This window comes from Porphyromonas sp. COT-108 OH1349, from assembly GCF_000768755.1.
GTDB classification, from domain to species: Bacteria; Bacteroidota; Bacteroidia; order Bacteroidales; family Porphyromonadaceae; genus Porphyromonas_A; species Porphyromonas_A canoris.
Genome location: NZ_JRAH01000022.1, coordinates 2,501 through 60,171, shown reverse-complemented (window position 1 = coordinate 60,171; position 57,671 = coordinate 2,501). Strand labels below are relative to the sequence as shown.

At 46.3% G+C, this 57,671-nt stretch carries 46 protein-coding genes, 2 tRNA genes and 1 rRNA gene (2 of these 49 running past the window's edge); 25 read left to right on the top strand and 24 right to left on the bottom strand.

Annotated elements, in window-relative coordinates; genetic code table 11:
• The 7 genes in view from JT26_RS05975 to JT26_RS05945 are tightly spaced (at most 22 nt apart) and all read right to left on the bottom strand, a layout consistent with a single transcriptional unit that may run on beyond the window.
• Positions 1-1,098, bottom strand: the 5' portion of a protein-coding gene (locus tag JT26_RS05975) for a sigma-54 dependent transcriptional regulator (RefSeq protein ID WP_036847571.1). Its footprint begins 267 nt before the window's first position; only the first 1,098 of its 1,365 coding nucleotides appear in the window; the start codon lies at positions 1,096-1,098; its stop codon lies off the left edge, out of view.
• A 22-nt stretch (positions 1,099-1,120) separates the two neighbouring features.
• A complete protein-coding gene (locus JT26_RS05970; protein WP_036788214.1) occupies positions 1,121-2,116 on the bottom strand; it encodes a GNAT family N-acyltransferase in 996 nt (331 codons plus the stop codon).
• A gap of 2 nt (positions 2,117-2,118) precedes the next feature.
• Positions 2,119-2,946 (bottom strand): 1-acyl-sn-glycerol-3-phosphate acyltransferase, encoded by an 828-nt coding sequence (locus JT26_RS05965; protein ID WP_036847565.1) that lies wholly within the window; start codon positions 2,944-2,946, stop codon positions 2,119-2,121.
• A gap of 8 nt (positions 2,947-2,954) precedes the next feature.
• A complete protein-coding gene (ribF, locus tag JT26_RS05960; protein ID WP_052110388.1) occupies positions 2,955-3,926 on the bottom strand; it encodes a riboflavin biosynthesis protein RibF in 972 nt (323 codons plus the stop codon).
• Between the two features lie 9 nt (positions 3,927-3,935).
• Complete coding sequence (locus JT26_RS05955) at positions 3,936-5,255, bottom strand: murein hydrolase activator EnvC (protein ID WP_036847560.1); 1,320 nt, start codon at positions 5,253-5,255, stop codon at positions 3,936-3,938.
• 8 nt (positions 5,256-5,263) lie between these two features.
• On the bottom strand, positions 5,264-6,136 hold the full coding sequence (locus JT26_RS05950; RefSeq protein ID WP_036847556.1) for a DUF4292 domain-containing protein: 873 nt from the start codon (positions 6,134-6,136) through the stop codon (positions 5,264-5,266).
• Between the two features lie 16 nt (positions 6,137-6,152).
• The gene (locus tag JT26_RS05945; RefSeq protein WP_036847553.1) at positions 6,153-7,886 is read right to left on the bottom strand and encodes a tetratricopeptide repeat protein; all 1,734 of its coding nucleotides are present in this window, start codon (positions 7,884-7,886) and stop codon (positions 6,153-6,155) included.
• A gap of 1,119 nt (positions 7,887-9,005) precedes the next feature.
• Here JT26_RS05945 and JT26_RS05935 point away from each other — a divergent pair.
• From JT26_RS05935 to JT26_RS05905, 7 genes are read left to right on the top strand one after another with little or no spacing between them, the layout of a single operon-like run.
• A complete protein-coding gene (locus JT26_RS05935) occupies positions 9,006-10,256 on the top strand; it encodes an efflux RND transporter periplasmic adaptor subunit (RefSeq protein ID WP_036847757.1) in 1,251 nt (416 codons plus the stop codon).
• Positions 10,257-10,260: 4 nt separating this feature from the next.
• Positions 10,261-11,535 (top strand): ABC transporter permease, encoded by a 1,275-nt coding sequence (locus JT26_RS05930; protein WP_036847547.1) that lies wholly within the window; start codon positions 10,261-10,263, stop codon positions 11,533-11,535.
• Positions 11,536-11,550: 15 nt separating this feature from the next.
• Entirely contained in the window at positions 11,551-12,822 is a 1,272-nt protein-coding gene (locus JT26_RS05925; RefSeq protein ID WP_036847544.1) for an ABC transporter permease, read from the top strand.
• Positions 12,823-12,882: 60 nt separating this feature from the next.
• Positions 12,883-13,551 carry an ABC transporter ATP-binding protein gene (locus JT26_RS05920; protein ID WP_036788401.1) on the top strand — a complete coding sequence of 223 codons (669 nt, stop codon included), beginning with the start codon at positions 12,883-12,885 and terminating at the stop codon, positions 13,549-13,551.
• A 24-nt stretch (positions 13,552-13,575) separates the two neighbouring features.
• Positions 13,576-14,865: an ABC transporter permease gene (locus JT26_RS05915; RefSeq protein WP_036788198.1), complete on the top strand. Its 1,290-nt coding sequence runs from the start codon at positions 13,576-13,578 to the stop codon at positions 14,863-14,865.
• 2 nt (positions 14,866-14,867) lie between these two features.
• Positions 14,868-16,130 carry an FtsX-like permease family protein gene (locus JT26_RS05910; RefSeq protein WP_036847541.1) on the top strand — a complete coding sequence of 421 codons (1,263 nt, stop codon included), beginning with the start codon at positions 14,868-14,870 and terminating at the stop codon, positions 16,128-16,130.
• 23 nt (positions 16,131-16,153) lie between these two features.
• Complete coding sequence (locus tag JT26_RS05905; RefSeq protein ID WP_052110387.1) at positions 16,154-17,662, top strand: TolC family protein; 1,509 nt, start codon at positions 16,154-16,156, stop codon at positions 17,660-17,662.
• On the opposite strand, the gene JT26_RS05900 is transcribed toward JT26_RS05905, so the two are convergent.
• From JT26_RS05900 to JT26_RS05855, 10 genes are all read right to left on the bottom strand, one after another.
• Complete coding sequence (locus tag JT26_RS05900) at positions 17,649-18,215, bottom strand: DUF4924 family protein (RefSeq protein ID WP_036847538.1); 567 nt, start codon at positions 18,213-18,215, stop codon at positions 17,649-17,651. The two genes, JT26_RS05905 and JT26_RS05900, sit on opposite strands and share 14 nt — an antisense overlap.
• 671 nt (positions 18,216-18,886) lie before the next feature.
• On the bottom strand, positions 18,887-19,075 hold the full coding sequence (locus tag JT26_RS05895) for a hypothetical protein (protein WP_036788192.1): 189 nt from the start codon (positions 19,073-19,075) through the stop codon (positions 18,887-18,889).
• A gap of 24 nt (positions 19,076-19,099) precedes the next feature.
• Positions 19,100-19,480, bottom strand: a complete 381-nt coding sequence (locus JT26_RS05890; RefSeq protein WP_036788190.1) for a hypothetical protein — start codon at positions 19,478-19,480, stop codon at positions 19,100-19,102.
• A 36-nt stretch (positions 19,481-19,516) separates the two neighbouring features.
• Positions 19,517-19,879 (bottom strand): hypothetical protein, encoded by a 363-nt coding sequence (locus tag JT26_RS05885; RefSeq protein WP_036788187.1) that lies wholly within the window; start codon positions 19,877-19,879, stop codon positions 19,517-19,519.
• A 99-nt stretch (positions 19,880-19,978) separates the two neighbouring features.
• The gene (gene coaD, locus JT26_RS05880) at positions 19,979-20,455 is read right to left on the bottom strand and encodes a pantetheine-phosphate adenylyltransferase (RefSeq protein ID WP_036847533.1); all 477 of its coding nucleotides are present in this window, start codon (positions 20,453-20,455) and stop codon (positions 19,979-19,981) included.
• 9 nt (positions 20,456-20,464) lie between these two features.
• A complete protein-coding gene (gene truA / locus JT26_RS05875) occupies positions 20,465-21,217 on the bottom strand; it encodes a tRNA pseudouridine(38-40) synthase TruA (protein ID WP_152567001.1) in 753 nt (250 codons plus the stop codon).
• A gap of 4 nt (positions 21,218-21,221) precedes the next feature.
• The gene (locus tag JT26_RS05870) at positions 21,222-22,469 is read right to left on the bottom strand and encodes a uracil-xanthine permease family protein (protein ID WP_052110386.1); all 1,248 of its coding nucleotides are present in this window, start codon (positions 22,467-22,469) and stop codon (positions 21,222-21,224) included.
• A 73-nt stretch (positions 22,470-22,542) separates the two neighbouring features.
• The gene (locus JT26_RS05865) at positions 22,543-23,727 is read right to left on the bottom strand and encodes a glycosyltransferase (RefSeq protein ID WP_036847530.1); all 1,185 of its coding nucleotides are present in this window, start codon (positions 23,725-23,727) and stop codon (positions 22,543-22,545) included.
• Between the two features lie 15 nt (positions 23,728-23,742).
• Complete coding sequence (locus tag JT26_RS05860) at positions 23,743-24,357, bottom strand: SIS domain-containing protein (protein ID WP_036788179.1); 615 nt, start codon at positions 24,355-24,357, stop codon at positions 23,743-23,745.
• A gap of 55 nt (positions 24,358-24,412) precedes the next feature.
• Complete coding sequence (locus tag JT26_RS05855; RefSeq protein WP_036847525.1) at positions 24,413-26,746, bottom strand: GH92 family glycosyl hydrolase; 2,334 nt, start codon at positions 26,744-26,746, stop codon at positions 24,413-24,415.
• Positions 26,747-27,414: 668 nt separating this feature from the next.
• On the opposite strand from JT26_RS05855, the gene JT26_RS05850 reads away from it, so the two are divergent.
• Positions 27,415-29,574, top strand: coding sequence for a translation factor GTPase family protein (locus JT26_RS05850; protein WP_036847522.1), 2,160 nt, complete (start codon positions 27,415-27,417; stop codon positions 29,572-29,574).
• Positions 29,575-29,751: 177 nt separating this feature from the next.
• Positions 29,752-31,458 carry a tetratricopeptide repeat protein gene (locus JT26_RS05845; RefSeq protein ID WP_036847519.1) on the top strand — a complete coding sequence of 569 codons (1,707 nt, stop codon included), beginning with the start codon at positions 29,752-29,754 and terminating at the stop codon, positions 31,456-31,458.
• Positions 31,459-31,590: 132 nt separating this feature from the next.
• Here the strand turns inward: JT26_RS05845 and nrdG are convergent, their stop codons facing one another.
• Positions 31,591-32,079 (bottom strand): anaerobic ribonucleoside-triphosphate reductase activating protein, encoded by a 489-nt coding sequence (nrdG, locus tag JT26_RS05840; protein ID WP_036847516.1) that lies wholly within the window; start codon positions 32,077-32,079, stop codon positions 31,591-31,593.
• 16 nt (positions 32,080-32,095) lie between these two features.
• Entirely contained in the window at positions 32,096-34,486 is a 2,391-nt protein-coding gene (locus JT26_RS05835; RefSeq protein WP_036847744.1) for an anaerobic ribonucleoside triphosphate reductase, read from the bottom strand.
• Between the two features lie 565 nt (positions 34,487-35,051).
• On the opposite strand from JT26_RS05835, the gene JT26_RS10185 reads away from it, so the two are divergent.
• Complete coding sequence (locus JT26_RS10185; protein ID WP_052079562.1) at positions 35,052-36,602, top strand: Ig-like domain-containing protein; 1,551 nt, start codon at positions 35,052-35,054, stop codon at positions 36,600-36,602.
• Positions 36,603-36,750: 148 nt separating this feature from the next.
• Here JT26_RS10185 and JT26_RS05825 read toward each other — a convergent pair whose 3' ends face one another.
• Positions 36,751-37,161, bottom strand: coding sequence for a DUF4332 domain-containing protein (locus tag JT26_RS05825; RefSeq protein ID WP_036847514.1), 411 nt, complete (start codon positions 37,159-37,161; stop codon positions 36,751-36,753).
• A gap of 543 nt (positions 37,162-37,704) precedes the next feature.
• Between JT26_RS05825 and nrfH the strand changes: the two genes are divergently transcribed.
• The 5 genes from nrfH (at position 37,705) to crcB (ending at position 42,492) form a co-directional block, all read left to right on the top strand.
• On the top strand, positions 37,705-38,334 hold the full coding sequence (gene nrfH / locus JT26_RS05820) for a cytochrome c nitrite reductase small subunit (protein ID WP_036847511.1): 630 nt from the start codon (positions 37,705-37,707) through the stop codon (positions 38,332-38,334).
• 36 nt (positions 38,335-38,370) lie between these two features.
• On the top strand, positions 38,371-39,852 hold the full coding sequence (nrfA, locus tag JT26_RS05815; RefSeq protein WP_036788163.1) for an ammonia-forming cytochrome c nitrite reductase: 1,482 nt from the start codon (positions 38,371-38,373) through the stop codon (positions 39,850-39,852).
• 140 nt (positions 39,853-39,992) lie between these two features.
• Positions 39,993-41,291 (top strand): cytochrome c biogenesis protein ResB, encoded by a 1,299-nt coding sequence (locus tag JT26_RS05810; protein ID WP_036847507.1) that lies wholly within the window; start codon positions 39,993-39,995, stop codon positions 41,289-41,291.
• Positions 41,288-42,085 (top strand): cytochrome c biogenesis protein, encoded by a 798-nt coding sequence (locus JT26_RS05805; RefSeq protein WP_036788159.1) that lies wholly within the window; start codon positions 41,288-41,290, stop codon positions 42,083-42,085. Before JT26_RS05810 ends, JT26_RS05805 begins: the two co-directional genes overlap by 4 nt.
• Positions 42,086-42,114: 29 nt before the next feature.
• Positions 42,115-42,492 carry a fluoride efflux transporter CrcB gene (crcB, locus tag JT26_RS05800; protein WP_036847738.1) on the top strand — a complete coding sequence of 126 codons (378 nt, stop codon included), beginning with the start codon at positions 42,115-42,117 and terminating at the stop codon, positions 42,490-42,492.
• A 669-nt stretch (positions 42,493-43,161) separates the two neighbouring features.
• Here the strand turns inward: crcB and JT26_RS05795 are convergent.
• Entirely contained in the window at positions 43,162-44,433 is a 1,272-nt protein-coding gene (locus tag JT26_RS05795) for a transglutaminase domain-containing protein (RefSeq protein ID WP_160217638.1), read from the bottom strand.
• Between the two features lie 346 nt (positions 44,434-44,779).
• Here JT26_RS05795 and JT26_RS05790 point away from each other — a divergent pair, with 346 nt between their 5' ends.
• From JT26_RS05790 to recA, 5 genes are read left to right on the top strand one after another with little or no spacing between them, the layout of a single operon-like run.
• A complete protein-coding gene (locus JT26_RS05790; protein ID WP_052110385.1) occupies positions 44,780-47,254 on the top strand; it encodes a TonB-dependent receptor plug domain-containing protein in 2,475 nt (824 codons plus the stop codon).
• A 6-nt stretch (positions 47,255-47,260) separates the two neighbouring features.
• Positions 47,261-48,205, top strand: a complete 945-nt coding sequence (locus JT26_RS05785) for a DUF4249 domain-containing protein (RefSeq protein WP_036847501.1) — start codon at positions 47,261-47,263, stop codon at positions 48,203-48,205.
• Positions 48,206-48,260: 55 nt separating this feature from the next.
• Positions 48,261-49,457, top strand: a complete 1,197-nt coding sequence (locus JT26_RS05780; RefSeq protein WP_036788151.1) for a saccharopine dehydrogenase family protein — start codon at positions 48,261-48,263, stop codon at positions 49,455-49,457.
• On the top strand, positions 49,454-49,921 hold the full coding sequence (bcp, locus tag JT26_RS05775) for a thioredoxin-dependent thiol peroxidase (RefSeq protein WP_036847497.1): 468 nt from the start codon (positions 49,454-49,456) through the stop codon (positions 49,919-49,921). The genes JT26_RS05780 and bcp overlap by 4 nt, the downstream gene beginning before the upstream one ends.
• Before the next feature lie 21 nt (positions 49,922-49,942).
• Complete coding sequence (gene recA, locus JT26_RS05770) at positions 49,943-51,007, top strand: recombinase RecA (protein WP_036788147.1); 1,065 nt, start codon at positions 49,943-49,945, stop codon at positions 51,005-51,007.
• Positions 51,008-51,554: 547 nt separating this feature from the next.
• Here the strand turns inward: recA and JT26_RS05765 are convergent.
• Entirely contained in the window at positions 51,555-51,959 is a 405-nt protein-coding gene (locus JT26_RS05765; RefSeq protein ID WP_152567000.1) for a hypothetical protein, read from the bottom strand.
• Positions 51,960-52,155: 196 nt separating this feature from the next.
• Between JT26_RS05765 and JT26_RS05760 the strand changes: the two genes are divergently transcribed.
• Both JT26_RS05760 and JT26_RS05755 read left to right on the top strand, forming a co-directional pair.
• Entirely contained in the window at positions 52,156-52,740 is a 585-nt protein-coding gene (locus JT26_RS05760; RefSeq protein WP_036788143.1) for a Crp/Fnr family transcriptional regulator, read from the top strand.
• Positions 52,741-52,850: 110 nt separating this feature from the next.
• A complete protein-coding gene (locus JT26_RS05755) occupies positions 52,851-53,735 on the top strand; it encodes a pirin family protein (protein ID WP_036847491.1) in 885 nt (294 codons plus the stop codon).
• 463 nt (positions 53,736-54,198) lie between these two features.
• On the opposite strand, the gene JT26_RS05750 is transcribed toward JT26_RS05755, so the two are convergent.
• Positions 54,199-54,762, bottom strand: coding sequence for an NADPH-dependent FMN reductase (locus JT26_RS05750; protein ID WP_200879744.1), 564 nt, complete (start codon positions 54,760-54,762; stop codon positions 54,199-54,201).
• 131 nt (positions 54,763-54,893) lie between these two features.
• Positions 54,894-55,241, bottom strand: a complete 348-nt coding sequence (locus JT26_RS05745; protein WP_036847488.1) for a hypothetical protein — start codon at positions 55,239-55,241, stop codon at positions 54,894-54,896.
• 391 nt (positions 55,242-55,632) lie between these two features.
• On the opposite strand from JT26_RS05745, the gene JT26_RS05740 reads away from it, so the two are divergent.
• The 3 genes from JT26_RS05740 to JT26_RS05730 all read left to right on the top strand — a co-directional run.
• A tRNA-Ile gene (locus JT26_RS05740) sits at positions 55,633-55,706 on the top strand.
• A 57-nt stretch (positions 55,707-55,763) separates the two neighbouring features.
• Positions 55,764-55,837, top strand: a tRNA-Ala gene (locus JT26_RS05735).
• 72 nt (positions 55,838-55,909) lie between these two features.
• Positions 55,910-57,671: ribosomal RNA gene (locus JT26_RS05730) — 23S ribosomal RNA — on the top strand (it continues 1,128 nt past the right edge of the window).

The following is a 57,671-nucleotide window of genomic DNA, read 5'->3' as shown; positions in this document are numbered from 1 at the left end:
ATTGCCGGAGTAGTGCAGGGAGGAGAGAAAGCTTTCTGCTTCCGGAGTAAAAGATACAGCCGGCAGACCATTGGCTTTGCATAGCTTCTGCGCAAAATGTTTTGCCAGAAGAGGGATGTCCTCTCTGCGTTCTCTCAAAGGCGGTACACGGAGTACGATGAGGTTGATACGGTAGTAGAGATCTTCTCTGAATGTGCCGGCGGCAACCATCGAAGCAAGATCGGCATTCGTGGCACTCACTACACGTATGTCCACTTTGGTGGGTGAGCTTTCGCCCAAAACCTCAAAAGTCTGGTCTTGCAACACTCTCAGCAGTTTCACTTGAGAAGCCAAGTCCAGCTCTCCGATCTCGTCCAGAAAAATAGTTCCCTTGTCTGCAAGAGCAAACCTGCCGGTACGGCTTGCCACGGCATCCGTGAAAGCACCTTTCTTGTGTCCGAACATTTCGCTCTCGAAGAGCGATGCCGAGATCCCACCAAGGTTTACCTTGACAAAAGATTCGGAGCGTCGCTTGCTGTTGAGGTGTATAGCTTCGGCTATCAGCTCTTTCCCCGTGCCGCTTTCTCCCGTTATGAGGACAGAAGCAGTGGTAGGAGCTATGCGTGCAACGGTCTGAAGCAGTTCGGTGATAACAGGCGAGTGTCCGATGATATGGTCGAAGCTGTGTTTTTTGTCGAGCTGCTGTCTGGAGGAAATCTCTTTCTCTCCCGTTTCCGGTCTGTTCAGCTCCAACGCGTTGCGTACAGACTCCAGGAGCTTATAGTTGTCCCACGGTTTTGTTACAAAGTCGAACGCTCCTGCTTGCATCCCTTTCACTGCCAGTTCTATGGATCCCCATGCAGTCATCAGTATGACCGGTATATCTTCCCATCTCTTTTTGACCTGACTCAAAAGGAATAGCCCCTCGTCTCCGGTTGTGGAGAGAGAGAAGTTCATATCCATCAAGATAAGGTGAGGAGGCTGTTCTTCTATGCAAGAGAGAGCTGCACGTGGAGACTCTGCCACAGATACATTGTAGCCGGCTCGCTTGAGAAGCAGGGATAGAGAGGATCGAATGGCGCTGTCATCGTCCACAACGAGTAGGTGAGCGGTTTCCATGAAAAGGGAAGATATTTTTGATTTAGGAGAGATTGCCGTCCGACTCCGAGCGGTGAAGTCTCTTTTTGTAGCGTAAAGCGCAGTCGCGGATGAAACTTTCTACGTGTCGCCTTAGTTTCTCTTCGTTTATGCCGGCGAAGGGGAGCAGTATGGCACTCTCTTCGACATCTGAAAAGTGTCTGTTGATAGCCGTGCCGTAAAACACCAGCTGCTTTGCGATCTGTACGTAAGAGTTGATGAGCGGAGGGATGTTTATGCCATATTCTCGAACGAGACGGTTCACGGCTTTGTAGTTTTCCTCAAAAGTGTCGTAGTGAAGTATCTCGGACAACGCTTCTACCGGTGTCGTGTAAGGAACTTCTTCTATCGGGCGGACAAGCTGTTTGGGGTCGGAGTAGTATCTGGACAGGAGGAAGATGATGATGTCTCGGCAATATCTGTTGTACCCTTTGTACATGGTAACCTTGCCGAAGAAGTATCGGTATTCGGGGTAAAGCAGTGGAAGAGCACCCACACCGTCCCATAGGTTGTCCAACGCAAATATTCCTTTTGAGGAGGAAACAGAGCTGTCGGGAAGAGTGCTCTGGCATGAGAGGGAGACGAAAGAGCGTCCCAGCTCTATGGTATAGGGCAGATAGTCCGTGATGAACTCTTGTGAGAAAGAGAACATGTGCGCACTGGCAAGATCCGGAACACCATCGTTTGTCGGAACATGCTCTCCACAGATGAATCTGTACCCACCGAGTATCTTCTCTTCTTCCGGATCCCAGACGATGATCTGCTTATATCCCCCTTCGTAATCGAATCTGTCTGTATCCGTTTCCAGTCCGCTCCCTCCGCCGTAATACCGGAAAGCCTCCTCTCTTAACCTGCCCACTTCTCGCATCAGATTGGGAGCTTCGTGAGCTTGAAAGATATAGATCTCGTTGTCTGCCCTGTTGGTCTTTCTGAGCAACATCTCCGGCCTCAGCTCCGAACGGAGAACGGACTTTTCGATAGGGGGAATGATTGGTTGCATCTTTATTTAGAGATAGAAGGTAAGCGGTAGATACTCTCTTTGATCTGATCGGAAAAGGCTTGATGTTTGCTCTTTTCGGAAGGGATCTGTTCGGGGAATATCGGAGGAGCCACATAGATATTGAATGTCTTGTGTCGCCCTTTGAACATCTCATCGGGAAGCAACACCATTTCGATATTCAGCTTAATGCCCAGCCCTTGACGCCATCGGGCATACCTGTAAAAGCGTGGAGAGTTGGCGGCATCGAAGAATAGCGGAACAATGGTAAGGTTATGCTGCTGCGCCAATCGTAGGAAAGAGCTTTTCCATTCCGTATCTCGAATCTCTCCTTTACCATTTTGTCTCGAACAGAAACCGGCAGGAAAAGTGAGCCCATGCCTTTTCTCTTCGAGAGCTTGAACCATCATTTCTCCAAGTTTTCTGTTCTGAACACCATGTTTGTTTACGGGAAGGAAGATGTCTCCAAACTGAGGAATGGACATCAGAAGGTCGTTTACCGGAACGAATAATCTACCTTCAAGCAGCTTGCCCAACCAGGCAGTCAGAGCGATTCCATCCAGTCCGCCAAGCGGATGATTGGATACAAAGAGCAGCTGTCTCCCTTTAAGTGCCGTTATCTGCTCTTCTCCCGAAATGTTGAGAGATATATCGAATGCTTTCAAGAGCCTGTTGGCATACTCCACGCCCCCGATATGGCCTTGGAGTTGGAGCATCTCATTGATCTCCTGTTGGTGTATGAGCCTCCGGAGAAAAGAGATAAGCGATTTGGGAATCCAGCCTTTATACTTACTCCTTATTATGTCTTTGATCTCTATTCGGGGCGTCTTCATGATGGGATTTATTCGGCATGAAGGTTCTTCAGAAACGCACGAGAGTCTATCTCATCTTTACGTAGCTGCTCCGCCAATGCGTCCAAAGAGTAAAATTTGATGTCTGCTCTCAGGTAGTGATAGAATAAAATCTCTACCTCTTTGCCGTAAAGATCTCCGGAGAAGTCGAATAGAAAAACCTCCATACGGGCTTTCTCGTCGTGCCCCAACGTGGGTCGCTGTCCGTAGTAAGACATTCCGCCATATCTCGTACCCTCTACAATCACTTCGGATACAAAGATACCTTGAGCCGGCACAAGCTCATGTTCCGCATCTATTTCGATATTTGCGGTGGGATATTCTAAGCTTCGTCCTATCTTGCTGCCATGTTGTACAATCCCTTTGACGCTGTATGGTCTTCCCAAGAGACTCCATGCTTTTGCAAAGTCTCCCGACTGAACGGCAGAGCGAATCACCGATGAAGATACCTTTATATCGTCTTTGTAGAGAGCTTCATGCCGGATAACCGGAATTGCCCAGCTGTCTATATAAGCCTGTGTCTCCTCTTGAGTGCTGAAACGTTTAGAGCCAAAATGATTGTCATAACCCATTACCAAAGCTGTCGTATTGCATTTGTCATGGAGTGTTTGTGCGAAATCTTTACCCGTTATAGCTGCAAGTTCGGGCGTGAAATGGAGCATCAGAATAAAGTCCATCCCTTGTTGGGAGAGGAGCATTTCCTTATCTCTCCTGTCGCATAACAGTAACGGCTTTTTCCTGGAAGCGCCTCCGACCACCGTGAGAGGATGCTCCGCAAAAGTTATCACGACACTCTTTGCTCCCATTTTTCCGGCTTCCGTGCGAACTCTTTGGAGAAGATCCTGATGTCCTAAGTGGACACCATCAAAGAAACCCACTGTCGCAACGCTTTTTGATCCTTGCAAGCATTGCGAAAGTTCTTCTATGCTGTGTGCTATTATTGTATTTTCAATCTGTTTCATTCCTAATAACTATCTGGACAACCAGTGTAGAGGATTTTGTTTGCTGCGCTCTTTCCAAAGCTGGAAATGGAGTTGGCAGGCTCCTCCTAACTCAGGATCAGAATATACCGAACCTATTTTCTGTCCCGTGGTCACATGATCTCCTGCTTTTACATAAACATTCTTGATGTTACTATAAACAGTGAGATAGTTCCCATGCCGTATTATGATGGTGTTGTTATAACCATCGACCACAAAAACCTTCGAGACTGTACCATTGAATACCGCACGAGCTTCTGCCCCTTGAGGTGATTCTATGTCTATGCCGTTGTTGTTTATCTGTATGGATTTAAGTTCACTGTGATTTTGCTGACCGAACTGCCCCACTATCTTATACTGCCCTGTAACCGGCATCGGTAGTTTTCCTTTATTGCCGGCAAAGGAGTTGGAGAGCAGACGTTCATCTTTTGTCATCGCATATCCTCCCGATACTTCTGCCCTGCGTTCCTCTGTTGCAGGTGCGGTAGCGGTAGTCCCTTTCCGGGTCGACTGCTGTCGTCTCTTTTTTGCTTCTGCTGCTTTTCTCGCTTTTTCTTGTGCAGCGGCAACTTCTTTCGCTATCTGATTTTGAATCTGGCGGTCTAAAGTCTGAGCCTGCTGCTTCTTCTTTTTCAGATTAGCCTGAATATCTTTCTGTTTCTGTTGTAGACGACTTACCTCTTTCTTGCTCTCCTCCTGGTTGGCAAGCAGACGTTCTTTTTCTTGTTCGCGTGTAGAGAGCAACGAAGCCTTTTCTGCCCGTTGGGTGTCCAGCTCTTCCTTTTTCTTTTGCACCGAAAGCTGTATGGACTTCAGCTTTTCTGCCTCCTCTTTCTGCCAGTTGGCATAGGTTGCCAAGTATCTCAATCGTCTGAACGACTGCCTTATATCCTTTGCAGACAGCAGGTAGAGCAGCTGGTCTTTAGCCCCTCTCCGACGGCTCATAGCCTGAAGACTTTTGACGTAAGCCTGCTGCCTGTGCGAGTGTTGGGTGGTCAGCGTGTCTATCTGACCGGTCAGGAGGATCAGGTTTTTATCTGCTTCGTCTATCTCTTGCGTTAGTGTCTCTATCATTTGTTTCCTTGTCTCTATCTGCCGATTGAGTAAAGCCAAACGATTCTGACTGCTCTTTGTATCTTTCGATGCTTTCTTCAGCTCCTTGTTCAGTGTATTGATCTCTTCCTGCATCTTCTTACGCTGCGATTCCAACTTTCGCACCGTAGCCGATTTCCTCTGATTTTGTGCCGACATTCCGATAGGAGACAGCACAACGAATAGAGCTAAAAAGAGTTTGAAAAGCCCTCGAAACATACTCTGGTCTATTTTTGGAGTTCTTTTATCATGGAAATCACTTCTGCCCAACTCACACTTCTGTACCCTTTAGGAATATCCGTGCTTGGAGCTTCAGACGGAAGTTTTTCCAAAGTTTTGTCTAAAGTGAGTGTTACCAGGGTTTGTTCTTTGGTGTCTCTATCCGGATAGGTTTTCAGTGTGATGATTTTAGGGAAGAAGATGTCGCTTTGTCCCACCGGTTGGTAACGCTCATAGAAGCAAGAGAGAACCCGTTCTACTTTTGAGCCGTAGTAGATATGTGCTTCACGTAATCTTGGTGCCGGTAGAGGAGAATAGTCCAAACGGACAATGATCTTGCCCTCTTTCTTTGTCAGGGTAAAGCCTGAAGAGTTTGGGACATACTCCATACCGTCTATCGCTTCCGCACCCTGCTTGCTTGGCGTAAACGGTTGGGCGAGGAGCATACACTGCAAAGCCGCAAGATCCCAACCTGCAAAAATCTGGGAAAAGATATTGGTAGCCACTCCCACACTTGTTCGGAATGCCTGTTTATTGAATCTGTCCACCACCAGAAGCTTTTTCGGTGTGATGGTGAGCCTTCCCACCTCAATCAGTCCAAGAGGTCTCACCGACAGGGAAGCATATTCATCTTTGGAGACGTGCAGTACACAGCGAGAGGATACATTGTTTTTGTCGGTCTTGATGGCTATTCCGCCTCTCCCCTCCAGCTTTTCAACCTTGGGTTGATTATTGATTGCGTCTATTGCCATCTGCCTGTCCGTGATGAACGGAGAGGTGAGTGGTTTATCTCCGGACAACTTCCGGAATATACCGCAACTGCTTAGAAGAGTTACTGCTAACAGTACGCTGCTCCAGCGTATTATGCTATTTTGCTTCATGTTGTTATTAAGAATATTACAATGCAGCCTGTTCTATCTTTTTCTTGATCTTCTCACCATCTTCCGCCCCGGCTTTCAACGCATCCTGCCAAGCTTTTACGGCATTCCCCTTGTCGTTGAGTTTCCATAAAATATCCCCGTAATGATCCAGCAACACACTGCTTACTCCCTCCTTGCTGTTCCTTATGGCACTCTCGATGTAGTACTTCGCCAAGCCATAATTTTCGCGTAAGTAGAGTATCCAGGCGTATGTATCCAAGAAAGAGGCATTGGATGAGTCTATCCGTATAGCTTCACTTGCGAGAGCCTCTGCCCGTTCGATGTTTCTGTTGGATGTGGCAAGCGCATAAGCATAGTTGTTCAGCAGCAATGCATCTTTGGGCAGATAGCCCAATGCCTGCTCGTATCGTTTCAGAGCTTCATCCGTTTCGCCTTTCTCATTGAGCAGATCGGCGGAGACAAAGAGTAGATGCCCGTAGAGGAAAGAGCCTTTGTCTGCCACTTCCAGCCCTTTGTTGGCTACTGCCAAAGCCTCATCCGGCTTCTCCTGTTCGCCAAGAGCCAGTACGTTGTAGATGTAGAAGTCCGGTCTTGTAGGGTGTGCGGCTCTTCCCTTTTCCGCTATGCGTATCATTTCCGCCGCATTCGAGGCGGTCATTGCTTTCTGAATCATGTAGCTGTAAGGCTTCATGTCAGATGCTCCGCGCTCGATGAGTTCGGAATATATCGCCTCTGCCTTTTCCGTCTTATCCTGAGCGATGTACATGTCGGCAAGGAAGAGCGCGATGGAGGAGGTCTGCTCGTATTCCTGCTTTATCTCTTCAAAAAACGGAACAAACTCCTGCAGAAAAGAGACATTCTCTTTCGATACATAAGGGGCGAGCATAGAGATAAGCTCGTCAATGGCTTGAGGATCTATGCCATCCGTTCTGAGCAGTGCTCCGAACTCTTTCTTTGCCTCCTTATAGTTGCCATCTTTCAGCGCAAGTCTCGCTCTTGTGAGGATTATTTCCGGACTCTTTTTCAGCTCTTTCGGGATCTGTCCGATGTACTTTACAGCCTCTTCCTCCCGTCCTATCATGTTCAGATACGCCATCATGGAGAGATAACCTCTCAGCTCCATAGGGTGGTCCGAAATGTACCGGCTTATCTCTTTGAGCCCCTCATCCTCTTGCTTGTTCAGGGCAAAGTTTTGAGCGATGCGGAAGGTAATGGTTATCTCATCCGACAGAATGCCGTTCATCTTCCGGAGATAGAAGATACTCTTTTCCGGCATCCTTTTCTGTTCGTAGAGCCGAGCCATTGAGTCCAACACCTCCAAGTCTTCCGGCGAATTTTGCAGCAGCTCTTCGCCCACCTTCAAGACCAGCTTCTCGTTCTGCATAGCCATGGCAATCCTCAGGAGTGTCTGTCCCAAGAAAGGATCTTTATTGCTCAAGTCGTAGCTTTTAAGCAGGTATTCCGATGCAAGATTGATGTTGTTGGTGCGGAGTGCAATGTTTCCAAGCTCCACGTATGCCGCAAGATTGGTGCTGTCCAGCTCTATTGCCCAGTGCAGGTGATTGATTTTAGCTCCAAGGTCTTCCTCGTTCAGCAGGAGAGCCGCACGGTTTGCAAAGATTCTGCTATCCGCCTCCTCCGCCGTGATTATTGCACCGCTTTGTGCCGCAGAATGAGAGACCGCTCCGAAGAAACAGAGCAACCCGAAGAGCAGTGTAGTGATATATGATGATGTGAGCTTATAGATCATATCTGTGTGTTATAGTCCGACCCTCTCTCGTTCTTGTTTCGGATAGAGAGGGAGCACTCTTGTTGAGAACAACCAAAGTTAGTCAAAATCGCGCTATTAGCCAACGCCTCTCTCTTACGATCCACTCTCTCCGGAGTAGAGAGCGTTTTCTCCTTTTTCGGGAGGAAAGAAAAAAGAGTCTGTACGGCTATTTCTTCGGACTGCCCGTTACGGAAATTTTTTGTTTTTCACGGTCATTCGGACATCATAAAAAGGAATGATTTTTTCCCTCTTTGTTGCCCCATTTTTCCCTCAAAATGATCGAGCTGTTGTCTGGAGGTTTTATATAAAAATGGAGGGACAAAAAAGGGCTGAGGGAGGAGCGGTTTTTCTTTCTCTTTTTTGTCGTTCGGCTCGAAAATATGGCTCAATGATTTGGGCGTCAAATGGATATGCAAAATCTTGAGTTTGCGATTTTTTCTCCTCTCGGTCGGTTTTAGGGGCTGTTTTCGCGTTAATAAAGTTGAAAAATAAGGAGGTTGGGAGTGAAGTTTTCTTAATGTTAAATTGCCGCTGAAATGCCTTAAAAAGCAGCATATTTTCGGAAAGTGTTGGTAGTCAGCATATAAGCTGTTTTGGCTAAATACTTTAATCGAATCCGGTAAACGTATTAAATGAAATCGGTAAATACGTTTATTGATTTCGCTTAATACTTTAAGCCGACCAAATATACTGCTTTGGCGTTTTGGATGAATAGGTATCGGAATTTGTGTTAATAAAACAGGGTGGATTTAACAGTTTGGTCGTGCTCTGAAAACGACCCCTCCGGAGCAAATAGAGAGAGGCTAAAAAAGTGAGCATTTTTCGGTATGGAATATATAAAAATGAGTGTCGGAGAAGGGGCTGTTTCGCAAGAAATTTTTGGCTCTCCCGCTTCTTGTTTTTGGGGAAGCAGGAAAGGCAAAATCGGGAGCACAAGCGGACAACTGTCCGTTCGGAGTGTCCGTTTTCGGAGCAAAGTGTCCGATAATGGACACTCCCTATTTGTTGTTTGTTTTGTATATCAGTTGGTTAGCTGTTTTGGCATACCCATTGCTCCTATTTTGGCAAAGTGAAACAAACAGAAACAACGAACAGAATATGGATCGTGTAATATCAAAGACAGAGCGCCAAAAGGTGCAGAGAAAAAAGTGGTTGAAGTACGGCATCATTGCAGTGCCTGTGGTTGTGGTCATTGTGCTGCTGGGCATTTGGATGAAACCCTCCGTGGATATGAAAGATATCCTTATGGCTACGGCAGACAAAGGCAATATAGAGGTCTCCGTAAATGGTTCGGGCAGAGTGGTGCCATCCATAGAGGAGGTGATCGTTACTCCCATTTCGAGCCGGATATTGGAAGTCTACAAGCGAGGAGGAGATTCTCTGGATGTGGGTACACCTATCTTGAAGCTCGATCTTGCCAGTACGGAGACGGAGTACAACAAGATGTTGGATCAGCTTGAGATGAAGAAGTATGAGATCGAGCAGCTCAAGGCTCGCTCTCACAGCAGTCTGAGCGACTTGGAGATGCGTGTAAAGGTGGGAGAGATGCAGACTCGTCGCAAACAGGTAGAGATGCGGAACGAAAAATATCTGGACAGCATCGGAGCCGGTACACAGGATAGAGTGAGAGAGATAGAGCTGGGCTACAATGTCTCTACCCTTGAACAGGAACAGCTTCAAAAGCAACTTTCCAACAGCCGAACCGTAGCCGAAGCAGAGCTTAAAGTGAAGATGTTGGAGCTGCGAATCTTTCAGAAGAGCGTGGCAGAGATGAAGCGCGTCTTGGATGATGCCCAGATCCGTTCGCCCCGTAAGGCTGTGCTCACTTTCATCAACACTCAGGTGGGAACACAAGTACCTGCCGGAACGCAGGTGGCAATCATATCGGATCTTTCTCATTTCAAGGTCGAGTGCGAGATTGCAGACGCTTACAGCGACAGAGTACGCACGGGATCCAAAGTGATAGTACGTGTCGGCAAGACATCGCTGACCGGTATCGTGGGCAGTGTAACCCCGATGTCCAAGAACGGTGTAATCTCTTTCATGGTTCAGCTGGACGAGGATGCCCACTCCGTTTTGCGCTCCGGTCTTAGAGCGGATGTGCATGTGCTCACTTCGGAGAAAGAGGATGTGGTGCGCATTGCTAACGGTACTTACTACGCCGGTGCAGGTATATACAATCTTTTCGTGCTGGATGGCAAGAATACTCTTGTACGTCGGGAGGTCAAGCTTGGAGAGAGCAACTTTAGTCATGTAGAGGTTGTTTCCGGGCTTCAACAGGGGGACAAAGTGGTGGTGAGCGATATGAAGCAGTACGAAAACAGGAGTTCACTCTCTCTAAAACAGTAAGAAGATGAAACAGCTGATAAGAAACATCAAACAGAACAGAGTGCTTTATGGCATACTCATAGCGAGTTTTTCTATTTCGATAGCCTTCTCTATGGTGGTTTACATGATCTATTTCTTCAGCACAGGAGATATAGGGATAGAGAACAATAGAAGTCGTATGCTTTTCTCAGATGCAGGTAGAACATATAAGAAAGAACCGAGATCGGATATCAATACGGGTATATCTCTTGATCTTGCAAAGGTATTGTACGAAGATCTACCCGGAGTGGAGATGGTGGCATACAACAGTTGGGCGCTTTCGGAAACAACGAAACAGGCAGAGCAATGTATATCCAGATCGCACGTTTCGGGGGTAGCGGGCAACGAAACCAGCGCTATGGTAAAGCTGGTAGATCCAACCTTTTTCCGAATGTATGAGTTCATATTTTTGAGCGGAAAGCCTTTTGATGCAGAGCGCAATAAGGACGAAGATAACGATGCTGTGATCTCCGATAAGTTGGCAAAGCATCTGTTCGGTTCGGAAGATGCTGTTGGGAAATATATCCGACTCAATATGGGAAAAGAGATTAAGGTGTCCGGCGTGGTAGAGCAAGTTGGTGCACTCTTCTCTAATGCTTATGCAGAGGTTTATTTGCCTGCGGTTCATCGGCGGTTCAGTCCCGAAAGAAGTGCAGAAGGGACACGTGGTCGTTGTTTGGCAGTGCTACTTCTGGAAAAGGGTGCATCTATCAAGCAGGTAACGGATATTGTTGAAGATCGTTTGGCAAAGCATAATGCGACTCTTTCCGAGTATGCTGTGGAAGTGGGACTGAAAGATATCAAGGGAAAGATGTTGTCTTTCGGAGAAAATGGTACAGCCAGACTGATAGTAGTGCTACTGCTGGGTATTCTTGTGCTTGTACCTGCTCTGACAATGAGCAGTATGGTTTCCACGCTGGTGGAGAAGCGCAGGGGAGAGATCGGTGTGCGTAAAACCTACGGCGCAACAGTGGTGAAAATCGTGAAGATGCTCATTTGGGAAAATCTCCTGATGACCATGTTTGCCGGCATTATAGGCATCATCCTCTCTTTTATTTTGGTCTATCTTTCCAAAAACTGGCTTTTGGCAGGTATGGCAGGTACGATGGATGTCGATGCTTTACAGATTCCGGTAAGTGCCATTTTGAGTCCGAGCGTGTTGCTGGTCCTCTTTGGGGTTTGCCTCCTGTTGAGCTTACTCTCCGTGGTATATCCGGCATATCGTTATGCTAAAGCCGAAATCATACAAACCATTAAATAGAAATCTGACACAGTTATGAGACAACTGATACATAAAATGTGGAATGAGCGTCGCTCCAATGTGGCTCCGGTCGCAGGGTTGTTTATTACATTCATTCTGATGTGGTACTGTATGGACATATTTTATGTCTCGATGAACTCCCTGCTTAAAAGTAGCGGATACAATATAGATCACGTATACAGAGTGGAGATGAGAGCCAATAGGACATTCTCTTATGAGGGAATGGATATGGAGCAGATCAATGAGATAAACCGTAAGAATGCGGAAAGAATACTCTCCAGACTGCAAGACATCAATGGCGTAGAGGCTGCAACGCTCATCGTGGGTACCACTCCGTACACGGGAAATATGTTTCAAGCCTATGCTTTGGAGCAGGATACCATGCTTACGGAAGCTAAAGTGATCTATACGACAAAGGGGTACTTCGATACGTTCGGAGTAGAAGTGGATAAAGAGGTGCTCGAACATTGGGGAGAAATAGCACCGAGATATGCTGCAGTAACTCCCGAACTGGCTCATGGTGTATGGGGAGAAGTGGATGTAAAAGGACGTCTATTCAAAGACTTTTACAGTGTGCAATACAGCCCTACAGACGAATATCGAGAGATGAACAAGTTTACGGTGGGAAGCGTGATCCCTTCGATGAGACTGGAAGAGTTTGAACGTTTCGAGCCTTTTGTGATAGCACCCATGCCGCTGTATATGTATATGCCGTCTGCCGACTTCTTTATCCGAGTACGTTCAAAAGTGGACAGCGATCACTTTGTCGAGGACTTCATGAATGAGTATAGGAATGAGTTGAGTCAGGGACCCTCTTATCTCAACAACGTGGAGGCACTGAAACAGACACGAGATACTTATAACCTCTCTAACGGGAACACGTTGGTGATGCGTGGGGTGCTGTCTGTGATGATCTTTTTCCTCCTCAACATATTTCTCGGAATAGGTGGAATCTTTTGGTTCCGTATGCAAGGACGAGTAAAGGAGATAGGTGTAAAGAAGGCGATGGGTGCTACCAATGTGAGCATTGTCCTTGAAGTGATGGCGGAGGTAGTGTATATACTGCTTTTCGCAGTCCTGCCTGCCATCGTGGTCTGTGCCTTTTTAGCTTACAACGATATTATTATCACCATAAACGATCTTATGGATAATAGCATCGGAAGATTCGGTATGGCTATCGTTCTGACCTTAGTGGCATTTTTGATTATTTCTATTATTGCCGCAGCTATTCCCGCTACAAGGGCGATGAGAATACTTCCGATAGATGCTCTTAAAGAGAAAGAGTAAATGTAAAACAAGAACAGAATAACAAACTATAAAACTAAAAACAGTATGGAAACAAACACAATGATCCGCCTTACAGGCATCAACAAAATTTACAGAACAGAAGAGATTGAAACATTGGCACTGGACAATGTGAACTTGGAAATAGAAAAAGGAGAGTTTTTATCCATTATGGGACCTTCGGGATGCGGTAAGTCCACGCTTTTGAACGTGATAGGTCTGCTCGATAAGCCTACTGCCGGAACGGTGGAACTGGTCGGAAAGAAAACCGATGGACTTTCGGATAAAGAGCTTGCCCGCTTTCGCAACCAACATCTTGGCTTTGTTTTCCAAAGTTTTCACCTTATCAACTCCCTCAATGTGCTGGACAACGTAGAGCTTCCTCTCCTTTATCGTGGAGGCGTATCCGGTTCGGAACGCACACGATTGGCTAAAGAGGTTTTGGAGAGAGTGGGTCTCAGCAGCCGCATGAAGCATCTTCCAAGTCAGCTATCGGGCGGACAGTGTCAGCGTGTCGCAATAGCTCGTGCATTGATAGGCAACCCCACTATTCTACTTGCGGATGAGCCTACCGGTAATCTCGACTCCAAGATGGGCGCAGAGGTGATGTCGCTTCTTCAAGAGCTTAACAGAGAAGACGGACGTACTATTGTCATGGTAACGCACTCCGAAAAGCAGGCAGAACAAACCCATCGGATCGTTCGTTTCTTCGATGGTAGACAGATACAGTAAGCCTAACCATTAAATCCAGAGACAATGATCAAGCAATATATTAAGCACGCTTTCCGCCTGATAAAAGAGGCTCCCGTGCTCAGCACCATCATGATTCTTGGAACGGCTCTTGCTGTTTGCATGCTCATGATAAAGTTTATGGTGCATAGCGTGGAGACCGGTTCGGTCTATCCCGAAGTGAATAGAGATCGCACACTGTATATCTCTTATATTAAGTCTATCTACAAAGATCCGGAGGGTAAAAACGGAGGAGAGAGCAACGGAGGCATAGCAAGATTTTTCGTTGAAGAGATTCTCAAACCTATCGAAAGTGCAGAGGTTGTGGCATCGTACCTGTTCAGACAGGACGGGACACCGTTCTCCGCTCCCGGTTCCAAGAATAATGCTCAAGGTGTAACACGGGGAACCGATGCGCAGTTCTGGGATGTTTTCCGCTTTAAGTTCATCAGCGGATCGCCCTTTACGCAAGAAGATTTCGACAGCAGGCTTGCTAAGGCGGTGATAGATGAAGATATGGCTCGTAAGGTGTTCCAGACTACCGATGTGGTCGGACGCGAAATCCTTATCAATTTTAGCCCTTACACTATTGTGGGAGTGGTGGAAAACGCATTCGAGTTGGCGCAAGATGCGTATGCCAATGCCTGGTATCCCTACTCCGTAGAAGATTTCCCTGAGACAACAGAGCCTTCCGGAAATGTGATGGTTGCCGTTATGGCAAAGAGCAAAGCGGACTTTCCGGAGATAAGAGCAGAGGTAGAGAAACGGATAGAGCAGTTCAATGCCGACAAGAGTCGCACTCACAGAGTCAGTTTAATGGAGCAACCGGACGACTTTTGGGTACACTTCAACAGGTCTGCATCCAATATCCCGCCCGATATGAAGGAGGTAAACCGGACAAACATCGTATCCATCCTGATCTTTTTGCTTATTCCGGCGATCAATCTTGCGGCGATGACCTCTTCCCGTATGCAGAAACGATATGCGGAGTTAGGGCTTAGAAGATCTTTTGGAGCAACGAAAGGAGGATTGCTCAATCAGGTTCTTTCGGAGAGCTTTATACAGTCCCTTTTAGGCGGTATCCTTGGATTTGTCCTCGCCGTAATCTTTGTTTATCTCTCAAGCAATACATTGTTTCAAGGCAATTATTATACTTATTCCGATGGAGTGGCGCTACCTGTTTGGAACATCATATCCGTACAAGCATTCCTGATGGTACTGTTGTGCTGCTTTGTGATCAACTTCATTTCCACTTTCATACCGGCATGGAGAGCCACTAAGAAGCCTATTGTAGAATCCTTATCACTCAAGAAATAGTCATGATAAAGCATCAACTTAAAATAATGTGGAATGAGCGCAGACAGAATATTGCCATCTTCCTCGAACTTCTTCTGGTTCTACTCTGCTTTTGGGGCATTATGAATATATTTTACAACAGGATTTCGGAAGCACTAAAACCGACCGGATTCGATACTGCCCACACTTATCGCATTTTTCATAGCATCTTACCCAACACCTCTCCGCTTTATATCGCTCCGGAGAGCGATGGTTATCGCACCTATGCAGCCAGTATGCTGGAGGTGAAAAACCGCTTGAAGAAGTTGCCAGAAGTGGAAGCCGTTGCTATTTCGATGCACTCTACGCCTCATATGGGTAGTAACCGTATAACCACTTTATCTTCCGATTCTCTGCATGTACAAGATTGGGTTATGGTCCGTGGCGTGGAACCGGAATTCTTGGACATCTTCAGGATTATGGACGAACAAGGCAGTACGGAAGCCTTCAAGAGAGCTCTTCGAGATAATAAGCTGGTCATCTCCAAAGGTCTGAACGAAGCTTTAGTTCCGAATAACGTCAATCCGATAGGTCTGGAGTTGAAAGAGAGCGATGGAAACATCTTTGGCATCGTCGGAGGAGTATCCGGAGACCTCAAGCAGAATACCTTTTATTGGTGGAACACCTCTCTCTTTCAGCTGCTTTATCCTACCGAAGAGGAGTTTATCTCCTATGGAGACCATCCGAATCTCCCGTATCTGGAGATCTCTATGCGCATCAAACCTTCTGCCGATCACGCTTTCAAGGAGCGTTTTCTCAAGGAAATTGCTCCCACGCTGCACAATTGTAACCTGATCGTTTCCGATATAAGGAGTTTTGCAGAAATGAAAAGCAGCTTCGATGCTCCGTATATAAAGCAGATGAAAAACTATGCTTCCATCGTCATATTCTTTGCCATCAATGTTCTGCTTGGTGTCATCGGTGTCTTCTGGTACCGTACAGACCAGCGCAAACATGAGATGGGCGTTCGGATGGCACTCGGAGATCGTGCGGCGGCACTGCTTCGCCGCTATATCGGAGAAGGGCTTCTGCTTTTGCTTTTCACCATTCCTTTTGCTCTTCCACTCTCTTACGGCATCTCGAAGCTGGGGTTTGCCTTCTGGTGGGATACCATGACTTTAGAGCGTTTCCTATGGGGATTCGGGTCGGCTTACCTGCTCATGATGCTGATGGTAATACTTGGCATCTGGATTCCTGCCCGTAAAGCAGTAAACATTCCGCCATCCGTCGTGTTGAAAGAAGAGTAATAACAACCTCAAAATACGCAGTAATGAAACAATACTTCTATCATAACTTTTTCATTTGCGTTTGTATTGTGCTATGCGCCATCCTGCCTGCTTCCGGGCAGGATGTGCAAGCACAGTCGGACTCGATAGCGCAAACCCTCACACTCGAACAAGCCATAGAGATGGCACAAGCCCAAAGTGTGGATGCCGTAGTGGCGCTCGACCGTCTGCGTACAGCCTACTGGCAGTATCGCACATACCGTGCAGAGCTGTTGCCGGAAGTGAACTTTACGGGAGATCTGCCCAACTACAAGAGCGGCTATAACCTCTATCAGGAGGGAGACGGCAGCTACAAGTTCGTCCGCTCCCGCCTTTTGCAGGCAAGCGGATCGCTCTCCATAGATCAGAACATCCCTCTCACCGGCGGTCGCATCTCGGTGGTCTCCTCGCTGGAGTATGTCCGTCCGTTCACGAAAGCCAATCACTTTCTCACCATTCCGGCAACCATCACGCTGGTTCAGCCCATTCTCGGCTACAATGCACTCCGTTGGCAGACCAAGATACAGCCGGTAAAGTATGAAGAAGCCAAGGCTGCTTATCTCGAAGAACGGGAGAAAACCACGATGCGGACTATCAGCCACTTCTTCGAGTTGCTGCTTGCAGACGAAAATCTGCGCATCGCAATCCAAAACAGAGAGAACGCCAAAAAGCTGCACGAAGTGGCTAAAGCAAAACGGGAGATGGGGCAGATCTCGGAGAACGAACTGCTACAACTGGAGCTGAACCTGCTTCAAGCCAACGGGAAAGAGACGGAAGCACGCTCGCTCAGAAACGGCAAGCTGTTCCGCTTGAAGTCTTTTCTCGGCATCATCACAGACGGAGACATCCTCCCCGTAGTGCCTGCATCGGTAGATGCCAAGCGCATCCACTATGGCGATGTACTGGCTAAGGCTCACAAAAACAACTCTTTCGTGCATCGCATCCGCCGTAAACAGCTCGAAGTGGACAGCGAAGTGGCACGCGCCAAAGGCGAACGCTACAAGGTGGATCTCTTTGCTTCGCTCGGATATACCGGACAACACGAACAGTGGAGAGAGGCTTACGGCAATCTTCAAGAGAATCAGATCGTACAGGTAGGCGTTAGGATACCTCTGCTCGACTGGGGCAAACGAAAAGCAAGAGTGAAGATGGCGGAGAGTGCCCGTGATGTGATGCGCTCGCAAATCAAGCAAGAGACTCAGCAGTTCGACCAAGATCTGTTCCTTTTGGTAGAACAGCTCAACAACCAAGCACAACAACTCCACATTGCACGCAGTGCCGACCGCATCGCCGAAAAGCGGTACAAGACCGGCATAGAGACCTTCATGATAGGCAAGATAAGCACTCTGGAGCTGAACGATGCACAGAAAGCCAGAGACGAAGCACGGCAGAAACATATCTCCGAACTCTTCTTCTACTGGTACTACTTCTACCAAGTGCGCAGCCTGACCCTCTTCGACTATATCAAAGAGAGCGAAATATCTTACGACGCAGACCTGTTTAAGCGTTTGTAGGAAAGTGGGACAGAGAGATTTCTCCTTCTTCTACGGCATGGAACCTGTCCGCCAACATGGCAAGGAACAGAGAGATCTGCCTGATGGCTTCCATCGTAGAAGGGGAGACTTCGTCCCCTTTCAGCCGAAGGGTCATATAGCCATAGACGGCGATATAAGCGGTCTCTATCTCTCCGACGGGCTTGGACGACTTCTGCTTTGTACGCAGATGAACCAAGTAGGGAAGGGTTTTGTAGAAGAGAGCCGAATAGATACCTTGCGTGGGATCTTCCAGCAATGCCTTATGGAGTGAGCCGAGGTGCTCTATCAGCTTGGAGAGCTGAGGCAGGTGTCCTTCCGCAGTAGCTCCGGACGCTATAAGCTCATCGCGCAGAGAGAGATACCATTGGAGTGTCTCGGACTGCAACGGCTCTTCCAGCCGGTATTGGTTCTTGACGTAAGAGGTGATCGCCTCGGTGTCGAGCTTCAGTGCGCGCAGAATATCTTCTACCTGCCACATGTAGAGGAGGTATTCGGAGATATTTTCTTTTCGTTTCTTTCGAGCTACTATCATGGGTATGGATAATGGTTGGTCTCGGTGCAAATGTAGAGAAAATATGTCAGAGATAAGAGCCGGTTTCAAGTGCACTTTTATATAAAAACGGAGTGCTCACGCTCTGCTCCGAAACTGCTCCGTTTTCTCTCTTTTTGGAGTGAAATTTTCTGTTCTCTGTTGTAATGATTTGAAATAGAGAGAAATATAAATCAGCGCGAATTTGGAAAAATTTTTTTCTCAGTCCGTTTGATGGGGCTTTTTCGCGTTAATAGGTGTAAATTTTAACACCCGTGTCTGTAAACGTTTCCTAATGAAGAAATTTGCCTTTTCAGGTGTATTTTAGGGCAAAAATATGTAGCGGTCTGATTATTAACACCTTAACCATTTTGGCTAAACACGTTAATCGAATCCGGTAAACGTGTTTAATGAAATCACTAAACGTGTTCGTTGAAAAATTAAACACGTTAAGCCGGAAGAATATGCTCGTTTAGCGTTTTTGCTTAACAGGTATCGAAAATAGTGTTAATAAAACGGGCTGATTTAACAAATCCGGTACCCCTCTGAAAACGACCCCTCCGATCAAAATAGAGAGCCGAAAAAAAGGGAGCATTTTTCGGTATGGAATATATAAAAACAACGTGTACGAAACGGTCTCCGTACACGCTGTTTTTATGGGTTGAATATGGCTCTCAAATCACCCTTAATATGACCGAAATGATTCCGATGATACCTATACAGAGTTTGATAATAGGCCATACAAAACGAGTGTTTCCCTTTTTATTTCCGAGATTTTGCTTTTTGAGCCTGGAAATGTCCGAAATGGAAAGAATAACCAACAGAATGGCAATGATGAGTATGCCTGCCAAATAGAGTGTCATACCTGCAGAGTGTGAAGTGTGAGACTACTTGGTGGTTTGCACTTCCGGTGTCGGCACTGCCGGCTTATAGCCTTGAGAAGCGGTGTCCGACATGATCTTCTTCTCTACCAACAAGCCGTCTTGGAAGATGAGATAGGTGTAGGTGATGAGTAGATTGGAACCCTCATACTGGGTGTGTCTGTACACCAATGTCTCTATCACTTTGCCCTCTTTATCTTTGTAGAACTCTGTGCCTTGAAGACTGCTCTTCATGGAGCGCAGCTGGCGCAGTACGTCATTCTTCTTGGCTCCGTAAGAGATGGCATCCATCTTGCTGGCGTAAGAGGGTCCGAATATTCCGCAACCGCTCAGACCCAACGTGCAGGCAAGCAGAGCCGCTGCAAAAAAAGTTTTTTTCTTCTTCATATATATAGTGTTTGTTTTCTCTTCTGTGCTTTGGGATTATCTCCTGCGGGGATGTGCGGGAGGCATCGGACGTCTTGGTATAAACATTCCGGGACGGGATACCTGCTTCTCCACAAGGATGTTGTTCTTGAAGATGAGATGTATATACTGCACGGAGAAGGGAGTATCTCCCTGATTGTCTTTATAAGTGAGAATCTCTATCATGTCTCCGTTGTCGTCCCGGTAAAACTCCTGATTATCGAACATCATGCTTATGGGACGCAGACGCCTTTGAGCTTCTTGCTTGGTGATTCCGGGCGGTAGATCTTGAAGATCTCTGTATGCTCTCATCATGGAACAGCCGCTTAACAGAAGCGCAACAACGGCAATCAGTGCCATCAAAATAACTTTTCGGTTCATGGTTTGCTCCTCTCTGTGTCTTATGGTTTTTATTAAAATCCCCCATGTAAACAGGGGTCGAAGCAAATTTAGATAAAAGCAGACAGAGAAACAAGCCTTTTACTCTTCCGGCTGAGGCAGATATTGCTTATAAGGTTCTCCGAACGATGCCAGCTCTCGAACGAGAGAGGAGCTGACGGAACAGAGTTCGGGGGCGGAGAGAAGCAGTACGGTTTCGAGGTTGAAGTGCTTGCGGTTGAACTCTGCCATGTTTCTCTCATACTCCATATCCGCTACGTTGCGTATCCCACGTATCAGCAGAGAAGCCCCATGAGCTTGGGCGAAAGCACCGGTGAGTCCTTCATAAGCCACGATAGAGATGGCCGGAACTTTTGCATAGATGCGGCGCAGGGTCTCGACCCTCTCTTCCACGGAAAGAAAAGGCTGCTTGTTGCGGTTGATACCTACGACAATGATGAGCCGGTCTACTATCTCCAGTGCCCGTAAGGCTATGTCGTGATGTCCGATGGTATAGGGGTCGAAGCTTCCGGCATATATCCCTGTTCGGGGATGCGGTGTAGAGAATGCTGTATCCATATCCGTTGGTTAAAAGTTATATTTGATATCCACAAGCGAAAGCCCTTCGGCAGGGGCGGACATCCCTGCTGCCGAGCGGTCTTTCTGTTCTAAAATATTTCGTATCCCTTCCGGAGCCATCTTTCCACGCCCTACCAAAAAGAGTGTACCCACGATGGCTCGTACCATATCCCTTAAAAAACGGTCTGCGGTAATCTCGAAACGGTAGCCTTCGCCCTCTTCCCGTACCCACTCTGCACGTTTGACGGTGCAGATATTGGTCTTGACATCCGTGTGGAGCTTGCTGAAAGAGGTGAAATCCTGCTTTCCCAACAGAAACAGAGCCGCTCGGTTCATCGCTTCTATATCCAAAGGGTGGTGGACAAACGTGGAGAAGTGTCTCAGGAACGGGTCTCTGTTGAAGTGGATACGGTAGTGATAGGTGCGCTCGACGGCATCGAAGCGGGCGTGAGCGTCTGTGGCAACTTCGTATATCCGGTAGATTGTAATGGTTCTTGGGAGCAAGCGGTTGATCTTATGCGCATCGAACGGGAGGGTATCCCCCTCAAAGTCGAAGTGTGCCACCATTCGGGCGGCATGAACTCCGGCATCCGTGCGTCCGGCACCAACGATGCTTACGGGCTTTTGTGCTATCGTACTCATCGCCTTTTCGATGCTCTCCTGCACGGTGATGCCGTTGGGCTGTATCTGCCAACCCGAAAAGGAGCTGCCGTCATAGCCCAACTCCATGAAGTATCGCTTTATAACCGGTTGCTCTTTCATCTTGTTATGCTTGTTCGCACTCTTCCCGGCGACGCTTTTCTTTCTCTTTTTCCTTTTTGCTTAAAGGCAAAATGAGGTTGAGCAGCACGGCAACCACGGCAGAAAGCCCGATGCCGGAGAGAGAGAAATCGCCATAAGAGAACACCGCACCGCCTATACCGATGGTGAGGGTAATGGAGATGATCACCACGTTACGGGTATTGGTCATGTCCAGTTTATGTTGCATCAGATTGACGATGCCGGCACTTGCAATGGTTCCAAAGAGTAACAGCATGATACCGCCCAGTACAGCCGGAGGAATGCTCTTGAGCAGCGCACTCACTTTACCTATCATCGAGAAGACGATACCGGTAACAGCTGCTATGCGGATCACTACCGGGTCTGTTACTTTGGTCAATGACATCGCACCGGTAACCTCTGAATAGGTTGTTACGGGCGGGCCTCCGATAAAGCTTGCAGCTATACACGCCAGTCCGTCTCCGAGTAGAGTGCGGTGAAGTCCGGGGTTCTTGACGAAATCTTTACCGGTTACCGTATTCACCACATATACATCGCCGATGTGTTCGATAACGGGAGCTATTGCAACAGGAATCATAAACAGAATGGGTTCCCACGCAAAACCTTCGTAAGGAATGAATTGAGGAAGTCCGAACCATGGGGCTGTTGCAACGGCAGACAGATCCACTCTTCCGAGAGAGAGGGCTAAGAGGTAGCCGACAAGGATACCACAGAAGATGGGAATCAGCTTCAGAAGACCTCGTGTATAGATTGTAACAAACACCGCAACGGCTAAAGAGACTATTGCCAACAGCCAGTCCTGATTCGCCATATTCACTCCGGCAGAGGAGAGACTCAGTCCGATGAGAATGATTACCGGACCTATCACGACGGGAGGAAAGAGTCGGCGGATCACTTTAAGCCCTTGCCACTTGACGAGAGCACTCATAATGAGATAGACCGCTCCTACTCCGACAATGCCGGAAATGGTACCGCTCAATCCATAAAGCTCGGTGGCTTTGATAATGGGAGCGATAAAGGCAAAACTGCTACCGAGAAAAATTGGCACGATGCCCTTGGTAACGAGGTGGAAGATGAGCGTTCCTATCCCGGCAGAAAAGAGTGCCGTGGAGGGATCAAGCCCTACAAGAAGAGGAACTAAAACAGTAGCTCCGAAAGCTACGAATAGAAACTGAACACCGACAATGCACTTGCGCGGAGTGCTGAGTACGATGGGTTCTGTGGGTTGGTTCATTCTGTTTACAGGTTTTTAATATAGATGTTTACAAAATTAGTCAATTAGCCATACTCTGCAATATGACACTCGTTCAGCTCTGCCCTCGCAGTCGGGAGGCATAGAGCCGTAAGTGTTGTTCGGCGACCTTTGTGTACGAGTAGCACGATACGGCTTTCTCTCTTGCGGCGGAACGCATTGCCAGATACTCCGAAGGTGGCAGCAGAAGCATCTGTTCTATCTTCTTTGCCAGATCCGAAGGGTTGGCATACTCTGCCAAAAAGCCACTCTTTCCCGGCTGTATCATTTCGGGTATTCCTCCGGTCTCGAATGCCACAACAGGTGTACCGCAACTCAGGCTCTCCATGATAGTGCAGGGGAGATTCTCAAACAGAGACGGAACCACCAGCATACAGGCAGAACGGTAAAGCTTAATCATCTCCTCTTCCGAGCCGATGTATCCATGAAGAACCACCGGAAGGGTTTCCAGAAGAGCGGAAGCGTGAGGAGAGAGCTTTCCAAAAACATCTACCACCACGTTCATCTCCTTCAAGGGCAGACGATGAAGAGCGGAGAGCAGTTCGTCGAACCCTTTTCGGGGGTCGTCTGTCTGCACCGCGCCCACCACTATACGCTTCTGCTCCAAAGAGAAAGAGGCAGGAGGGGAGAAGCTGTCCGTGTCTATCGCATTCGGTATGGTGGTTATGTCGAGACCTTTTGTGAGTTTGGAAGCTCTTGCTTTCCCGGCAATCCATTCGCTGCAACAGATAAAAGAGGGGCGGAGAACGGGGTATATCCTCTGCTTCCGGCGCCATACACGATTCACAAGAGAGCTCTCCTTGCCGCTCCAAGGTGATTCGTAGCTGTTCGGATCGCCCAAATGTGGAGACACTGCGGTGAATGGCCACATGTCGTGAGTGGTCCAAAAGAGCGGCTTCCCCGTACTCGCGAGCCGTTCCAATCCTTTCAGGGAGAGCATCCCATGGTTTATCCAGTGCAGATGAATTACATCCGCCCACTTCACCAATGGGTGCAACGAAATGTCTCTACCCCATAAAGCCGTGGAGATATGGAAGATCTTATCTCTGCGGAAACCGTTATGCAGATAGATCTCTGCGCGTTCCGCCACAAAGTTGAACCGGTCTGCAACGCTTTTTTTCTCCAAAGAGAGAAACGCCACATCGACATCCGGCATCATAGAAAAAGCATCTCTCAAACGGCGTGCAGCTATTGCCGCTCCACCGCCGGAGAGATGCGTATTTACGATGAGGATATTCACGGTCTCGAAGCGTCGTTACAGCTCTTCGCTTTTAGCCCTACTCTTCGATCCCAGATAGCCGCCGTGATGACGCTTGGAATACTCCGAGTAGGAAAATCCGATGGCTTCCATCACGCCCACAACGAGAAGATCGCCCATGACGGTCATTACCGTTGTGCTGGTCGTGGGAGTCAGTCCGAGCGGACAGACCTCTTTAGGCGATCCCGTATGGAGGACGATGTTGGCATTTTGAGCCAATACGCTCTCCGTATCGCTTGTAATGCAGATGTACGGAATACCCGGAACAAGCCTGCGAGACAGCTCTACCAGTTCGAGTATCTCTCTTGTCTTGCCGGAGTTGGAGATAAGAAGCATCAGGTCATTTGGGCAGACTATTCCAAGATCCCCATGCTGTGCTTCGCTCGGATGCAGAAAAAAGGCGGGAGTACCTGTACTGCTGAATGTCGTAGCCATGTTTGCCGCGATCTGTCCTGCCTTACCCATACCGGATGTAACCAGTTTACCTCCATTGGTATGCACATGTTTAAGTATAAGATCTATAGCCTCCTGATAGCACGAACCTAAAGGAATGTTTCGTACGGCACGAGCTTCCTGTTCGAGTATCTCGGAAAGGTTTTCTATTGTAAGCATAGCGGTTATTCTTCTATTGCATTTATTAACAGGAGTCAAAGATACGCCATTTTTCTCATAGCTTGTTTCCGCTTACGGCTCTTCCGTATTCGTTCGAGAAGGAGTAAGGCTTGTCTTCTTCCGTTGTTCCCCTTTCTCTGTTGGGTTTGTTGCTCATCTCGAAAGAGATCTCACCGCCTTTCAGCAGCTGCGAATAGGTCAGGAAGTTTTTGTTCCATACTTTCCCGTCCACCGTCATACCATATATATAAGGAGTGTCGGACGTGTTGCCTTTTGCATTCAGAAGCAGTCTCCTGCCATTGGGAAGAGCGATTTTCACTTTCGGGAAAATCGGAGAGCCCAATACGTATTGCTCGGATGCAGGAGCAACCGGATAGAATCCGAGTGCGGAGAAAACGTACCAGGCAGAAGTCTGACCATTGTCTTCATCACCGCAGTAACCGTCCGGTGTGGGCTTGTAAAGCTTATCCATCACTTCACGCAAACGGCTTTGCGCCTTCCACGGTTCGCCTATATAGTTGTAGAGATATATCATGTGTTGTATGGGCTGATTACCGTGCGCATAGTTGCCCATATTGGCTATCTGCATCTCTCGAATCTCATGAATCACAAAGCCATAATAGCTCTCATCGAAGACAGGAGGAGTAGAGAACACGGAGTCGAGCATAAGACTCATTTTCCTGTCTCCGCCCATCAGAGAGGCGAGACCTTTCGGATCATGAAACACAGACCATGTATAGTGCCACGCATTCCCTTCCGTGAAAGCGTCTCCCCACTTCAAAGGAGAGAACGGTGTCTGAAAAGTACCGTCGCTGTTCCTGCCTCTCATAAGGGATGTTTCGGAGTCGAACAGATTGCGATAGTTCATGGCTCTCTGTGCAAACGTGTTCAGAAGAGACGCTTCCCACTTTAGTTTTCTTCCCAGCTGCCATATACACCAGTCATTGTACGCATATTCCAGCGTGCGTGCGGCACTCTCCTTTATCCCAATATCGCACGGAACGTATCCCAGCTCATTGTATGCTTCCCAACCTTTGCGACCTGTGGACGACACAGACGGATGCACAGCGTTGGCTCCGTGTAGCAGTCCGGCTCGGAGTGTGGCGGTATCTTTCACCATGACTCCCTTGAGATAGGCATCGGCAAGGACGGACGCAGAGTTGTTGCCCACCATGCAGTCTCTATGTCCGGGACTTGCCCACTCCGGAAAGAATCCGCTTTCGCGGTAGCTGTTGAGCAGTCCCTCCTGCATCTTGATGTTCTCATCCGGATAGAGGAGATTAAGTAGCGGAAAGAGAGAACGGAATGTATCCCAAAAGCCGGTATCGGTGTAGAGATAGCCCGGAAGCACCTGTCCGTTGAACGGACTGTAATGGACGATCTTTCCTTTCGGGTCTATCTCGTAAAATCTTCTTGGAAAGAGGAGAGAGCGATAGAGTGCGGAGTAAAATGTGCGCCGTTGGTCGGTGCTGCCGCCCTCTATCTCTATGCGACCCAATAACCTGTTCCACTCCGCTCTGCCACTGTCTCGCACCTGCTCGAAGCTCTTGTCTGCCACTTCCAAAAGGTTCTGCGCCGCCTGCCGTGCGCTGATGAACGAGGAGGCTATCCTGATCTCCACCTCCGGAGACTTTATCTCCACAGCCACTCTGGCGTGTCCCGCGACATCCGGCTCTATCTTGCGAATGCTCTTTATCGGTGTGGAAAACTTCAGGGTAAAGTAGCAGGCAAAATTTTCGGGCACGCCTCCGCTGTTTTTTCGTGAGATCCCTTGCAGCGTGTAAGCATCTTTCTGCTCTATGAGAGAGCCGGAGTCGAAAGCATCCAGCAGCAACCAACGGAGCTGTTCTGCCCTGCTCTTTTTCGGATAAGCTACTCTGAATATCACGGCTCGTTCCGTTGGGGTCAGCTCCACAAAGGTGTCATGGGAGGCAAGATATACGCTATAATAATAGGGTGTAACGCTCTCTGCCTTGTGCGAAAACCATGAGGCGGAATGCTCGGTATCGAAAAGCGAGTACCACTTCTTCATATCTTCCGCCCCCTCTCCGTGTGGAGCAGGAGGAGCCATCAGGGGCATGATGAAAAACTGCCCGTAGTCGTTGATCCAGGGACTGGGTTGATGGGTCTGCTTGAAGCCTCTTATCTTGTGAGCCGTATAGGTGTACTGCCAGCCGTCTCCGGGCTTTCCGGTCATCGGTGTCCAGCTGTTCATGCCCCACGGTCTGCCTATAACCGGATAGGTATTCCCCGAACTGAGTTCAAAACTACTCTGTGTCCCTATGAGAGGAGATACATAATCTACGGGAGATTGTGCCGAAAGATCGTAACCGGCTATGTGGAAAAGGAGAATTGCCAGAGTGGCAAAAAACGCTTTGGAATGTTTCATGTCTGTAAAATATCTCCCCTAAAGGTAGAGGAGTTTGACGAAAAAAGCAATATCCAAGTTCTACTAATTTCTCTGTGAGTAAGCCGGTTACAAATGCTTACAGCCTTATCCCATATTTAAGGATGTGTATGCAATTTGCTTTTAAGCTGTTCGATAGTTCTTTTTATCGTGTTAAAAAAGAGGATTGAAGTTTTATGAATCTTGAAATCAAGGCTTGATGTTTGCAAATCAAAACTTGAGTCCTGCTTCTCAAGGTTTGACTTTCAATATTCAGCTCCTGATTTGTAAATTTTAATGCGTTTGGAGAAAGAAACAGACAGGTTCGGGAGAACTTTTGGATGGCTTTATCAAAAGAGTTTTATCCGTCTTTTCGTGGCTCTTTCGGGTAACGGCATTCTTTCCGAAAGGCTTCCGGCGGTGTGGAGCAAGAGAATTACCGAAAAGCAGGTATGTCTGTCTAATTTATTGTAATAGAGTGTTCTGTATCTTTGATACAAAGCGATGACCTCTCCATCGGTACAAAAACGGACAAAATGTTGTTTTTCTGAAATATTAGTACTAATTTTCGGGGAAAGTCGCAGAGTTTTGCCCGACAGAAGAGGGCATTTTGGCTCTGAGACATATAAAATAAGCTATTATAATTTCAAACCATCTTACATAAGGACGTTATGAAAGTGTACCAAACCGAAGAGATTAAAAATATCTCTATACTGGGCAGTTCAGGCTCAGGTAAAACCACGCTTGCGGAAGCAATGCTATTTGAAGGCGGTGTCATTAAGCGTAGAGGAACAGTGGAAGCAGGAAATACTGTTTCGGACTACTTCCCGGTAGAAAAAGACTATGGATATTCTGTGTTCTCTACGCTGTTTTCAGTAGAATGGCAAGGTAGAAAGCTCAACTTTCTCGACTGCCCCGGATCCGATGACTTCGTAGGTGCAGCGGTTTCTTCTCTTAGTGTTACAGATACGGCTCTGATGGTCGTAAATGCTCAGTACGGTATAGAAGTGGGGCTGATCAATCAGTTCCGTTATACAGAGCAGTTTAAGAAACCGGTGATCTTCATCATCAATCAGCTTGATCATGAAAAAGCCGACTTTGATAACAGCGTAGCCCAGCTGCAAGAAAGATACGGCTCCAAAGCCGTTCCGGTACAATATCCGGTAACCGTGGGTACAGGCTTTAACGAGATCGTGGACGTCCTTAAGATGAAAATGTACCGCTGGAAACCGGAAGGCGGTGTACCCGATGTGCTCGACATACCCGAACAGGAGCAGGAAAAGGCTATGGCTTATCACCAGGCATTGGTGGAAGCAGCAGCAGAAAACGATGATGCGTTGATGGAGAAGTTTTTTGATCAAGGCACATTATCGGAAGAGGAGATGAGAGAAGGTATCAGATTGGGTCTTGTGTCTCGCAGCATCTTCCCGATATTCTGCGTAAGTGCTCTTAAAGATATGTGCGTGAGACGTACTTTGGAGTTTCTTGGAAATATCGTTCCATGTACAGATAAGATGGAACCTGCCCTTACCAATGAGGGTGAAGAGGTAAAAGCCGACTCTGCAGGTCCTGTAAGCCTTCTCTTTTTCAAGAGTGCCATAGAGCCTCATATTGGAGAAGTGGACTACTTCAAGGTTATGAGTGGTACGGTGAAAGAGGGCGATGACCTCATTAACGCAAATAAAGAGAGCAAAGAACGCATCACTCAACTTTATGTGGCAGCGGGAGCAACTCGTGAGAAAGTGGCAGAGATGAAAGCCGGAGATATTGGCGCTACCGTTAAACTGAAAGACGTGAAAGTGGGACACAGCTTGAACGAAAAGGGCTGCTCTTACACTTATCCCGAAGTTCAGTATCCGGAGCCGAAGTATCGCAGAGCAATCAAGGCTGTGAACAGCAGCGATGCGGAAAAACTTTCGGAAGCGCTCACCCGTATGCACTCTGAAGATCCGACATGGATAGTGGAACAGTCCAAAGAGTTGAAGCAACTTATCGTACACGGACAGGGAGAGTTCCACTTGAGAACATTGAAGTGGAGACTCGAAAACAACGACAAAATTCCGGTAGAATTTTATGAGCCAAAGATTCCATACAGAGAAACCATCACCAAAGCCGCTCGCGCAGATTACAGACACAAGAAACAATCGGGGGGAGCAGGTCAGTTTGGCGAAGTGCATCTTATCGTAGAACCATACGAAGAGGGAACCCCTCTGCCTCAAAGCTATAAGTTCGGCGGTCAAGAGTTTAAGATCACAGCAAGAGATACTCAAGAGATCTCTTTGGACTGGGGTGGAAAGCTCGTCTTTGTGAACTCGATCGTTGGTGGAGCCATAGATGCCCGATTCCTTCCTGCCATATTAAAGGGTATTATGTCTCGCTTGGAGCAAGGTCCTCTTACCGGTTCTTACGCCCGCGATGTAAGGGTCGTGGTATATGATGGTAAGATGCACCCGGTGGATAGTAACGAAATATCCTTTATGCTTGCAGGACGTAACGCATTCAGTGAAGCGTTCCGCAATGCCAACCCGAAGGTATTGGAGCCGATCTATGACGTTACGGTCTCTGTTCCTGCAGACTATATGGGAGATGTTATGAGTGATCTTCAGACTCGGAGAGCCATCATCATGGGTATGAACAGTGCTGCCGGATATGAAAAGATCCAGGCGAAAGTTCCTCTTAAAGAGCTTTCCAGCTATTCGACATCGTTAAGCTCCATAACCGGAGGACGTGCAAGCTTCACAATGAAGTTCTCAGGATATGAGCTTGTTCCGACAGATGTACAAGAAAAACTTCTTGCAGATTATGCTGCAGAGAAGGAAAAAGACGAATAATAGAAGTTTGCTATGATTTTTGAGAGGGAGCTGCTCTGACAAGAGCAGCTCTTTCTTTGTTTGCCAAAGTGAATGTAAAGAAAATCATAAAAATACGCTATCTTTGTCTTGTTGTGTTCGTTCCTATCGGAATACAGCAGTACCATGATCGAAATTTATCTAACACAGTAAATTGATATGACAAAAAGAATTATTCTATCTGTTACTACTCTTGCTGTAGTATCTCTTTTGGCTTCATCGTGTGCGAAGCTGAAGCCTCTTCAAGCTCAGTACGTCAATGTGGATCCACAACCACTGGAACTGACAGCCGGAAAGGTGCCTGCTCAGGTTAATATCTCTTTCCCAAAGAAATGGTTTGCAAAGAAAGCACAAGTGAGCATCATTCCTGTACTAAGGTATCAAGGAGGAGAGATGGCGGCGGCACCCGTAGCCTATCAAGGTGAAAAGGTGCGTGGCAATGCTACCGTAGTGCCTTACGCTTCTGCGGAAAGAGTGGTGTTCCATACGGAATTTGACTACAAGCCGGAGATGCAAAAGAGTGATCTTTTCCTTACATTCCGTGCAAAGGTAGGCAAGAAAGAGGTGCGTCTTCCGGATGTAAAAGTGGGCGAAGGCGTTATAGCAACAGAAGCATTGGCTTCTACGGAGTATGTTACTCCTGCCATCGCTCCCGATGGATTCCAACGCATCATCAAGGAAGCGCATAATGCAAACATCCTCTTCCTTATCCAACAAGCCGGTCTTCGCCCTACGGAGTTGGCAAAAGCGGAAATGAAGGAGTGGAAGAGCATCGTAAAGAATGCCAATGATGCAGCAAACAAGAATGTAAATGTAGAGGTACGTGCTTACGCTTCTCCTGATGGAGCTTTCGATTTGAACGAAAGACTTGCGGGTCAACGTGAGAAAAATACGACCAACTACCTTAACAGAGAGTTGAAGAAGCAACGCATCAATGCTCCGGTAGCTGCTCACTACACGGCTGAAGACTGGGAAGGCTTTAAGGAACTTGTAGAGAAGAGCGAAATTCAGGATAAAGATCTTGTCCTTCGTGTTCTTTCCATGTACACAGACCCTATCCAGCGCGAACAGGAAATCAAGAATATTTCTGCTGTATTCCGCCAACTCGCAGACGATATCCTGCCTCAACTTCGTCGTTCTCGCTTGATAGCGAATGTTGAGATTATCGGAAAGAGCGATGAGGAGATCCTTTCTCTTTCTCAAAAGAATCCGGCTGCTTTGAATGTGGAAGAGTTGCTTTACTCTGCTACTCTCGTTCCGACTGCTGCGGAAAAGATGAATATCTACAAAAAAGCTACTGAACTTTTCCCTAATGATGCTCGTGCATGGAATAATATAGGTACTATCCTGTATGCTTCTAAAGAGTATGCAAATGCTGCGGAATACTTCAACAGAGCATTGGCAGTGGCTAAAGTGAATGGAAAAGATCTTGCAGAAGCTCAGCTTAATACCGGTCTTCTTGCTTTGAGAAGCGGAAACGTGGATCAGGCAAACAGCTTGTTCAGCGCGGCAACCAATGTACCAGAAATGGCAGAAGTGATGGGATTGATGCAGATCCGTCAAGGTAAATATGCCGAAGCTGCCAAAACACTTTCGGGATACGCCACAAATAATGCAGTGGTAGCTCAAATCCTTGCAAACGACTACAATAAGGCTGCCGAACTTATCGCTAAGATTTCCAATCCGGATGCGAAGACTTTCTACTTGAAAGCTCTTGTTGCTGCTCGCACAGATAATGCTTCTGTTGTGGAAGAGGCTCTAAAGGAAGCTGTTAAGCTTGATCCTTCCATCGTGAAGACAATCGCAATGGATCGTGAGTTCTCTAAATATGCGGCTAATCCGTTCTTCAAGTCTATTCTTAGATAATAGGACAAGATAGGGAAGTAGATTTCCCGATATACAGAATCGCCCCGATGTATCTGATGAATACATCGGGGCGATTTTTATTTGCTTTTCTCAATGTTGGTGTTAAGGAAAAATGTACTTCTCGTACAGGTTTTATTTCTTAAGGTAAATGATGCGTTGATTCCTGCTTCCCCTAAAACGCAACGTGGGATCGAACTCCTCTTGGATAAAAGGCCCATCTACCAGTACATCTATATATTTCAGTGGAAGCGATAGCAGAGGATCATTGGTGAGCTGTTCCAATGTATATCCGGTATAAACCCAGATATTCATTCCTGTCTCCTCTTTCAGACGGGACAGGAGAGCCTCCAATCCGACCGGATTATAGAACGGATCTCCTCCGCTTATAGTGATACCGTCAAGGAGAGGATTCTCTTTGATCTCTGCAATAATATCGGTAAGAATGGAGTCTGTAAGCAGTACCCCATTTTTGGGATCCCAGCTCGCCGGATTGTGGCAGCCTTTACAGCGGTGAGAGCAGCCAGCCAAATAGATAGAAAAACGAATACCTTCACCATCTGAAATAGTCTCTTTGTATCTATTCAGAAGGTGAAGGTTGTATTCTTCTATCGGACAAGGCATCTCTTCAGTCTTATAGTTATTTGGAGTGTTTCACTCTGTCGTGCTCTTCTGCCTGCTTGGCAGAGTTCCAGCTATCCAAAGATCCGGTAAGGTATCCCGTAATACGTCTTAGCCTTGCAATGTTCTCACCACTGCACACAGGGCATTTCGCATATATTACACCTTTATAGCCACACTTGTTGCATGTATCCACCGGGTGATTGATAGAGCCATAGCCGATACCCTCATCGTGCATTGCCTTGACGATCTTAAGAATGCCGGAAATGTTTTTCTTCGCTTCTCCGTCAAGCTCTACATAAGTAATGTGTCCTCCTCTCGTGATGGCATGGAAAGGTGCTTCTTTCTTTATCTTTTCAAAGATGGTTACAGGTTCTTTGACATCTATGTGGAAAGAGTTCACGTAATAGTCTCTGTCATTTACTCCGGCTATTACTCCATATTTCTTTTTATCCATACGAGTAAATCTACCGGAGAGTCCTTCTGCCGGAGTAGCCAGTACAGAATAGTTGAGTCCATACTTCTTTTTGTACTCTTCTACCACTTCATTCATCACCAAGACAGCATCATATAGAGTCTGCCAAGCCTCCTGATTGTGCGCATGCCCCTCTCCATATATTGCGATCATGGCATTGTGTCCGCCAATGAACCCTATACCGAGAGTACCGCTCTTTATTACTTCTCCCACTTCATCGTTAGGATCTAAGCTGCCACCGCCTTTCCAGACATCATTACCCATCATGAACGGATACTGTCTTGCCAATGAGCTTTTCTGATATTTATATCTGTCGTACAGCTGTTCGGCTATCATTTCGGAAGTCTTTCGTACTCCTTCGAGGAATATCTCTTTTGCCTCTCTGCGGATGGTGTGTTTATCCGCTCCCGGATTATTTTCTTCCGCTTCCCTTATCGCCTCTATTGCCAAACGAGGCATATTGAGAGAAGTAAAAGATAGGTTCCCGCGTCCGACGGAACTCTTCTCTCCATGGAGATTTTCAAATACTCTTGTTCTACATCCCATTGTTGCCACCTCGTAGAGATAGCGTTTGGGATCATCGGCACTCCACTTCTCATGTTTATTAAACGGAGCATCCAAGAATACGAAGTTAGGGAAGAGAGCCTTTGAAGTAGTACGACATGCCTCAATAAGCAGGTCAAAGTTCGGAGCTTCAAACTCCATTTCTCCGCTTAGAGCTTTTGGGAAGTCTGCCAAAGCCTTTGCGCAGTCTTTTTCAGAGTAAGAGACACCATCTTTAACCTTAAAGATCTGTATCGGGAATATCGGCACTTCTCCATGTCCAAGCCCTTCCATTGTTGCGGAGAGCAGTTCTCTCATCAGCAAACGCGCTTCCGGAGAGGTGTCGGTACCGTAGTTGATGGAGCTGAAGACCACTTGATTTCCTCCACGAGAATGCATCGTGTTAAGGTTATGTATGAATGCCTCCATCGCTTGATGGGTTTCACGTATGGTCTTATCCATGGCATGTTGCCACGCTTTCCTTACTCCTTTTTCGTCTATACCCTCGATCATGGAAAGGATAGAGGCAATAGCTTTCTCTTGCTCCTCTTTCTTCTCCTGAACGGAAATGTGCTGTTCTGCAAGCTTTTGCTGTATCTCTTTGCGTTCGATCTCCTTCCCGCTTTCCAAAGAGACTATCAGCTTCAATGTCTCTGCAAGATGCTTTTGGAAAGACTTCCGTACTCCTGGAGCCATGAAATAGTCAAAAGCCGGGATGGATTGCCCTCCATGTTGTTCGTTTTGATTGGTTTGGAAGATGATCGTTGCGAGTGTCGCATAGCTTTGGATGCTTTGTGGAGTTCGGATACTGCCGTTTTTGGTTCGGAATCCTCTCTCATAGAGATCCTCCAAGTCGTACTGCAAGCATGTTGTGGTCTTGGTCGGGTAGTAGTCCAAGTCGTGAATATGAATGTCTCCATTCCTGTGAGCGCGTGCATATTTCACGCCCAACAGATATTTGTTGGTATAATCTTTGGTAACCTCAGAAGCAAAAGTCATCATCTGACCTGCGGGTGTATGAGCGGACATATTCGCATTGCTCAGATTGATATCGTTCTTCTCAATCTTAACAATGCCGTCCATGATTTGCTTCATTCCGGTTCGTTTATCGCGCTCGACGTTTCTCCACTCTCGGTAGATGATATATTTCTTAGCCACGAAAGGGTTATGCACCATCAGCTCATGCTCTACAAGGTCTTGTATCTCTTCTACTCCCGGATCCTCTTTAGTGATTTTCATACAGACCTGATCCACTATATTACGGATAAGATCTCTGTTTTCGCAGAGACCGCAAGCACGGTAGGCTTTTACTATTGCCTCCTCTATCTTTTGTGGTGAAAAGGGTTCCTTCTTTCCATCTCTCTTAGTGATGAACAATGTTGCAGATGCCATGTTATATTGGGTATAAGTACGTGATTTAATGAGAGAGCCGTTCATATAAATGCACGGACGCTCTTTTTGGTGTATGTAATAATTTTGTCTCTTTCATTATAAAGGTTTTGCCCTCAGCCTTCGGATTTATTCTTTCTGAAGGCTTTCCAAATTTAGAAAAAATATTAGAGGAAAACAAGCCGTAAGTAAGGATAAAAATTCCTTTTCTGAGCCGTTATCAGAAATACCGGCATTCTGGCTCTGGTATAAAAATATCTACTTCTATTTATAGCTGCTTTTATATGGATTGTTTCCCTTTTTATAGACATGTGGAAAGATGAAAGCAGGATTATTTTCGGTCTTTTCTCTTTCGCCGGAAAAGCATAAAAGGGTTGTGATTTTTCTAAAATCTTTAGAGGAAAGAGTAGAGAAGAGGATTTTAGTTGGTTAATTGTGAAATAAATATTTGTCTATCCGGAATAAATCTTTAATTTTGGGGCCGGTGACCACACATATCCTTAAGTTTGAAAACGCGATTATAAATATTAATGTTTAACCTTTTTTATTCATGACAACAAAGAAAGCTATGAAAAGAATTCACATCAATGGTCTGTTGACTTTGGTTTTTTTGTCGATTTTTGCTCTTACATCATGTAAGAAAGATCCGATTTTGGTTACCAATGTTGCGTTGAACAAGACATCTCTCCAGCTCTTTAAGGGAGACACGGAACAGCTTACTGCAACCATCACTCCTGCGGATGCAGAAAACAAGGAGCTTACATGGACATCTTCAAAAACGGATATCGTATCTGTGGACAAGACCGGTAAGGTAACAGCCATTGGATTGGGTGAGGCAGAAGTGAAAGCAACAGCAGGTGGAAAGTTTGCGATATGTAAGGTCGTTGTGGCAGCAGTGCCTGTATCGGGTATTACCTTGGATAAGGAAAATCACGAGATGACTATTGGTGAGGAGGTGGTGCTTAAGGCTACCGTGACTCCGGATAACGCAGAAGACAAAACCGTAACATGGGATTCTTCCGACAAGGCGGTGGCTACCGTGGATAACAATGGTAAAGTGGTTGCAAAAGGAGAAGGAGAAGCCACTATTACAGCAAAGACCGGCGATAAGAGTGCTCAGTGCAGAGTCAAGGTCAATCCTATCTTAGTGGAGAGCGTTACTATCAGTAAGACCTCTCTAGAGTTGGTTGTAGGAGAAAGATTGAAACTTAGTGCAACGGTCCTACCGGAGAATGCAACGCACAAGACAGTTACTTGGACTTCTTCCAATAAGAGTGTTGCTACCGTTACAGAAGCAGGTCTTGTGACCGCAGTGGCAGCTGGTACTGCAGAGATTACAGCAGCAGCCGGAGGCAAGACAGCCAAGTGTATCGTTATCGTAGAGCTTCCGGTAAGACCTCCAAGAGTGGGAGACTTTTACTATGAAGACGGCTCTACATCCGATCAGATAGATAATGCCAAGAAGATTATAGGCATTGTATTCTGGATTGGTGATGCTACCAAGCAAGATAAAGCGATGAAGAGAGACTTCCCTAAGTGTACCAACGGGTTGGTTGTATCCCTAACAGAAATACTACAATGTCAATGGCAAGAGAATTACAAGACCTATAACAATACTGTGGGGGCTTGGGTCGAAGCAAATGCCAAGCAATATGAAACTCCCGTGACAGCAGAAGACGATGTTTCGACCAATCTTAATAAGACTGTTGGGTACAATAACTCTAAAGCTTTGGAAGCATTCAACAATGCTCCGGAAAATTCTGCATGGCCTGTAACAGCAATTGTTAGGCTCAAAGAATTTGCTGCGGCAAATCCTGTTCCTGCAACTACAACAGGATGGTATCTTCCATCTCCTAAAGAGCTTACTCTGATGTGTCACGGTCCATTCAGTGGAAATATCAGGTTCTTGGCCAATAAAGACAAAGAAGTAATGAAGAAGATCAATGCAGCTCTTGATAAAATTGGAGCAGTGGGAGTTCAAAAACTTACAGAGAATACTTATCGTTCCAGCGCAGAACGCAATAACAATATTTCTCAAGGCGTATTGTTCTACAACTCTTCCTTGCAGGGGCCTGCAAAGGATGCTCTTCTTAAGGCTCGTCCTATCTTTGCCTTCTAATGACAAACAGAATTTAATCTCTCTTTTCAGGTAAGAACACTTTTAATAATAGTTATCCTGATTGGAAAGAAATATAAAAAGAGAATCGGCGGAAGATCTCCGGAATGGATCTTCTGCCGATTTCTTTTCCTTTTACTCTCCTTTCGTACTAAGGCTCCAATCCTCTGGGCAACACCTTTGCCTGCTCTATCCATTTGTTCACAACGGTAACAAGAGGAGTGCGTTTGACGATATTTTTTTTGTCGTTTACCTCTGCCATCTTCTGCACGATATATTCCGGATCTGCACAGCTTAGGTTTTTCATGGAACCGATGCCTATTATGACTAAAATAGAAACATAGTCTGCTCCTATGCCGTTCACGCGTAGGAGATCCACCATGTTCGCCCATTTAAGGATGCGTCTCTCATCTATTTTGGTCTGTTCCGAGAGCTTTTTTCTCATTACTCTGGTTTTACTCGCCCTGGAGAGAGCCATAGTATTTTCGATGCCTGCCTTGATCAGTTTCTGTTTACAAGCAGGCTCTATGGCTTTAATCTGTTCCAACTTGTAGTTTACCATAGGATGCGGTTCTTTTTTGATTTGTTAATATTCAAGGGATTACAAATATAACTACTACTTGTCAATATTCAAACTATTATTTTCTCTTCTTTCTCAAATTATAGGAAACTAACTCGTTGAGAAATGTTTGGTTATGAGCATTATCCTCTCATCTTTGAATGAAAATCCGGATGGAGAATCAAAAACTCGTTTATAAGTATTCAAAAAAAGAGTTTATCGGTAACAGAAGAGTATCTTAACCTTTATAATATTAAAAATCAAGCCTCGATCCGTGCAAATCAAGGCTTGAAATGCAACAATCAAGGCTTGAACCGTGCAATTCCAACCTCGATTTTGAGTTGTGAATCTGTTCAGCGAGAAAAAAGATCGTGTTAAACCTAAGTTGTTAACGTGTTCATTTTATGATCTAAAATCATCTTGGATTTGGAAATAATAAATCTAATATATAATTTTGTGGTATTAGGTAGTGATATTGTATGGTTTAATCATAAAATTTACTTCATTTAATCACTACTATTTGTGGTTCAAAAAACTTAACGGCTTATGCGCAGCAAGCAATCTCTATCTTACCGAGTACGCTCTCTGATACAGAGTTTACTTCCTGCTTATGGCTCCAAGGTGGTGGCGATACTCCTTCTTGGCGTAACGTTTGGGTTGGGAGCATACCTGGTTTATGCTTCCAAAGCTTACAGCTACCTCTTAGACGACCCGAAGGTGTGCGTCAACTGCCACGTCATGGGCCCCTATTATGCTACATGGCAACACTCTTCGCACATGCTTGTGGCTACGTGTAACGACTGCCATGTCCCCCATAACAACATTCTGAACAAGTACTATTTCAAGGCGAAAGATGGCTTGAGACACTCTTATGTATTCACTATGAGACAAGAGCCGCAAGCTATGCAAGCCATCACCGCAAGCCGTGAAGTGATATATGACAACTGTATCCGCTGTCACATGCAGCTCAACCAGGAGTTTGTCAAGACCGGACGGATGACCCGTAAAGAGCTGAACCATGGCGATGGCAGAGCTTGTTGGGACTGTCATAGAGACGTGCCTCACGGAGGGAAGAACAGTCTTTCATCTACCCCTTCAGCCCTTGTACCTTATCCGGAATCTCCTGTTCCGGAGTGGTTGAGAAGCAAGATGGACGAAGAGAAAAACAAGAGATAATAACAAACGGATAGAATAAGAAAAAAAGATACACCCATGAAAGAAAGAAAAAGACTGAAAAGCTGGCAGGGTTGGGTTCTGTTTATATCTGCCATGGTTGCGGTTTTCTGTTTAGGTTTATTGGCTGCATCCATTACGGAACGTCGTGCAGAGGTCCGGTCGATCTTTGCCAATAAGAAAGTGGAGATCGCTCCGATGGAAGCTCGGAATGCACTCTTCCAATCCAACTATCCTCGTGAGTACGAAACATGGTTGCAGACAGCAGATACATCGTTTGTTTCCGAGTTCAACGGAAATAAGTTTGTGGATGTGCTGGCACAACGTCCGGAGATGGTGGTATTTTGGGCAGGATACGCATTTTCAAGGGAGTACGGGAGTCCGCGAGGGCACTACTATGCCATCCATGATATGCTCCACACGTTGCGTACAGGTAGTCCGGGTGTAGACGGAATGGATGATATACAGCCGTCGACCTGCTGGGTATGTAAAAGTCCTGATGTTCCGAGAATGATGCAAGCGATAGGCATCGGGGAGTTTTACCAGAAGAAGTGGAGCGAGATGGGCAGTGAAATCGTCAATCCGATAGGCTGTGCCGACTGTCATGATACCGAAACAATGGATCTTCGTATCTCTCGCCCTGCACTCATAGAGGCTTTCGAGAGAATGGGAAAAGATATTACCAAAGCCACTCATCAGGAGATGCGCTCTTTGGTATGCGCACAGTGCCACGTGGAATACTACTTCTACAAGGAGAACAAATACCTCACTTTCCCTTGGGATAAAGGCACAACAATGGAAGATGTAGAGAAGTATTTCGACGAAATAGAGTACTACGACTACATCCATGCCATAAGTAAAGCTCCTATCTTGAAGGCTCAGCACCCCGACTATGAGATAGCGCAGCTCGGCATACACGCTCAAAGAGGTGTGGCTTGTGCCGACTGTCATATGCCGTATATGAGTCAGGGTGGTGTGAAGTTCAGCGACCACCACATACAGAGTCCGCTCAACTATATAGACAGAACGTGTCAGACCTGCCACCGTGAAAGCGAAGAGGTGCTTCGCCAAAATGTCTACGATCGTCAGCGTATGGCAAACGAAATCCGGAATAAGCTCGAAAAAGAGCTTGCCGCAGCTCATATAGAGGCGAAGTTTGCCTGGGATAAGGGAGCAACCGAAGAGATCATGAAACCGGTGTTGCAGTATATCCGTCAGGCGCAATGGCGTTGGGACTATGGTGTGGCTTCGCATGGTGCTTCGTTCCATGCGCCTCAAGAGGTAACCCGTATATTGTCCAACGGATTGGAGAGAGCGCTTCAAGCAAGGCTCGCAATCTCCAAAGTGCTTGCCAATCTCGGCTTTACCGGAGACGTTCCTATGCCTGACATCTCTACCAAAGAGAAAGCACAGCGTTATATAGGGCTTAATCCTGAAGAGCTTCATGCCAATAAGAAGAAGTTCTTGGACGTTGTGGTTCCTGAGTGGATAGAGAAAGCGAAGCAGCAAAAACGCATCTGAAAATAAGACAGATCCTCTCTCTCGCAAGAGCAAGATCTGTTTACAAAAAGTATAGAGGAGAGATCGTATGGCAGATGTAGCATCTTCTATGCGGTCTCTATCTGTTAGTGTTACACACGGATACCTATATATATAATATTATGTGGAAACAACCTTGGGGATATCGTGAAGCATTTGCTATTTCTGTGGCTCTTGTTATCATCGGTGTACTGTTTCATTTCATACTCGGACCTATACCTGCTCAAGGCTTTGCCTATCCTTTCAATCTGATAGGAGGCATCTGGGTCTTTTTCCTCTCCGTTCTTCTTGCCGTTCTTGCACGTAAAAAGGTTCGGATAGCCACGTTTCTGACCGGATATAAAATGTCTATTGCCGCCATTGCAACCCTCATGGCAGTCTCTATCATCATGGGTCTGACGAGGCAGATAGAGCTTTCGGCAGCCTCCGGAGAGGATTTGAAGATGCTGGTACACACTCTCGGCTTCAGCCATATACTCTCTACGTGGTACTTTCTGGTAAGCTATCTGCTTCTGCTGATACTGCTTGGAGGTGCTACCTTTGCATTTATCCTTAGAGGGCGGAAAAGGAACATGACGTGGGGCAGGTACGTCTCTTTCCTGCTGAATCACTTAGGACTCTACATAGCACTCCTTGCCGGAGTGTTGGGTGCTCATGATCTGAAAAGATTCCGAATGCAGGTGGATGCTTCGACCAATATGCCCGAATGGAGAGGAACAAAAGATTTCTCTTCCGAGCTTTACGAGCTTCCTCTGGCGATCGAGCTGGAAGCCTTCGAGCTGGAAGAGTATCCTCCCAAGCTGATGATCATAGACAGCAGAACCGGCGAGACGCTTCCTTCAGGTCATCCATGGCATCTGTCGGTGGAGGAGACACCATCTTCCGGAAGAACGGGAGCGTGGAAGGTGGAAGCGTTGGAGTATCTCCCTTACAGCTCACCCGTGGTCTCGAAAGACAGTATTCACTTTGTGGAGTTTGGCAGTACGGGAGCGGTGCATGGCGTTAAAGTACGCGCCACGAACAGCAGCACGGGTGAGGAGGTGAACGGATGGGTTACGTCCGGCAGTTATCTCATTCCGTTCAGAGGGCTATCCCTGCCGGACAGCTTGAGTATCGTTATGCCGGATCCGGAGCCAAAGCAGTTTCGCTCGAAGGTCTCTATTTACAGTCCGGGAGGCGGATATGTCAAAGGCGAGATTTCAGTGAATCATCCCATAAAGTTTGAAGGCTGGCACATCTATCAGCTAAGCTATGATCAAGAGATGGGAAGGTGGAGCAATGTTTCCGTATTCGAGCTTGTAAAAGATCCGTGGATGCCTTTTGTCTATGTCGGACTGCTATTGATGCTGCTGGGAGCGGTATGTCTCTTCATCCTGCCCCAGCCCACTTATGTACCTTCATCTAAAGAGAACGAGCTATGACTACTTGGAACGATATGATATACTACGCTCTCCCAACCGTGTTGCTGGCTGCCTGCGGTGCGTGGATGGCTTTTAAGGAGAAAAGAAACGGAGCGCTTGCTCTTTCCATACTGGCTCTCATTCTGTTCGGAACCTATATCGGGCTTATGTGGCACTCCCTCGAACGTCCGCCTATGCGTACCATGGGGGAGACGCGTCTGTGGTATTCGTTCTTTGCACTGCTTGCCGGCGTTATCGTTTACCTGCGATGGCACTACAAGTGGATATTGGGATTTTCCACCATTCTTGCTTCTGTTTTTATTGTGATCAATCTGGTGCGTCCGGAGATCCACAACAAGAGTATGATGCCGGCGCTGGAAAGTCCGTTCTTTGTACCACATGTCATCTCCTATATGTTCTCTTACGGCATGCTGGGGGCGGGACTTCTGGTTGCTCTCTATGCCTTATGGATAGAGAAGAAAAAAGGAGAAGCGGATCACGCACTCCGACTGATGTCCGTATCGGACGGGTTGGCTTACACCGGGCTTGCCTTTCTGATGATCGGTCTTCTGTTAGGAGCTTTTTGGGCAAAGCTTGCATGGGGACACTATTGGAGTTGGGATCCGAAAGAGACATGGGCTGCCATAACGATGCTTGCCTATCTGCTCTATATCCATTACCGGCTTAGCAGACCTCGTAAGGTGGCTACCGCGCTGTGGCTACTGCTTTTCTCTTTCTTGTGTTTGCAGATCTGCTGGTATGGAGTCAATTTTCTTCCATCGGCACAAGGCATAAGTATTCACACCTATGGGTGATGAGAGGTTTATGCGATACGGAATGCACAATGCTTAAGACAATTCTTTATATCGGCTGTGGCAGCTTCATCGGGGGAGTGATGCGCTTTCTTCTTTCCCGATATGTGCAGGATGGCATCGCCGGAGCTTTCCCTTGGGGAACGCTGGCTGTCAATCTTATAGGATGTCTCCTGATGGGACTGCTCTACGGCACGATGGAGCGAGGGAATATAGGCGATGAGAATCTTCGCCTCTTCCTTACGGTGGGAGTGTGTGGCGGTTTCACCACATTTTTGACCTTTGCCATGGATGGTTTTATGCTGCTAAAGTGGGAGAGTCTTCTTTCTTTACTTGGCTATCTTGCCGTGAGTGTGGTAGGAGGTGTCCTGCTTTTCTTTTTGGGCTATACTCTTATAAGGCAGTTTTGAAATGGTAAGAGCGACTTTTGTCTGCCCGTTTCCGTCTTTCCTCTTTCTTGATTTTTATATATTCGATCCCCAAAAATGCTCTCTTTTTTTGGGCTCTCTATTTTGATCGGAGGGGGCGTTTTCGGAGGGGTGCCGGATTTGTTAAATCAGCCCGTTTTATTAACGTAAATTTTGATGCCTGTTCAGCAAAAATGGTAAACGAGCATATTGTTTCGGCTTAACGTGTTTAATTTTTCAGTGAACACGTTTACCGATTTCATTAAACACGTTTACCGGATTCGCTTAACGTGTTTAGCCGAAATCATTAAAGCGCTATTTGCCAGGTTTTTATGCTTTTTTGCTCCAAAACGTGCATTAAAAGGTAAATTTCTTTATTGGGAAATATTTACATATAGGGGTGTTAAAAATTGCATCTATTAACGCGAAAACAGCCCATGAAAAGCACTGATAAAATTTTTTCTCCGAGAATGAGATTTTATCGTATCGATTTTATTCTTAGCGTTTTACTCTAAAACGACTTGGCAAATTTACCCTCTCCACGCCAAAAATCTTCTCTCTTGCTCTCGATTTCCAGCTCTCCGTTTTTATATAAAAAGACCGATGTGCTCCTCTAAAAACACATCGGTCTTCTGCCTTTTTTCTAAAACAATTTTGCCAAACCCAACCGGTCTACAGACGTACGACTTTTAGTTCGGAATGGCATCGGAAGAAAGCCCGGTCCGCAACACTCTTGACAGACTTGGGAAGGTAGACCTTACGGAGGTTAGGACACGCTTCCACCGCATAGTCTTCGATAGTCTCCGTTCCTTCTTCAAAGTACAGCTCTTCCATTCCTTCGTGTCCGAAGATAACATTTTTACCAACATTCTTCATGGGTTTCATCTTAACCACTTTCAGACGTGCCGGAATGAAAAGAGGCAGATTGGACTTGTCTCCTTTGATATAAATAGTGCCTTTATACTCCTCAAGGTGAGGGTTTTCCGGATCTACGAGTATCTTCTCTACATTTTTGCCGGACTCCTTGAGATTGAGATGGTCTGAGGTGCCGAGCATTTTGATGTTGCGACCAAGGTAGATCTCTTTTACAGATTTTGGCAGATGGGTCGGATTGAAATTTCCTATCTGAAACCCTCCCATGCCATAAGGTACAATGAGTTTTTCTCCCGTAAATGAATCTTGAACGCTACTTATAGTAAGCTCCCTTTTTTCATAGGTACACACGAACTTCTCATCCCGGAAGAGAGGAAAGTCCAAGCGTTCCGGCAAAAGGAAGTCGAACCTTTTGGGATCGTTCGCATCGTAGAAAATGCCGTTGGTTGCATCCGATACAAACCATTTGCCATCAAGTAAAACATAATTCCACGCATGCCCCAATGGATTTCCGAGAGTGTTGAAGCGAGCCAGTCCGTTTACTATCGGGGCATGAATCTTCTGCGTATGACAGAACACTTTTAGGAGATTGGAGTATCCCTGACAGATAGCCACTTTGTGCTTGAATGTCGTATAGGCACTGTTGTAGTCCGGTATGGAGGGATCGAAAGTATTGCCATACTTGACGTTTTTCCGAATCCAGCCAAACAGAAGATCGTGCATTTCTCTTTGGTTTTTAGGTTGCTTTTCTGCCACGAGCTTATCGGCAAAAGCCTTTATCTCGTTCAGCTGAGCCTCTGTAATCCGGGTCTCTCCGAGAGGAAGAGGCTCATCGAATGTCATATTTGAGAGCAGAGCAAAAACTCTCTCCGCCGGAGAACCCGTAAGAATGCGTGAACCATCCGGTTTTGGGAAGAGATCTGTCTGCGCCGGAGGGTCATTCTCTTTCGGTTTTTCCGGTTGCTCTACTTCCGGATCCTTCTTCTCGTTCGGGCGAAGGGGATCTTTCCGGCAGGCTGTAACAACAAGTGTGCCCAGTATCAGGAGTAAAAGTAGTCTTGTTTTGTGCATAAATGTCATATTATTTTTCTTTATCTTTTTGAGGAACAGTTCTTTATATATTGTTAAAGTCTTGTCTTCTTCAATCATGTGTGTTGTAGAAAAAGACAAGAATAATATCGGGTGCGAAAATAAAAATTATAGTTCATACACACAAGAATATCATTCGGGACACAACAATGCTTAAAGAGAGAAGTTTGAGAGCAAAAGCAAGCCGTAATACACTCTTCTTTAATAGATTTATTTCATATCTTTGGCGATCGGAGTCAAAAGTTAACCTTTTGCAAAAGTCTGAATCTATTAACATTGAAGTAAAATATTATTCACAGATCTTCGGATCTTAAATCTCCATGTTGGCATGAAGCATCGACACTTTCTCGGAACGGCTTTCGGTAAGAGAGGCATACTCTTTTCTCTAAGTCTGTTTCTTCTATCTCTGTGTTGCTTTGAACCCATCGCGGCACAGAGTAAAAACTGCAAACAGAGGATAAGCGGTTATGTTTATGAAAAGGGCTCGCAAGAGATCATCATCAGGGCAAGAATAAAAGAACCACAGTTAAAGACCGGAACATTGACCAATTCGTATGGTTTTTTCAGCCTGGAACTCCCTTGCAGTTCTCAAGAAGTAGAGGTTTATTCTGCCGGCTGTCAGCCTCAGACGATCCGACTGACGGGAAAAGATACCGTCATCAACGTCTATCTCGCACCACAAGAGCTGGATGAGGTTGTGGTGGTCGGAAGAAAAAACGACTCCGAGCTGACCGGCTCACGAATGGGAAGCATGGAAGTGCCTCTTGAGATTATTCGCAGAGCTCCTGCGCTTCTCGGAGAAGCGGATCCCTTGAAAACAATACAGCTTTTACCGGGTGTACAAGCCGGGATAGATGGTAGTGCCGGCATCTTTGTACGCGGAGGCGGACAGGATGAAAACCTTTTTTTGCTTGACGGAGTGCCGCTTTACAATGTAAATCACCTGCTTGGATTCTTCTCCGTATTCACTCCGGAAGCGATCAAGAGAGTGGATCTCTACAAGGGTAGCTTCCCTTCGAGATTCGGGGGAAGGCTTTCGAGCGTTGTGGACATCAGAACAAATGATGGGAATATGAGAGAGTATCACGGTACGGCAAGCATCGGACTGATCTCCTCCAAGCTGCATTTTGAAGGGCCTATCGTTAAAGATAAAACCTCTATTCATGCTTCTTATCGCCGGACTTATGCGGATATTTTGGCACGTCCATTCATGACTCAAGACGAGAAAGGCGGATACTACTTCCAGGACTTCACGTTGAAGCTGAACCATAGATTCGGAGACAGAGACAGACTATTCCTGAGTCTGTACGGCGGAGACGATAATCTCTATACACACTTCGAGCATAGCATGAACAGGTATCAGTCGAAGTCAGACAGTGAAATGTCTTGGGGAAATATCGTCTCTTCGCTTAGATGGAATCATATATTCTCTTCCCGACTCTTCTCCAATACCACAATAGCCTACTCCAGATACAAACTCAGGACGTCAAATAAAGAGAATGAGTATGTGATAACAGATGGGAAATCTGAGCTGACCAACGGATATCATCTGCAGTTTACTTCGGGTATAGAGGACCTTTCTGCCCGTATGGATATGGAGTATTACCCCGTGCATAACCACACCATTAAGTTTGGAGGGGAGTATATCTATCATACTTTCAAACCGGAGGCGTTGTCGTTTGACCCCGTAAAGCAACAAGACCCGGAAGATGCCGATGTTTTGAAAGCTCTTAATCAGAGTGCAAAGCCTATACAAGCGCACGATGTGTCTTTCTATGCAGAGGATGAGATGAGGCTGCTGCCATGGTTGGACGGTAATGTGGGCGTGCGTTACTCTATGTTTGGAGTGAACGGAAAGCTTTATCACTCCTTAGAACCTCGCGCTTCCGTAAGGATAGCACCGACGGATATATTCGATGTCAAGCTCTCTTATACGAAGATGAGCCAGAACATTCACCTGCTAAGCTCTTTCGGTCTCAGCATGCCTACGGATCTTTGGGTGCCTGCCATGGAACGGATAAGCCCGATGAGTGCAGATCAATATGCTTTGGGTCTCTACTCTGATGCGATAAACGGATGGAGATTGTCTACCGAAGGGTATTACAAGACCATTGATAATGCAATAGAGTACAAGGATGGCGCAATGTTTATGGGCTTCTCTTCGGGATGGCAAGAGAAGGTAGAGCAAGGCGAGGGACGCTCTTATGGTGTCGAAGTAATGGCACAAAAAACAGAAGGAAATCTTACAGGCTGGGCAAGCTACACTTATGCCAAGAGTGAAAGAAGATTCAGTCCCAATGGAATAAACCAGGGAGCCTGGTTTCCGGTGCAGTTTGACCGCAGACACAATTTCAATATCGTTGCGACGTATGCCTTCTCGAAAGCTCTGGACTTAACGGCTACATGGGAGTATAGATCCGGCGGAAGAGCTACGGTAGGTATAGGAATGACGGAATATATAGCGAATCAATCCACCGGACATTATGGGGAGTACTATATAAATCACTTGGACAACGGAGGAAATCGTATTACCCAAACACCTCTTGTAACATCAAGAAACAACTATCAAATGCCTTCGACTCACCTGTTGAACCTTTCGCTCAACTACTACGTTAAGCATAAGAGAGGCAAGAGTCAGTGGAATTTCTCTGTGTACAATGTCTATAATAGACGCAATCCAACCTTTTTATTGCTCCAGACAGGAGCAGGAAGAATAGAGAGAGAAAAGACTGCGGTTCCGATGTTAAAGAGAGTCTCCATTCTGCCTATCCTTCCATCCATATCTTATACTTATAAATTCTAACCCGTCATGAAAAGTATATATTATCATCTAAATAAGATTAAAGCTGCAGCTCTAATCCTTCTTTCAGTAGTGCTGTTCAGCAGATGCGTGGATGAAGTCCCTATGGATATTTCCGGTTATAAGGAAGAGCTGATAGTAAATGCCATATTCGATACTTCTTTGAGCAACCACTATATATATGTATCTCGTACGGGACTTTTGAATCCAATCCCGGAAAAAGAAGCAGATGTAAAGCTGTTCATTAACGATGTACGGGTGAAAGATCCGGTGCCACACACGGTTTATCGTCTGTTTCATAAGCAGGTGTATCGCCCTTGTTTCCTGACTACAGAGAAGTTTAATCCGGGAGATCGTATCAGATTGGAGGTGGCAACAAAGGATGGAAAGCATCAGACTGTGGCGGAAACCGCCATCCCGAAAAGCGTCGGCATAGATAAGATAAGCTGGGAAGAGCCGGTAGTAGGCAAGCAACATGGTACGCTGTACACTACAATGACGGATCCTAAAGACGAGAAAAACTTCTATCAGCTGCGTTTTGCCGAAGAGGGAGTCTTTGAAGACAAGCCTTATCGAAGGATTTTAAGTATGAACCATTCGCAAGAACCGGTCATGAATGACGGGAAGAGCACCGCAACCACAAGTGATGAAGACTCTTACTTTAGCTCTCCAAACAATAACATGGGTGTGTTTTACGATAAATGGCTGAACGGAACATACACTCTAAAGTCCGGAGTGAGAGTGGCACAGATCAGACCCGGAGCAGAATATTATGTGCTTTTATCCTCCATTACTGAAGGATTTTACTTTTACCTTAGGGCTATAAATACGTTGGAGTCGGAGGATTTTATCGAAGGACTCACTACACCTATCATATTGCCCAGCAATGTCAAAGGGGGAAAAGGATACGTAGCAGGGGTTGCTACCGAGCGCATTCAGTTTTCAAAAAAATAATGCGTATCTTTGGTATCTATATCATCCATCAAAAACATTAAAAGAAATAGAACGAATGAAAGGACGTGTTCTCATTATAGGTGCAGGCGGTGTCGGTACCGTTGTCGCCAAGAAAGTAGCGATGAACAGCGATGTCTTTACGGACATTATGCTGGCAAGTCGCACAAAATCGAAGTGTGATGCCATCGCTGCAAACATTAAAGAAGCAAAGATCAAAACGGCTCAGGTAGATGCGGATAGCGTAGAAGAGTTGGTAAAACTGTTTAAGGAGTTCCAGCCGGAGCTTGTCATTAATGTTGCTCTTCCTTATCAGGATCTCACCATTATGGATGCATGTCTTGAGTGCGGCGTGAACTATCTCGACACTGCAAACTATGAGCCGATAGACGAAGCGAAGTTCGAGTATCACTGGCAATGGGCATACAAAGAGAGATTTGAGCAAGCAGGGCTTACCGCAATACTTGGTTGTGGTTTCGATCCGGGTGTTACCGGCGTATTCACAGCGTATGCAGCCAAGCACCATTTCGATGAAATCCATTACCTCGATATCGTAGACTGCAATGCCGGAGATCACAAACGCCCCTTTGCAACCAATTTCAACCCGGAGATCAACATTCGCGAAATCACTCAGAAAGGCAAATATTGGGAGAATGGTCAGTGGGTAGAGACCGAACCGCAAGAGATTCATCAGCCTATCACTTACCCTGAAGTGGGTCCGAGAGAGTCTTATCTTCTTTACCATGAAGAGTTGGAGTCTCTTACTAAAAACTTCCCGACCATCAAGCGAGCACGTTTCTGGATGACTTTCGGGCAGGAATATCTCACACACCTTCGCGTTATCCAAAACATCGGAATGGCGAGCATTGAACCCATCATGTACGAAGGTCGTGAAATCGTTCCGATTCAATTCCTTAAGGCAGTGCTTCCTGACCCGAAAGAGTTGGGTGAAAACTACACCGGACAGACCTCTATCGGCTGTCGCATAAGAGGTATAAAGGATGGTAAGGAACGCACTTACTACGTGTACAACAACTGTAGCCACGAAGCAGCATATAAGGAAACCGGAGCACAAGGAGTGAGCTATACCACCGGAGTACCTGCGACAATAGGTGCAATGATGTTCTTCAAAGGCATCTGGCGTAAACCGGGTGTATATAACGTAGAAGAGTTTGATCCGGATCCGTTCATGGAAGAGCTCAACAAGCAAGGCTTGCCATGGCACGAACAATTTGATATTGACTTGGAACTATGATAGCTGTCGGAGATAAAATACCCGAGGTTCTCGGATTGGATCAAGACGGAAAAGAGATCAAGGCTGCCGACCTGTTGGGGCAGCCTTCTCTTCTCTATTTCTACCCTAAAGACAATACTTCCGGCTGCACGGCACAGGCATGCAGTTTGAGAGACGGCATAGAAGAGCTGAAGAGAGTAGGTATCCGGGTTATCGGGATCAGCAAAGACTCTGCCAAGAGCCATAAATCCTTCATCGAAAAGTACGATCTTCCTTTCACCCTTATAGCGGATACCGAACATGTTTTACAAGACATCTTTGGCGTCTGGGTAGAGAAAAGCATGTATGGCAGAAAGTATATGGGCACCCAACGCACCTCTTTTATCATAGATGCAGAAGGCAGAGTAACACACATCATATCCGGTAAAGAGGTACGCACAAAGGATCATGCAGACCAGATATTGGAGATACTCAAGAACAATTAACACTCAAAACTTCTAAAAAATATGGCAAAAAAAAGCGATATAAATGACCCAACGGTAGAAGCAGGACAGAAATCGGACGAGAAAGCAACTCTTGAAGCCAACAAGAGAAAAGCCCTGCTCGCTGCCATGGAAAAGATACAGAAAGACTTCGGTAAGGGAGCTATTATGAACATGGCAGAGGATGTTGTGGACGATGTTGAGGCTATACCTTCCGGTTCTCTTACTCTCGACTTGGCTCTCGGTATTGGTGGCTATCCTCGTGGACGTATAGTGGAAATCTACGGACCGGAGTCTTCCGGTAAAACGACCCTTGCCATCTATGCCATTGCTGAGGCTCAAAAGCAGGGCGGACTGGCAGCCATCATTGACGCCGAACACGCTTTCGACAGATTTTATGCCGAAAAGCTGGGCGTTGACATCAACAACCTCTGGATCTCTCAACCCGACAACGGCGAGCAAGCACTCCAGATAGCAGAGCAGCTCATCCGCTCTTCTGCCGTAGACATCGTTGTCATCGACTCCGTAGCGGCACTTACCCCTAAAGCCGAAATAGACGGAGCAATGGGAGATGCCAAGATGGGGCTTCATGCCAGACTTATGTCTCAGGCACTGAGAAAACTTACGGGAGCCATCTCTAAAAGCCGTACCTGCTGTATTTTCATCAATCAGCTTCGAGATAAGATTGGCGTGGTTTACGGACCAAGCGAGACCACAACCGGAGGTAATGCTTTGAAGTACTATGCTTCCGTACGTTTGGAGATACGCAAAGGCACACCATATAAAGATGGGGAAGAGGTTTATGGTTATCCTCTAAAGGTAAAGGTTGCCAAGAACAAAGTGGCTCCTCCATTCCGCAAAGCGGAGTTCGATGTCATCTTTGGCGAAGGAATAGACCGCGTGGGCGAGCTCATCGACCTCGGTGTAGAGCATAACATCATTGCAAAAGCAGGTTCATGGTTCAAGTACGAAGGAACCAACATCGGACAGGGAAGAGATGCAACGAAAGAGACACTCAAGAATGACCCGGATCTGCGAGAAGCGATAGAAGTTGCAGTATTAGAGGCCATAAATGGCACTGATAAGTAAAATTTGGACGCTTTCAGGTATTGAGACTTCAAAAGATTAAGGATATAGCGGTTAAAAATATGACGTACGACATATATACTAAATTGCTTCAAGAGGTAAAATGGACGAAATTTGCATTAGAAAGTAGAACCTAATCAATCTTTCTTACCTCATATCTAAATCTTTTGTGGAACATACGACAATAGTTGAACGTAGGCTGTGCGAGAGCATGGCCTGCGTTATTTTTTTTATACTCTTTTCGGAAAACTTTTATTGAGGCATGTTTTTAGATAATAAGGTAAGATGATTCTTCATATTTCCCCATCTGGCAAACGCTTCTCGGTGATCTGCTTTAAGAGCCGGGCGATCTGTCTTTCTTTCTGCGTTATCTTTCCGGTAAACTTCTTTAAAGGTGTGCTTTAAGAGATTGGACGGGACCTCCTTCTATCTCTACTGCTTGGGAAACCCCTGCTGAAGGTCTGCTCTAAGGCTGGGAATAGTATGCCTTTCTTCTTTCTTCGTCCGGGAAACTTCTGCCGGAGCTATACTTCAAGCGAACGGAAAGATCTTATGCTTTCTTTATTCTGTTCCATATTCTCTCGAAGATAGGAACAGCTATGGCTATTACGAGAGAAACGATAACGTAAGAGGATGCTGTGTCTCTGCTCCACGTTGAAATGATGTAAAAGCTCAGCAGAACAGAGTAGAAGAAAGGTATCCTGTACAGTAAATGACTCTTTTTCAGCTTCTGTATCTCTTTGCTCACCCTCTTCTTCTCCTCTTTTTCAACCTTCTTCTTTAGAAAGTGCTCAATGAGAGCGGCCATAAGCATCACGGCTAAAAGAACTCCCATGCAGATATAGTGGCTTTTTCTGTCCGGAAACAAGAAAAGGCATGCCGTAAAAGTGATGGCGTAAAATAGTGGATAGGATACAACTCGAAGCAGATTTCGACGATTTGTTTGCATGTTCATTCTTTTTTGAGCTGCAAAATTACCTATTTTCTTCCTCAAAAGAAAGCAGAGAACTTTTTGACAAAATGCATATCCTTTTTGGGGGGCTGATAATAAGTGCATTAAATCTTGTTTCGGAGCATCTTTTCAGGGTGTTTTCTTCAAATATGTATATCTTTGAATATATAATGGTCTGCCTTTTAAAAAAGAATGTAGTATGAGAGAATATTTCTTTGATGACTTTCTTCGCTCTAATGTCCCACTAACCGATGAGCAGAGGAGTATGCTCTTCAAGCACAGTATGGTGAAAGAGTACGATCGAGGAGACTTTATCCTGAATGCCGGGGAGACTTGTGTCCATCGATTTTTTATCGAAAGAGGAGCGATACGAGAGTATTCGATAGACCCCAAAGGAAAGGAACACTTGCTGTTTTTTGCTGTCGAGGGATGGTTTTTGATGAATGTAGACAGTGTGTTTTTCAACCAGCCGTCTAATCACTTTATCCAAGCCATAGAGCCGACCCGACTGCTCTTGATCAATGAAAATCAACTCCAAAAGCTCGTCCGTGAGGATCCTGCTTTCGCAGAGCTTGACAGACAGTTGCTATACGAGCATATACAGATGCTTCATCGACGTATCACGCTTCTTCAGAGTGCTTCAGCGGAGGAGCGTTACTTGCGGTTCATCAAGGATTTCCCCGAAATCCCTATGAGGGTGCCTCAGACAATGATTGCATCATATCTGGGGATCACTCCGGAGAGCCTGAGCCGTGTCCGAAGAGCAATCGCAAAAGGGAGATAAGGGTCTCCATCGCTTCTTAACATAGGTCAATGTCGGAGAGATCAACAGGGACTAACTTTGCGATGTAAAATAAAGTTGATAGTAACAATAGCAAAGAAAGGACTAAAATTATGAGAACGAAAGATATTGCACTTGTGACAACGCCGCAATCTTCACACTGGGTAGGCGACGGCTTCTTTGTCCACAACTTTATCCCTTCTGTCAAAGGACTCTCCATGCAGGAGATGGATCCTTTCATCCTCCTTGACTATAATGCCCTTCGTGAGGTTGCTCCAACAGATCTCCCCGGGGGAGTGGATGTCCATCCGCATAGAGGATTTGAGACGGTAACCATTGCCTATGAAGGTGAAGTTGAACACTCTGATAGTGCGGGACACGGTGGGCTCATAGGGCGTGGAGATGTACAGTGGATGACAGCTGCCAAGGGAGTCTTGCATCGAGAGTTTCACGGTACGGAATGGGCGAAAAAGGGCGGACCGTTTCAGATGGTGCAGCTTTGGACAAACCTTCCTGCCAAAGACAAAATGTCTCCTCCCAAGTATCAGTCCATAACCAACGCATCTATGGGTAAGCATATCCTTCCCGATGATGCCGGGATGGTCGAAGTGATCGCCGGCGAATATCAAGGGACAGTAGGACCTGCAACTACCCACTCCCCTATATATCTTATGAATGCCAAACTTAGAGAAGGTGGTCGGGCGGACTTTTCCTTCCCGGCTTCTCATAACACGGCACTTCTTGTGATCCGTGGAGCTATCCGCATAGGAGATCGAGATATAGACACAGATACCTTTATCAAGTTTGCCCACAATGGAGAGGATTTCGCCATCAAGGCTACTCGCCCCGATACGGTGGTTCTCTTGATGAGCGGCGAACCTCTTCGAGAACCGATAGCAGCCTATGGGCCATTTGTGATGAATTCCAAGGCTGAGCTTTTACAGGCTTTCGAGGACTTTAACAACGGTCGCTTCGGACACCTTGACACTAAACGATAATTTTCCTGTACACACACTTTCGCCAATTTCTGACAGTTCACTCGGAGGATATACTCCAAGTGGGCTGTCTTTTTTTAGTCTTTGGTCGTTTAATGGAATAGCTTACTCCTCTATATAATGAATGAGAGCCAAAGTTATCAGTTTTGAACTCTATCTTGTGTTGTTTTGAACGTTTGTGTCGTGAGGTCCCCCCCCCCCCCAATAAACTTATTGTAACGATATGGAGAGATGTCTGGCTTCTTCTTAAATTCGGATGATAACAACGATTCCTATTACTCGTATTTAGAATTCTTTTTCGGAAAGTTCTTCTCAGGCTTTGTTGGAGAAAATCCAATGAGAAGTAAGTAAACTACGGTGTCCGATACAAAACTTCCGCTCTGCTCCATCGGATGTATTAGTGTACATGAAAAGAGGGTGTGTCAAAATGAAAGTTTTGACACACCCTCTTTTTTATTTTACTTTATTATTTTTCCAAACGTGCCAGAAGTGTACTGACAGCTTCGGAGCATTGAGCCTTTAGGGTATGGTCCGTGATGCTGAGACTCTCGACGTCGAAGTTGTGCCCGAAACTCGGAAGCGAAAAAGTAGCAACGACATCTGCTCCGTAGAGAGGAAATGTACTTTTGGCAGCAGCAAGGACATTTGCTCCGCCAAGTCGACCGGGTGAGGTACTCATGAGGAGCATGGGTTTCTGTGCAAATACCTCACGACGAACGCGAGAAGACCAATCGAATATATTCTTGAAAGCAGCGCTATATGAGCCGTTGTGTTCAGCCAATGAGCATACTATGGCATCAGCTTCATCCATGGCTTCGAGAAATGCTTTTATTTGAGAAGGATAGCCGGCTTTTTCTCTGTCTTCAGAGAAGATCGGCATCTCATAATCGTTGAGATCGAGAAACCGGACTTCGTGTCCGAACATCTGATTCAATACAGATGTAACGAGATGTCGGTTGATTGAAGTGCTTGAAGTGCTGCCGGAAAATGCAACAATCTTAATCGGTCTTTTTGTAGATACTTCATTCATAATAAAATCTTTTTTTTGTGTTTGAACTGATTATAGAGAGGAAAGTGATATTTTGCTCTACGAGCTTACACATGGTCTATCCCCGAAGTCCTTTCCCACAACATCATTGGAGTCATAGAAAGAGGCTGTTCTTAAAACGAAAAGACGTCGTCTTTGACGACATAAGTTGCTTTCAGTTGAGATTTGAGGCTTTTGATATGGTTGCTGAGTAGGGAGCCGAGAGCTTCCGGCTCTATCGTATCCACCTCCAAGAGAAGAGCTTCGGGCTGTTGGATCTCGAGCATTTTTCGGATGAGTGCACGATCAGAATTATTGATATCTGGATCTATGACAACGATGTCAAAGAGGATGCCCTGCATCTTTTCCACAGCTTCTTCGGCGGTTGATGCAACAGTATACCTGCACTCTGTGATACGCTCCAAAAGACTAATATGGGCTTTAAAATCTTCTCCTACAAGTAGAACGTCAAATTTCATCATAATTTTTCCCTTTCTTGTTATTGTGATGCAAAGATATGGTACTGCCTAAAGGTGTACATTGATCTATGATAAGAAGATGAATTCTTCTTTGACGAACGTAATGGGCGGATATTATACCGATTTTTGGAAATGCTAAGAGATGAGTATATGGAAAGTCAGCCCCGGAAGAGATAGCGAGCTTCTTCCTCTAAGAGATCGGCATAGCGTGTGAAGAAAGAGTTCGAGTCTTGGAATGCCGTGTGTTAGGGCTTTAATAACAGCTTGATGTGCCACTTTGACAGCAGAAAGGGAGCTGGAGAGAAGAACAGTGTGGTAACTTTTTGGGAAGCTATTATGAAAAGGGATGCCATAAGATTCAAACTTTTGAACTCGGGAGTACGATCTGCTATCCAGTCCTATAGCTCAGTTGGTTAGAGCGCTACACTGATAATGTAGAGGTCGGCAGTTCAAATCTGCCTGGGACTACGAAAGAACTTCAACCGGCGGGATTGGAGGGACAACAACAAGACAACAAACTCTTAAGGGGGATTAGCTCAGCTGGCTAGAGCACCTGCCTTGCACGCAGGGGGTCGACGGTTCGAATCCGTCATTCTCCACAAAACAAGGAGATCATAGACATATCGGAAGAGAAGAATATAGTAGGATTTTCCTGTACTCAAGTATGGGATGATATAAAACTACAATAGCCGTATTGTACCGGGCTCTAAGAGGCGACGAAGGACGTGATAAGCTGCGAAAAGCTGTGGGGATCGGCAAATACGAAATGATCCACAGATATCCGAATGGGGCAACCCGGCATGCGACAGCATGTCACCTGTGAGATATTGCAGGAGCGAACGTGGGGAACTGAAACATCTCATTACCCATAGGAGAAGAAAACAAAAGTGATTCCCTTAGTAGTGGCGAGCGAACGGGGAGGAGCCCAAACCGATGCTGTTTCGGCAGTGTCGGGGTTGTAGGATCTCGAATAAAGCTTTACAACAGACAGGTAGTAGAAGATTCTGGAAAGGATCGCCAAAGCGGGTGACAGCCCCTTATACGAAACTTTGAAGTTGGAGTGACGAGAGACCTGAGTAGCGCGGGACACGAGAAATCCTGTGTGAATCCGGGAGGCCCATCTCCCAAGGCTAAATACTCCTTAGAGACCGATAGTGAACAAGTACTGTGAAGGAAAGGTGAAAAGAACCTCGAACAGAGGAGTGAAATAGATCCTGAACCCGTTTGCCTACAAGCGGTCGGAGCACTTTAAGGTGTGACGGCGTGCCTTTTGCATAATGAACCTACGAGTTACTTTACGCAGCGAGGATAAGACTTTAGAGAGTTGTATCCGTAGCGAAAGCGAGTTTTAAATGGCGTACAGTTGCGTGAAGTAGACGCGAAACCAAGTGATCTACCCTTGGCCAGGCTGAAGTTTGGGTAACACCACATAGAGGGCCGAACCGGTTGACGTTGAAAAGTCTTCGGATGAGCTGAGGGTAGGGGTGAAAGGCTAATCAAACTTGGAGATAGCTCGTACTCCCCGAAATGCATTTAGGTGCAGCCTTTGGGCGGAGCTGTAAGAGGTAGAGCGACTGATTGGATGCGAGGGCTTCGCCGCCTATCAAGTCCAGACAAACTCCGAATGCTTACAGGCTTACCAAGGAGTGAGGGCATGGGTGCTAAGGTCCATGTCCGAGAGGAGAAGAATCCGGACCATCGGCTAAGGTCCCGAAATAACTGCTAAGTTGAAACAAACGCGGTCATGATGCGAAGACAGCTAGGATGTTGGCTTGGAAGCAGCCATTCATTTAAAGAGTGCGTAACAGCTCACTAGTCGAGGATCGTGGCATGGATAATACTCGGGCATAAGCAGTTTACCGAAGCCGTGGGATCAGTAGTGATCGGTAGGGGAGCATTCCGGCGTGGTAGAAGATCGAGGGACAACTTCGGTTGGACATTCCGGAAGAGCAAATGTAGGTATAAGTAACGATAAAGGGGGCGAGAACCCCCCTCGCCGAAAGACTAAGGTTTCCTGATCAACGCTAATCGGATCAGGGTTAGTCGGGGCCTAAGAGGAACCCGGACAAGGGGCACTCGATGGACGAACGGGTTAATATTCCCGTACTGATATATTCCAGTGATGAGGTGACGGAGAAGTGACAGTCCTGCCCGGAGACGGAAAACCGGGTTGAACGGCAAAGACGCAGATCGAGGTAGGCAAATCCGCCTCGAGAGTTGAAGCCGGAAAGAATGGGAAGCCCTTCGGGGCGCCCCAATATGGATGTAATCAAGCTCCCAAGAAAACCCTCTAAGCGCTATGACGAATGTATCACCCGTACCGTAAACCGACACAGGTGGTTGGGTTGAGTATACTAAGGCGCTCGAGCGATTCGCGGTTAAGGAACTAGGCAAATTGGTCCTGTAACTTCGGGAAAAAGGACGCCGGTATGG

What these genes read in the sequence shown, in the direction of transcription:
- JT26_RS05970 (WP_036788214.1), bottom strand. Translation starts at nt 2,116, where the DNA reads ATGCAACCAATCATTCCCCCTATCGAAAAGTCCGTTCTCCGTTCGGAG.
- JT26_RS05965 (WP_036847565.1), bottom strand. Translation starts at nt 2,946, where the DNA reads ATGAAGACGCCCCGAATAGAGATCAAAGACATAATAAGGAGTAAGTAT.
- ribF (WP_052110388.1), bottom strand. Translation starts at nt 3,926, where the DNA reads ATGAAACAGATTGAAAATACAATAATAGCACACAGCATAGAAGAACTT.
- JT26_RS05955 (WP_036847560.1), bottom strand. Translation starts at nt 5,255, where the DNA reads ATGTTTCGAGGGCTTTTCAAACTCTTTTTAGCTCTATTCGTTGTGCTG.
- JT26_RS05950 (WP_036847556.1), bottom strand. Translation starts at nt 6,136, where the DNA reads ATGAAGCAAAATAGCATAATACGCTGGAGCAGCGTACTGTTAGCAGTA.
- JT26_RS05945 (WP_036847553.1), bottom strand. Translation starts at nt 7,886, where the DNA reads ATGATCTATAAGCTCACATCATCATATATCACTACACTGCTCTTCGGG.
- JT26_RS05935 (WP_036847757.1), top strand. Translation starts at nt 9,006, where the DNA reads ATGGATCGTGTAATATCAAAGACAGAGCGCCAAAAGGTGCAGAGAAAA.
- JT26_RS05930 (WP_036847547.1), top strand. Translation starts at nt 10,261, where the DNA reads ATGAAACAGCTGATAAGAAACATCAAACAGAACAGAGTGCTTTATGGC.
- JT26_RS05925 (WP_036847544.1), top strand. Translation starts at nt 11,551, where the DNA reads ATGAGACAACTGATACATAAAATGTGGAATGAGCGTCGCTCCAATGTG.
- JT26_RS05920 (WP_036788401.1), top strand. Translation starts at nt 12,883, where the DNA reads ATGATCCGCCTTACAGGCATCAACAAAATTTACAGAACAGAAGAGATT.
- JT26_RS05915 (WP_036788198.1), top strand. Translation starts at nt 13,576, where the DNA reads ATGATCAAGCAATATATTAAGCACGCTTTCCGCCTGATAAAAGAGGCT.
- JT26_RS05910 (WP_036847541.1), top strand. Translation starts at nt 14,868, where the DNA reads ATGATAAAGCATCAACTTAAAATAATGTGGAATGAGCGCAGACAGAAT.
- JT26_RS05905 (WP_052110387.1), top strand. Translation starts at nt 16,154, where the DNA reads ATGAAACAATACTTCTATCATAACTTTTTCATTTGCGTTTGTATTGTG.
- JT26_RS05900 (WP_036847538.1), bottom strand. Translation starts at nt 18,215, where the DNA reads ATGATAGTAGCTCGAAAGAAACGAAAAGAAAATATCTCCGAATACCTC.
- JT26_RS05895 (WP_036788192.1), bottom strand. Translation starts at nt 19,075, where the DNA reads ATGACACTCTATTTGGCAGGCATACTCATCATTGCCATTCTGTTGGTT.
- JT26_RS05890 (WP_036788190.1), bottom strand. Translation starts at nt 19,480, where the DNA reads ATGAAGAAGAAAAAAACTTTTTTTGCAGCGGCTCTGCTTGCCTGCACG.
- JT26_RS05885 (WP_036788187.1), bottom strand. Translation starts at nt 19,879, where the DNA reads ATGAACCGAAAAGTTATTTTGATGGCACTGATTGCCGTTGTTGCGCTT.
- coaD (WP_036847533.1), bottom strand. Translation starts at nt 20,455, where the DNA reads ATGGATACAGCATTCTCTACACCGCATCCCCGAACAGGGATATATGCC.
- truA (WP_152567001.1), bottom strand. Translation starts at nt 21,217, where the DNA reads ATGAAAGAGCAACCGGTTATAAAGCGATACTTCATGGAGTTGGGCTAT.
- JT26_RS05870 (WP_052110386.1), bottom strand. Translation starts at nt 22,469, where the DNA reads ATGAACCAACCCACAGAACCCATCGTACTCAGCACTCCGCGCAAGTGC.
- JT26_RS05860 (WP_036788179.1), bottom strand. Translation starts at nt 24,357, where the DNA reads ATGCTTACAATAGAAAACCTTTCCGAGATACTCGAACAGGAAGCTCGT.
- JT26_RS05855 (WP_036847525.1), bottom strand. Translation starts at nt 26,746, where the DNA reads ATGAAACATTCCAAAGCGTTTTTTGCCACTCTGGCAATTCTCCTTTTC.
- JT26_RS05850 (WP_036847522.1), top strand. Translation starts at nt 27,415, where the DNA reads ATGAAAGTGTACCAAACCGAAGAGATTAAAAATATCTCTATACTGGGC.
- JT26_RS05845 (WP_036847519.1), top strand. Translation starts at nt 29,752, where the DNA reads ATGACAAAAAGAATTATTCTATCTGTTACTACTCTTGCTGTAGTATCT.
- nrdG (WP_036847516.1), bottom strand. Translation starts at nt 32,079, where the DNA reads ATGCCTTGTCCGATAGAAGAATACAACCTTCACCTTCTGAATAGATAC.
- JT26_RS05835 (WP_036847744.1), bottom strand. Translation starts at nt 34,486, where the DNA reads ATGGCATCTGCAACATTGTTCATCACTAAGAGAGATGGAAAGAAGGAA.
- JT26_RS10185 (WP_052079562.1), top strand. Translation starts at nt 35,052, where the DNA reads ATGAAAAGAATTCACATCAATGGTCTGTTGACTTTGGTTTTTTTGTCG.
- JT26_RS05825 (WP_036847514.1), bottom strand. Translation starts at nt 37,161, where the DNA reads ATGGTAAACTACAAGTTGGAACAGATTAAAGCCATAGAGCCTGCTTGT.
- nrfH (WP_036847511.1), top strand. Translation starts at nt 37,705, where the DNA reads ATGCGCAGCAAGCAATCTCTATCTTACCGAGTACGCTCTCTGATACAG.
- nrfA (WP_036788163.1), top strand. Translation starts at nt 38,371, where the DNA reads ATGAAAGAAAGAAAAAGACTGAAAAGCTGGCAGGGTTGGGTTCTGTTT.
- JT26_RS05810 (WP_036847507.1), top strand. Translation starts at nt 39,993, where the DNA reads ATGTGGAAACAACCTTGGGGATATCGTGAAGCATTTGCTATTTCTGTG.
- JT26_RS05805 (WP_036788159.1), top strand. Translation starts at nt 41,288, where the DNA reads ATGACTACTTGGAACGATATGATATACTACGCTCTCCCAACCGTGTTG.
- crcB (WP_036847738.1), top strand. Translation starts at nt 42,115, where the DNA reads ATGCTTAAGACAATTCTTTATATCGGCTGTGGCAGCTTCATCGGGGGA.
- JT26_RS05795 (WP_160217638.1), bottom strand. Translation starts at nt 44,433, where the DNA reads ATGCACAAAACAAGACTACTTTTACTCCTGATACTGGGCACACTTGTT.
- JT26_RS05790 (WP_052110385.1), top strand. Translation starts at nt 44,780, where the DNA reads ATGAAGCATCGACACTTTCTCGGAACGGCTTTCGGTAAGAGAGGCATA.
- JT26_RS05785 (WP_036847501.1), top strand. Translation starts at nt 47,261, where the DNA reads ATGAAAAGTATATATTATCATCTAAATAAGATTAAAGCTGCAGCTCTA.
- JT26_RS05780 (WP_036788151.1), top strand. Translation starts at nt 48,261, where the DNA reads ATGAAAGGACGTGTTCTCATTATAGGTGCAGGCGGTGTCGGTACCGTT.
- bcp (WP_036847497.1), top strand. Translation starts at nt 49,454, where the DNA reads ATGATAGCTGTCGGAGATAAAATACCCGAGGTTCTCGGATTGGATCAA.
- recA (WP_036788147.1), top strand. Translation starts at nt 49,943, where the DNA reads ATGGCAAAAAAAAGCGATATAAATGACCCAACGGTAGAAGCAGGACAG.
- JT26_RS05765 (WP_152567000.1), bottom strand. Translation starts at nt 51,959, where the DNA reads ATGAACATGCAAACAAATCGTCGAAATCTGCTTCGAGTTGTATCCTAT.
- JT26_RS05760 (WP_036788143.1), top strand. Translation starts at nt 52,156, where the DNA reads ATGAGAGAATATTTCTTTGATGACTTTCTTCGCTCTAATGTCCCACTA.
- JT26_RS05755 (WP_036847491.1), top strand. Translation starts at nt 52,851, where the DNA reads ATGAGAACGAAAGATATTGCACTTGTGACAACGCCGCAATCTTCACAC.
- JT26_RS05750 (WP_200879744.1), bottom strand. Translation starts at nt 54,762, where the DNA reads ATGAATGAAGTATCTACAAAAAGACCGATTAAGATTGTTGCATTTTCC.
- JT26_RS05745 (WP_036847488.1), bottom strand. Translation starts at nt 55,241, where the DNA reads ATGATGAAATTTGACGTTCTACTTGTAGGAGAAGATTTTAAAGCCCAT.